The organism is Microcoleus sp. S1D4 (genome assembly GCF_036700765.1).
Lineage (GTDB): Bacteria > Cyanobacteriota > Cyanobacteriia > Cyanobacteriales > Microcoleaceae > Microcoleus.
Genome location: NZ_JAUBPP010000012.1, coordinates 57672 through 115342 on the forward strand (window position 1 = coordinate 57672; position 57671 = coordinate 115342).

Sequence of the window (57671 nt, forward strand, 5' to 3'; positions counted from 1 at the left end):
AATAATAATTCTATCTCTTTGTCATTCCCCCACCCAATTTTTCTGTGCGTGGGTCAAGTAATTTCTCGCAAAGGGATTAAGAATCTGTTAGAAGCTTGCACAATTTTGCAAAGCCAGGGATACTCGAATTACACAGTCATTATCGTTGGAGATGGGGAACAGCGATCGGAACTAGAAGCACTTACAAAAGAATGGGATTTAGAAAAACAAATTGTTTGGACAGGGTGGATAGAATACGGATACTTGGGATCTTATTTTCTAGAAGCTGATGCGTTTGTTTTTCCTACGTTAGAAGATACTTGGGGAATGGTGGTGCTAGAAGCGATGGCATTTGGTAAGCCGGTTTTGTGTTCAAAATGGGCTGGGGCTTGCGAAATGATCGTTGAAGGTGAAAATGGTTATATTTTTGATCCCTATGATTCGGAAGGTATGGCAAATGCGATGCGGAACTTGATTGATTGCCCCGAAAAGTTAGTAATTATGGGCCAAAAATCTCAGCAATTGATCGCTGAACATACACCAGAAAATGCTGCGAAATTAATAGCCGATGTGACTTCGCTAGTATTGGGGAAAAGTTGATGAAAATTTTATTATCTGCCTTTGCTTGCGAACCCAATCTGGGTTCCGAAGAGGGAGTGGGATGGAATACAGTTATCCAATCTGCTAAGTATCACGAAACTTGGGTATTCACTCGGACATTTTGTCGATCGTACATCGAAGCAGAACTAGAAAAAAATCCTGTACCCAACCTGCACTTTGTTTATTTCGATCCGTTTGGGTGGAGTGAAGATTGGAAGGGAAAACAAGGATTGCTGCAACTTCACTATTATTTGTGGCAAATCTGGGCTTATTTTATAGGTCGAAAGCTCGATCGCGAAATTGGTTTTGACATAGTACAGCACGTAACTTATGTCAAACATTGGTCTCCAAGTTTCCTAGCACTGTTGCCGCATCCTTTTATTTGGGGGCCTGTGGGGGGTGCAGAAGCAGCACCAAAGCCTTTTTGGGAAGATTTTAGCCGCCGGGGCAAAATTTACGAAACCCTGCGAGCATTGGCTCAAAGTGTAGGAGAACGCGATCCGTTTGTGGGGCTGACGGCGCGCCGCAGTGCGGTGGCGCTGGCAACTACAGAAGAAACAGCGGCAAGACTGCGATTTCTCCAAGCAAAAAACGTGAGAATTTTCTCGCAAGTCGGTTTATCGCAGCAGGAAATTCAACAACTAGAAAAATCTCCACCCCCCCCGGAGCTACCAATTAGATTCATCAGTGTCGGCCGTCTATTACACTGGAAAGGAGTGCACTTGGGACTCCGTGCATTTGCAGAGGCGAAGCTGGAAAACTCGGAATATTGGATTGTCGGAGACGGCCCGGAAAAAGAGCGTTTAGAAGCTTTGGCAACAGAATTGGGACTGGGAAATAAAGTACATTTTTGGGGTGCTCTATCTCGAAGTGAAACCCTTTTAAAAATGGGTGAGTCTCACGTTCTCCTCCATCCGAGTTTGCATGACTCTGGCGGTTTTGTATGCACTGAAATGATGGGGGTTGGCCGTCCGACAATTTGTTTGGATTTGGGTGGCCCGGCTACTCAAGTGACTGCCCAAACAGGCATTAAAGTCGCTGCTACCGATCCCGATCGCGCTGTGAAAAGTCTAGCAGAAGCTATAGTGTGTTTGGCGAGCGATCCCAACTTGCGATCGCGCTTGGGTCTAGCTGGTCAAAAGCGCGTCAGGGAAATTTATGATTGGGATGTCAAAGGTAAATTCTTTGCCGAATTGTGCGAAGATCTAATCAAAGAAAAAATTGGATAACTTCTGATATATTCGGATGTATTCTAGCGCCAAAAAATTAAACAAGATTTGTGAGGAGAGTGAAACGTGAGCGTTGCAATCATTACTGGCTCGGCGGGATTAATTGGCTCGGAGGCTTGTAAGTTCTTTGCCAAACAAGGCTTAGACATAGTTGGCATCGACAATAATATGCGCCAGTTCTTTTTTGGTGCCGATGGTTCTACCAACTGGAACCGCCAACAACTCGAAAAATCTTTGGGTACCAAGTATTATCACTTAGATGTGGACATTCGCGACTATGAAGCGATTACCAATATCTTTCAGCGGTACGGCGAGTCGATCGAATTAGTAATTCACACAGCAGCCCAACCCAGCCATGATTGGGCTTCCCGTGCTCCGAAAATAGATTTTACCGTCAATGCCAACGGCACTCTCAATCTTCTAGAAGTAACTCGCTTGTACTGTCCTAAAGCTGTTTTCATTTTTACATCTACTAATAAAGTATACGGCGATACCCCCAACAAATTGCCTTTAGTTGAATTAGATCATCGATGGGAAATAGAAGCAGGTCACACTTACGAAAACGGCATTCGGGAGGATATGTCTATCGACCAATGCCTGCACAGTTTGTTTGGTGCTTCTAAGGTAGCCGCTGATATTTTAGTGCAAGAATACGGTCGATATTTTCAGATGAACACCGCTTGTTTTCGCGGCGGCTGCCTGACGGGACCAAATCACTCTGGAGCTCAACTGCACGGCTTCCTCGCCTACTTGATGAAGTGCGCCGTGACGGGAACTCCCTACACAGTGTTTGGCTACAAAGGCAAACAAGTCCGCGATAACATTCACAGCGCAGATTTAATTTCGGCATTTTATGAATTTTATAAAGCTCCCAGAAGCGCCCAAGTTTATAATACAGGAGGAGGCAGATACAGCAATTGTTCGATGTTAGAAGCCATCCAGATGTGCGAGGAAATTGCGGAACGTACATTTAATTGGACTTATGCTGAAGGAAATCGCATTGGCGATCACATTTGGTGGATTAGCGATAATTCAAAATTTTCCAGTCACTATCCTGACTGGCAAATGAAATATAACGTTAAACAAATCCTACAGGAGATTTATGAATGTAACCGCGAACGCTGGCTGAAAGAGTGATCGCAGGATTGAACGGGTACAAAAAGGATGTGCTGGCAATTTTTGTAAAAGACCTCTTGCACTCAATCGCAGATAAGATCAAATTATCTGCGTCGATTAGTGTTTATCCACTTAAAATCTGCGGTTAACAGATCGAATATTTGTGCAAGAGGTATAAAGAATTGAAAACAAAGTTAAACAAATTTTAGAGGATATTTATGAATGTAAGTGTCGTTGGCTTAGAGAGGTCTTCCAATATCGATTTAGGAAAAAAAAATGTACTCGGCATATTAGTAAATGCCGTTAATTATGAAGCGGCTGTCAGCACAATTATTGCGGCAGCCAACGCCGGAAAACCACTGTCAGTTTCGGCTCTAGCGGTTCACGGGGTAATGACTGGGGTGCTTGACAGCACTCACCGCTATCGGATCAATCACATTGATTTAGTATTGCCAGACGGACAGCCGGTCAGATGGGCGTTAAATTTGCTCTACAATACGGAATTGCCCGATCGAGTTTGTGGGCCAAATGCAATGTTGAAAATCTGCGAGCGCGCCGCCGAAGAAGGATTATCTATCTATTTGTACGGCTCTCAAGCTTCTGTACTGGAAGCTTTATCTCGCAATCTCTGCCAGCGTTATCCCAAGTTAATTATTGCTGGAACTCAGCCTTCTAAATTTAAGCAGGTTTCGCCGCAAGAAAAACAGGAAATTGCCCAGAAAATTCGCAACAGCGGTGCAGCAATTACTTTTGTCGGTTTGGGGTGTCCGCGACAAGAAGTCTGGGCTTACGAATACCGTGATGACTTATCAATGCCGCTGATTGCTGTAGGTGCAGCTTACGATTTTCACGCGGGTAATTTGGCTAAAGCTCCTGAGTTTTTATCTAAGATAGGTTTGGAATGGCTGTTTCGGATGATTAAGGAGCCCAGGCGTCTCTGGAAGCGGTATGTATTGTTGAATCCGCTTTATATTTCGCTGTTTTTACTGCAAGCTTTGAAAATCAAAAAATTCGACCCCAAAGATGCCACGCCGCCTGTGGAAGAAGTTTTGTATGGTTGAATTTCTTCTGTTGTAAATTGTTGATTTTCACAAATAAAAAGCCAAAAGCCAAACCTAGAAATAATAATTAATTATTTTGACTTTCGACTTAAAAATTGTGACGATTTAAATCTAGAATTAATGGGTTGTTTTCTATAAATTTTGTTGGGCTTGCTTTGTAATGTTGTTTCCGATGGCATCGGCATTATATATTTGAATTGTCTATAATGCCAGCACCTCAAAAACGATCGCGATTTAGCGCGCCAAGAGGGGCAATGCAGAAGACATTGGTTTGTCGTTGTTGGGGCTGGAAACTTCCCGGATTCCGCAGCTACTTTTGAGTCGTGCGACCGGAGAATTTGCGATCGCCCCAGACAGCGCAACTTTAGCCAATCCCCAAGCAGACAGCATCGCCATTTTATCCTTGACACCAAACGTAAAACCTTTAGACTTCATGCCATCATTTCGGAGAGTATTCAGCTTCACACCCGACGGCTGAGAATCGGCAATGCTGAAGTACAACAGCGATTTTACACAGTCAATTTTTTTAGTAACAAATCAGGAATTGCAAAAAGAACTAATCCGCACCGCCGGAGAATTGATCGACTGTCAGTTTGACCCCAGAACTCCTCAGCTTTACTACTTTTTAACCAGACGGAAGCCTGGGAAAGATTTTTCCGAACAATTCACCTTGAAGCAATTGATTTGCAGACATTTGCAGTACAACCGCTGTTAGTTTTGCCCGACCAAGTGGAGACAAAAATGAGCCTGTCGCCCGACGGGATAGAATTGCTGTTAGACCGCGTAGTGGCCCAGAAATCGGAACCTGTCGCAGGAGATTTGAGAACTGATTGCCCAAGTGCGATCGCCCTTTCAACTCTAATACTTTTAAAATTCAAAAATGTACCGGCCTCTAATAATTATCCCTCACCTCAAGAACTGCGTCTAAAAGGATGCCTCCCCCGCTGGCTGCCCTAAAAAATAAAAAATTAGATAGGTTTGTAGTGAGGAAGACTGTCCTATTTTTGATGAATAAATCAGAACTATTTCTTCTGAATGTAGGCTTAATTCCAATCAAATCGCCAGACACAACATCAAATCATGTCCGGTCGATTAGCATAACAAAAACAGTTCGTAGTGCAGACTTGACTCCAGGGCCTAGGAGTGGAGTTAAGTCCGCACTACGAGCCCTACTCATTGCGGTCAATAGATCAGACACGACATCAAATCTCGAACCCACAGTTTTCTTCAGGCAGCTTTTCTCATCGACATTGACTTATCAGCAACCCGCTGCATATGTTCTGCACGAGCTTTAAAAGTTTTCTCAAATGTGTGCTTTTCAGCAAACCTCAGCGACTTAAAAGACATAGCTTTGATGACTTCTCGGTTGTAGCTGAGTTGAATAATTTTCTGCGCCATCAGTTTAGGTTTATCCATCAGTACCATCCATCCCGTTTCAGACATTTCTGAAATTCCCTCGAATGCTTCATTCGAGTAGCCCACAATCGGCACTCCGCAAGACATTGTTTCTAAATAAGTACACGAGGGGTCGCCCTGCCGGTGACAGCACACAAACAAATCGATATTGTCCTTAACAAAGGGGAAAAACTCGGTCTTAAAGTCCGGGACACCAAGCATTTTCACGCAATTCTGAAGTTGATGGGCTGCTATGGTGTCGTGCATCATCTTTTCTAAGTCGCCAGCACCGCTAATGAACATTTCAAAATTTGCTCCCCGTTTCTTAAGTTCTAGAGCAACATTCAGTAAATGATCGGCTCCCTTCATTTTAATCAGGCGGCCAGAGAAAAGCAGCCGCAGAGGCATATCTTCAGAGCGGTTGTGAGTCCGCATTTCAATATCCCTGTCAGTTGCTAGCATATCCTCGCTAATCCGCGTGTCAAAGAAAAGCATCGAATTGCGATTGAGGTTCAAGTAGTCTTTATAGGTAGGAGTACCGTTGCACTGCAAACCATCCGCAGTTGCGATCGCCGCCCGCTGCTGAATTTCTTGATTTTTTTCCCAAGCCATTCTCCGCAAGCGTACAATCGGGTTTTTGGTATTCACGCTCGCAATTTGTTTGCGAGTTTTCAGAGTATATTCAGAAACGTAAATACATGGCACTCCAGCTAAGTTGCAAATATTGCTGATATGGTTTTGTCGGTATCCCGGCACTGCCAATACCAGAGAAGTATTGTGTTTGTGCAACAAAGCAGGCGTGATTAGATCGAAGGAAATCACTTCTAATTTGAATGGTAGTTTATCGATATCGAAAACTTTGCAATCGAGATTATTGTTACCTGTTTGGGTCTCTTCCATCATCACTGTAATCGAACCATCCCAATACTTGGTTAATTCGACAACGGCTTCGTCCAGCTTGCGGGTGAGTAAAACTTTGCCATCTGGCAAGAGTTTCGCTGATAGGGGTTGTAAAATAGTCAAATTGTTGTTTGAAAACATGGATGTACCTTCTTTTGTATGGAGTTTTATTTTGATCGTTTGTCTGCATTAATGCTTGTAATTGCTCGGATAGCGCTAGATAAAAGCTATGTAAAACTGTAAGATTGCTTCCTTGCACCGAGATTTTAGCAATGACATATCGCAGGTAGTTTTCCACCTCGACATGAAGCTAGACAATTAAAAAATGAAAGTGAGAAAATTAGAGTTTCTACTCGTTGATCCGGTTGCGAAACTCAAAGCTTGCCTTGCTGTTATTGAAGTTGAAAGTTCTTAAGATAGCGGATTGATATCTCTCAGCTTTAGGAGCCTCAACTTAATTCCTAAAAAAGCTAATTCTACGTACTGATAAATTCACTAAAGACTCGATGGGCTGTTGCCTCGAAATATAACACACAGTCAGAACAGCGCATGGGAAAGTAACGTAAAGAAGCAATAGGATACTTCTTATCACTTTGGATTGCTGGGGTGACTGATTTCAAATCTAGTTCGATCGATCTATTGCGTTCTGGCCTTCCGTTGTCTGTGTCATTAACAATAGGCGCATCCTAAAAAAACTGTAAACAGCAGGCCGGATACCAGGTCTACAAGAATTATTGGATATGTTTAATGTTTCTGGAACGTCACACCAGTCAAAAGGTTTATCAGAACCGAATTTGATATTTAAACTTCAAACCGAGCCCGTCTTTATGTGAATTTATTATCCGAGAAATTACTTATAACTGTCAAGAGGTTTTTGCTAACTTTATCGAATTTTTACAATTAACCACTTAAGTAACAAGTTATTGCTGTTTTAGGCTTGATTTTTGTCAAACTAACTGCGACATTAGATATTTATACTTCTGTCGTAGATTTATAAGATCCTTCAACTTATAGTCCAAAAGGCAAAAAATGATGGTTTTACACGTTATTCTAACACCGTGAGGTGCTTCAGCCGGAGGCTACATAATTAGGTTGAAGTTAGCTCTGACTTAGCAATAATACAGGACAGATGCCATAAATTCTGGTCAGCCCTATATATATAGTGCGTAATTTCCGTCTTACCGATAGAATTTGACACAAGTGTTGAACGCTAGAAGTGCGTGATAGGGGTTCGGTGAAGGGTAGGGAATCGCCATTCTAGAAGGCAACGAGACCAATCATTTAAAAAATCAAGATTTATTCCAAAACTTTATGAAAGATTTATATAAATTTGTGTAACACCAATAGCATTCACATTATTTATAATAATGTTGCATTTGTTCACAATTAAACAAACAATAAAAAGGTAGGACTGACTTATAGTCTGTCTCAAAAAGGTGAGGAGTCAGTCGATTTTAGATTGGGGGATTGGGGGATTGATACCTGATCTGGCCGCACTGCGATATGTAGAGTGGACGGCACCAGACTTTCTGTGGGTGCGCCCCCAGCGCACCTTACCGCGCTTTCTCTGTTTGCTAGTGCGAAGTGTTGGGGCTGAACTGTTCTTTAATGAAGCGGATATAAAGGTGTTTGAACGCTGACTTAATCACGCGAGGCATACCAAAGTCGATCGGGATCATGCTTTCTGGCAATTTCCAATCCAAAACCTTGAGAGTTTCCGGGTGCGACAGCGGAAAATCGAGATCTTCTAAATTCGAGCAAAGTCCCAATCTCATCGCCGCAGCTACAGTCGGAACCAGCGCCGGATCGACATTAATGATTTCCACTAAAGTTCTGTCCAGCGCAAACACATCACTCGACGCGCCCAAAATCCCCAAAAACTTAGGTTCGCCACCGCTTGGCCCGTTACCTTCGTGACCGATAATTCCATCCAAAATTGTCAAATTTGGGTTAATTGCCCTGGCTGTTTCTACCAGCATTTGACCGAATCTGGCGCTATCTTTGCCAGCTTCCATGTGCCACCAAGCCTTCATTTTGCCGGGGACGCAGCCGAACAAATTTTTCACGCCCATTGTCACGGTTAATTGTACGTGAGATTTGAGTTTGGGCAAATTAATCACTACATCCGCTTCCATTGCTTCTTTGCAGATTCGCAGATGATTGAAATCTTCGCTGACAGTTTCGTAGCGTTTTCCTTGAAACTCAACTACTGGCACATTCAGTTCTTCTAACAGCGGCAAATAACCGTTGGCTTTGGCTACGCCCATCGCGCTGCCAAAAGCCGGACTGTCACCTAAAAACGGTTTTCCGCCAGCTTCTATGACCATTTTCGCCACGCAGTAAACCAATTCCGGCCGGGTGACGCATTCTTTGGTGGGGCGAGAACCGGTGAGGAGATTGGGTTTGAGTAAAACCCGATCGCCCGATTTGACAAAAGCCGACATTCCGCCCAGGGGTGCGAGCAAATTTTCTACAGATGTTTGCAGGATTTGGCGATCGTATGAATTGGCCTTAATTAAACTAACAGTAGACATAATGGGTAATGGGGGGAATTGGGAATTGGGAATTGGCCCGCGCAGGGCATTGGGCATTGGCCAAACAGGGCATTGGGCATTGGGAGGAGGAATGGATTATTGATATGTTTTCGCTTCGTGATTACCAATTACCAATTACCAATTACCAATTACCCATTAAGCTGTTCTACGTTTAAATTGTGCATCAAAAATCAATAAAAATATTGTGGAGTCGGCACTTTTGGAGGCCGTTCCCAACATCCAACTTAAATGCAAAACAACTTACCAATTACCCATTACCGCCAACCAAGTTTAAGTATTCATCGGCAATCTGCCAGAAGCAGCCCGCTGCATCGTACTAACTCGCATAGAATTAGAGAAAATTCCTTGGCCTTGAAGTTCCGGGATAGCAGGTTTAATTTCTACTTTTATCAACCGGGCAGTGCAGATAAAAACCGTTTGATCGACTAAATGAAAAGTCAACCAAGGTTGATTTAACAACTGCAGCACTTCCTCTTGAAATTCTGATGCCGGGATAGGAATTGTAAAGGTTTCCGTGTGACCTTCCACATAATGAAATGTCACTTGAGTTGTGTTCTCTTTATCTTGAGTTAATTGGCCAAAGGAACCTGCGCGCATAAATTTTGCTCCTAAACTTGAGACTCTGAAAGAATACTGCCATCTTGTGGCTAAGCATTAGCAGATGATGTTGGCATCGCACTCATTTTCTCTAAATCTAGAACTTTTGCCAAGTCTTCTTCACTCATTAAACCGCGTTCTAGGACAATTTGCCGCAAAGATTTGCCGGTTTCGAGAGATTCTTTGGCGACGGCGGCGGCATTGAGATAGCCGATATGAGTGTTGAGGGCGGTAACGAGGGCGAGACTGCCTTCTGCGTAAGCGAGACACCGATCGCCCTTTGCTTCAATTTTTTCGAGGCATTTTGTGCTCAGCGCGCTGATGGTATTGCCCAAAATTTCGATGCTGTGAATCAAATTGTAGGCGATTAAGGGCATCATCACGTTTAATTCTAATTGTCCCGCTTGGGCTGCAAGGGCGATCGCGCTATCGTAACCCATAACTTGAAAACACACCATCGAAGTCATTTCTGCCATCACAGGATTGTATTTTCCCGGCATAATTGACGAACCAGGTTGCACCGGAGGCAGTTGAATTTCCTTGAAACCCGTTTTCGGCCCAGAGTCCATCAAACGCAAGTCGTGGGACATTTTAACACAATCCTGAGCCAGATTTCGCAGCGCGCCAGACACATTTACAAACGGTGCCATACTCTGCATAGCTGCCATTAAATGTCTGGCTGGTTTCAGGGGGCGATCGATTAATTCTGAGAGAATTTCAGCAACTTTTTGACAGTATTCAGGATGAGTATTTAAGCCTGTTCCAGCGGCGCTTCCCCCCAATCCCAGGGAAGTTAAATCATCGGATGCCCTGTCAATTCTCAAAGTATGTTCCCTGAGAATTTGCGCCCAAGCGCCGAAGGTGTCGCCGAGTCGAACCGGCACAGCATCTTGCATATGAGTGCGGCCCGATTTAACAATATTTTTGAATTCTTCTGCTTTATTTTCTAGGGCGACTATGGCCTCAGACAAAGCCGGAAATAGAGTTTTTTCTAAGGCCAACAATCCGCCGATCCGAATCGCCGTAGGAATCACATCATTGGTTGATTGACCGTAGTTTACATGATCGTTGGGACTGACGCGCTTGTAGTTGCCTTTTTCATCGCCCATAATTTCCAAAGCGCGATTGGAAAGAACTTCATTAACGTTCATGTGGTGAGAAGTTCCCGCGCCTGCTTGGTAGACATCAACTACAAATTGATCGCGCAAATTTCCGGCTAAAACTTCATCAGCAGCTTGGATCAGTGCTTGGCTGATATCTTCAGGAATGCAGCCGAGTTTACCGTTGGCGATCGCCGCAGCTTTTTTAATTAAAACGCAAGCATCTATATAAGTTGATAAAGGTTTGATACCGCTAATTGGAAAATTTTCAACGGCGCGCAGAGTTTGAATGCCGTAGTAAACGGTAGATGGGATTTGTTTGTCTCCCATTGAGTCGCTTTCGGTGCGGTAGGTAATGGCTGGCTGTTGCGTCATATCGTTTGGTTTGTGATAATTAGGAAGTATACAATTTTTTTGTAACTGCGTGTTCTGGGTGTTTTTACTTTACCGCACCCGCTGGCGACTGTACAGTAGCATAAATTGCGATCGCCCAAAATTATCCCACATCCTAGGGTTGAATCTCCAATCTCGAAACTCAAATCAAGTCTGGGGCGAGGGCGAGGGTGAAAGGGCAGTTTACAAAAAGCTAAAATTGTTCTGCAAGGGCGATCGCGCGCCGACAAAAATGTTTATCTATAATTGTACAAATGAATCATTTCATATCAAATCCTCTCTTCATCAGAATAGTACATTCACTGTTGACTGTTAACATCATGTATGAGTGCAACCGGAATTGATATCACGCTAAGAGTGAAACTCCCATGAACAAACCAGCAAAAACTTTCAAACAGCTAAATGTTTTAATGATCGGCTTAAGTGCCTCTGCAATTTTTCCGGATTCAGTAAACGCTATCTCCAGCATTGTCCCCTCCACAGCAATCCCGGAACAATCGACGATTTTAAGGGCTCAGCGACAGCAGCAAATTAAGTTTAAAAGAGGTGCTAGTTCAGGCGAAGTAAAAGGAGGAGTAGCCCGGGGCGAAGTCATGATTTATTTGATCAGGGCCAAACAAGGTCAAAGAATGAATCTAGAGATCCAATCAGTAGAAGGAAATGCTGTTTTTAAGGTGATCGATCCAAATACAAACCCCTTAGCTGAAGAAAAAAGAAGCTGGTCGGGAGAATTGCCCCAGACGGGAAAATATCAGATAGTCGTCGGTACAGAACGAGGGGGTGCAAGTTACACTTTATCAGTTTCGATACACTAATATTTCGATGTTTCCTTAAGGTTGTTAAATCCTGTCAGGTATCGCATTACCTAAATTCCCGAAACTCGGTTTCTGTAACCCCCGCCCCGTCTCGAAGATGACAGCGCTAGGAGCACGATCCTCTTGGGCTGGCTGCTAACTGCGGTTAATTGCAGGAATTGCAGATGGTTTTAGCGATCGATCTGCGGGTTTTGTGACAAAATAGATTGTAGTATTAATTTTTTAGGAGTTTTCATGGCTCGTTTCAATCAAATCCTTGTCCTCAGTGCCGTCACCCTTGTAGCTTTAGCTGGTTGCGGCGAGAAGCAAGAAGCATCCACTCCGCCAACCTCACCTCCACCGGTTACTTCTACGACTACCACTGTCACCACATCTGAGAAACCAGCATCTACTGCTAACTATCCAGAGTTAATGAGTGTAGTTACTAATACCAAAGCAGCAGTTGACACTGGTGATTTTGTCAAAGCTAAAACCGAATTTGACAAGTTTGAAACTTCCTGGAAGAAAGTCGAAGATGGCATCAAAGCTAAGGAACCTAAAAGCTACGATACCGTTGAAAAAACTACAGAAGAAGTAACAGATGAACTCAAAAAAGGTAAGCCCAGCAAAGACCTAGTGCTAGCTCAATTGCAGTCGCTAGAAAAGACCATCGCTAGCATTCCTAAGTCCTAGATTTAAATGCTAATTTGAGTGTTTGTTTCTAGTGCGGCGTTCGCCGTAATTGCTCAGAAACAAACACTCAATGCTCCATCATTATAGCCTTTCTGTACTCTCATGTGAGGTACTATCCGGGATAGGGGATAGGGCATAGGCATAGGGTCTACCTCACTTTTTTGAAAGCCACTATATATAAGTTGAGTATTTCTAAATTTTCAACCGTTATGAAAAAAGCATTTCGCAAGTACCACCGCATTCTAGCCACAATTGTTTTTTTACCAATTACCCTCACGGTATTGACTGGAATGGCAGCAACGATGGGCAGGGAGTGGCCGATTAGCACAGGAATTTCATCAAGATTATTGTTGAAAGTTCATACAGGTGAAATTTTTCACCTGCAAGCAATTTACCCGATTTTAAATGGATTGGGAATGCTTGGCTTGCTGGTGACAGGTTTAAGTATGTCGGGTTTGTTTGGCAGAAGAAAGCAGCCAAATTCCAACGATTAAAAGCAAAGATGTGAGAAATTCAAGAAGGACTTGATGACGACTATTGAACCCGGTAATTTTAGGGTAGCAAATATGAGCTTAAAAATCAAAACAAATAACCTATGTACGGTTCCGGTTCATCGTACCGTAACTGTTGAACCAAATTTCTTGATTGTGTAACAAAAGTTTAAGTTCCTCATCCTGTAAAGTTGTTATATTTGCGTTGCCAAAACAATTTTGAAGCGGGCGCACTATCAAACATTATGTCGCGTTACCCAAGCATAGATAACGTTATCAGCCTCCAACAGGCACTAGAAGGAATAATTGTTGAAGATTTAAAAAAGCTCAAAGCATTATTACCCGATCTTCGTAAATTAACCCGTAAAGCGGATCTTGTTGATGGAATTAGATCGCAATTGCTGGGAGATCACCTTCGGATAGTGTGGGCGAAATTAGACGACCTCCAAAAAGCGGCTGTAGCTGAAGTTATACATGGGGAGGATGGTTATTATTTTCCTGAAATATTTAGGGCAAAATACGGAGAATCAGCAAATTTGGGAACAATCGATCGCTATGGAACTAACAGAGAACCATCACTGTTATGCTTGTTTATTTATGGCAACCAGATTCCTTACGATCTACAAGAAATATTGCTGAAATTCGTGCCAAAGCCCAAAAAAGCGACCTTGGATCATAGTGGTGAAACAGTAAAAAATCATGTTAAACTCAGCGTCCAAAGATATAACTACAGTACAAGGGAAAAAGATATAGAAGAATACGATATTCCCTTGACTTCTTGTGAAACACAGTTGACAGCTACCAAGGATTTAGCGGCTGTTTTGCGTTTGATTCAGTCGGGAAAAGTTACTGTTAGTGAGAAAACTGCTTTACCTAGTGCTGGAAGTGTAAAAGCGATCGCCTCTATATTGCAAGGCGGTGATTTTTATAATGAGGAACAGCGTCAAATTACCCTAGCCAAGGATAGCGACTATGATGATGAAGTATTCGCTGAACTCGGTAGCATCAAGCCCTTTGCTTGGATAATGATAGCGCAAGGGAGCAAGTTCGCGGAACGATCGGGCAAAAAGCTAGTTTTGACGAAAGCGGGACAGAAAGCTTTACAAGAATCACCCGCCAAAGGTTTACAGACAGCATGGAAGCGCTGGTTAAAGACAAAAATCTTTGATGAATTTCGCCGCATTGATGCGATCAAAGGACAAACTGGCAGGGGTGCAAATGGCATGACAGATGTGGCGTGGCGCAGAGATGCGATCGCCTCTGTGCTCGCAGAATGTCCTGTGGGTAAGTGGATTTTATTTCATGACTTTAGTAAATATCTAGTCGCAACGGGCCATAGCTTTGATGTTACTGAGGAACCCTACTGTTTATATATTGGTGAAGCTGGGTATGGAAGCTTATCAGAATTGGATGGCCATAGTTGGCCGATTCTGGAAGAACGATATATGCGCTGTTTTTTGTTTGAGTATGCTGCTACTTTGGGCATAATTGATGTTGCATATGTCGATCCGTTGCTCATACCAAGTGATTATGACTATCTTTGGGGAACGGACAATCTGGAATTCCTGAGTCGTTATGATGGCTTAGTATATTTTCGCTTGACGAGTTTGGGGGCTTATTGTTTGGGCTTGACGGATCAGTATACTCCGCCAGTAATTGAGGTTCGTCAAACGCTCAGGGTATTGCCGAATCTAGAAATTATTGCGGCGGGAGATGGTGTCGAGACATCTGATGCGATCGTCCTGGATATCTATACTAAAAAGGTGTCGGATGTTGTGTGGCGACTCGATCGCCCAAAAATCTTCGCAGCTATTGAAAATGGATATCCATTAGCAGAGTTTACAGAGTTTTTGAACGCCAGAAGTATTGAACCGCTACCGCAAACTGTGCAGCAATTTCTAACGGATGTTACAGAGCGATCGAATAGCGTGCAAGATATAGGTAGTGTCAGGTTGATCGAATGTACTACCGCCCATTTAGCATTGCTGATTGCCAATGATTCCCGTACCAAAAAATTCTGTCAGCTAGCGGGCGATCGCACTTTGGCGGTTCCATTATCCCAGGAAACTAAATTTCGCAACGCCCTGCGGCAAGTCGGCTACGTCTTACCCCAGCGGGATAAATAGTACACCTGATACTATTAGTGTCAAAAATCACCCAAAAACCTTTTTATTGTTCGTTTATAGCTGAGTCCATATCCCCCTAAATCCCCCTTAAAAATGGGGACTTTGAGTATTTGTAGGGTGCATCGCTGGCGATAAATCCTAAAAAAAGATCGACAATCTCAATCGCGACGCACATTATAACATGGACTGGAGCAAATCAACCAAACTTTTCTGTTCTAACAAACTTATTCCCTCTTCCGTCTTCCGTCTTCCTTCTTCCTATGACTTACGTTCCCGAAAATGCTTTAATCGTACAGAGCGATCGCTCAATTTTACTAGAAGTTCACGCCCCAACAGCACAAAAGGCACGAGAAGCGATCGCCCCCTTTGCCGAATTAATCAAAAGTCCCGAACACATCCACACCTATCGCATCACGCCCCTCAGCGTGTGGAATGCGCGGGCGGCGGGAATGTTAGTGGAATTGATGATCGCAGCTTTGCGAAAGTATGCTAAATATGACATTCCTGAGTCGGTAGCGCAGGAAATCGAACTGCTTGGTACGCGCTACGGATTGACGGTAATTGAAAGGATTGATGCGGAAAATTCCGATTTACAACTGCGGATTGCCGATCGCCCGCTGACGGAGTTGCTAGTGCGGGATGAGCGCGTGAAACCGCTGTTAGGTAAGCGGATTTCGGATCTTTGCTTTCAAGTCGATGCGGGGAATCGCGGCGTACTCAAACAAGCTTTGCTAGCTGTGGGTTATCCGGCGGAAGATTTAGCTGGATATGTCGAAGGTGCCGAGTTAGCAATTGCGTTGCGCGATCGTACTTTAGGAAGCGACTTACCCTTTAATTTGCGTGCCTATCAAAAGGAAGCAGTAGAAGCATTCTATCAGAGCGGAGAGGTTAGAGGTGGCAGCGGTACGATCGTTCTACCCTGCGGCGCTGGTAAGACGATTGTGGGGATGATTGCGATGAGTTTGGTGCAGCAAAAAACATTGATTCTCACCAGCAGTTTGACTTCGGTGCACCAGTGGCGCAGGGAAATATTAGACAAAACGAGTTTAACTGAAGATGCGATCGCCGAGTACAGCAGCAACAGCAAAAAAACGGCTTCTGTAACTCTCTCGACTTACCAAATGCTCAGTTATCGATCGACTAAAGATGATGAATTCCCGCATTTCGAGTTATTTAACGCGCAATCGTGGGGACTGATTATTTATGATGAAGTTCATCTATTACCCGCACCGATATTTCGGATTACCGCCGACTTACAAGCGCGACGCAGGTTAGGTTTGACGGCGACATTGATTCGCGAAGACGGGAAGGAAGGCGATGTTTTTACGCTAATTGGCCCCAAGCGCTATGACGTACCTTGGCGGGAATTGGAAGGACAGGGATTTATTGCTACAGCCAATTGTACCGAAATCCGCGTCGCTCAAAATGAGGCGGAGAAAATGGAATATGCCCTAGCGCCCCGCCGCAGTCAGTTTCGGATTGCTGCGGAAAATCCGGGTAAGTTGGATGTGGTGCAAAGTTTGTTGCAAAAGGAGGCGGGGCATCGTATTTTAATTATTGGTGAGTTTCTGGAACAGTTGGATGCGATCGCCCGAGTTACCGATTTGCCGCTGATTACGGGGAAGACAAAACAGGTTGAGCGCGATCGGTTGTACGAAGCATTCCGTCACAAAGAGATTCCCGGATTAATTTTATCTCGCGTGGGCAACTTTGCAGTCGATTTACCCGATGCCGATGTGTTGATTCAAGTATCAGGAAAGTATGGTTCTCGCCAAGAAGAAGCGCAGCGCCTCGGACGAATTCTCCGCCCAAAATCTGACGGACATACTGCGAATTTTTATACATTAGTATCGCTACAAACTTGCGAGGAGGATTTTGCGCGACACCGCCAACTATTCCTCACCGAACAGGGCTACAGTTATACTATTGAGGTTCAAGGCAATGGTTAGTCAGCATTGCATAATAGACTTCTGACAAATCAACAGTCGGCGCGCATTAGAAGTGAAACTGGCAGTTTGCAAAAAGCTAAAATTGATGAGCAAGGGCGATCGCCCGCAGAGGGATAAAGTCGAATACGGTTCAGTTAAGCCCGATCCCCCCTAGCCCCCCTTAAGAAGGGGGGGACAAGAACTTACTCAAAGTCCCCCTTCTTAAGGGGGATGCGAGGGGGATCTCCGAGGAATAAACAGTTTAACTGAACCGTATTGGGATAAAGTCAGCTATACTTTTATAAGTAAATTAATTTTACTGTTAGTGTAAAACTCCCATGAACCAACCAGCACAAACTTTTACATACCCAGTGAATTTTTTGAGACTCGGAAATCTCGAAAAAACTTTATTAGAAAATCTGCAACTGCTTCCAACAGAAAAGCGACAGGAAGTTCTGGATTTTGTGCAATTTCTTGTACATCAAGCACAAGTAAAACAGTCACCAAATGAAAGTTCTGAGTCCAATATTTTGCAAACAGAGCCATCGCATCCCAAGCGCTCGTTTATTGAGTTTTTGAGTTGCGTATTAGAATCCCCTCAAATACTAAAACCGTTTGTAGAGATAACAACCCAAGAAGATTTAACCGCTGCCCAATTAAGAGAGTTTTTTGTAGTCAACAGCGAAGACTTTTTAATTGATTCAACCATTACTCGCAGTCACGAAGCTTTTTTGAACAGCTACGCACCCGAAGACGAAGGACTTTATGACGACTATTGAACCTGGTGATTTTTGGGTGGCAAAGATTCCTTTTACAAACGGCGCAGACTCTAAACCACGCCCCATACTTTTGCTATGGTTGGATGGCGAGGATGTGGTAGCAGCCGCCGTCACCTCTGCCAAACCCCGTAGCCAAACTGATGTATTTCTTAATGATTGGTCTGTCAGCGGTTTGCGCGTTGCTTCAACAGTGCGTTTGTCTAGATTAGATTGTTTGGAAAAGTCTTTGTTGCTAGCGAAAATCGGGCAAATTTCTCAAGCAGATGCAGCAGCAGTGAAACAAGTCTGGGAGTTGTACGTTAAGCCTCAATTTTAACATATAAAGGTTTTGCGTAAGTTCCGATCAGTAAACAGGTTGGGTTGAGAAACCAGGTGGCTGCGTCTGTCCCAAAAATGCGATCGCGCACCTTACTCAAAATTTCCATCTTCTAAAGCGCCATCCGACAAATTATATTCATCCTCAAAAACTTCTGACCAAGAAAGGGAAGTCAATTGACATTCAACTTTCCTCATTTCGGTGTTAGCCTCTTTCACTGCTGCTTGAAAAGATTTATCCCAAATAGATGCAATAAATTCCCGATTTAAACTAGGAACTTCTTCCTGAATATCTTCTATATTCTCGGCGTGCGGATAGAATGCTAATAGCCCAGCTAGTAGTTTGTTTTTGAGGTTGAGATTTCCATTTAATAATATGAAGCATTAAACGAATTAACTGGCTTTTTAATGCTCGTTTTTCGGTTCTTCCCATTGCTTCAATTAAAGATTCTAAACCTGCCGTTGCTTCCATAGATTTTCCTTCTTTGAGAAGTGTCTGGACTGTGACAGCCGTTTGATAATGAGAACACACTGCTAACCAGTCCCAATCTTGTTTAGTCAGCATTGCCCTATCCTTGAAATTGCTTATATTCCTAAATTTATCATACCGATCGCCCTCCAACTCCCCCCTCCCATCCCCCAACAGCCCAACAATACTTAATAAAAAGTTTATAAAACTTACCATTTCCGCATAGATTAGAGTTATCCTAGAAAATCCAGCAATCCTGCAAAGCGTCAACCTTCTCGTCACTTATCCAGTGGTTCGATGACTCAAACCCAAAGCACCAAAACCGCCACCGCACCAGCAATTTATTGCTTGACAATTGCTCCCGCCTGTGTATTGCGGGGTCGATCTGCCCTAGCACAAGCCGGAGATGCGATCGCCCGTTTCGGAAAGCGGCCGCTAATCGTCGGCGGCAGCAACTCCCTCGCCGCCGCCAAACCCTACCTGCAATCAATCCTCGAACAGCAGCAGTTACAATCCGCCGAAACACAATACGGCAACGATTGCAGCGAAACCAGTCTCGAACACCTGCGGGAAGAAGCCGCCAGCCATGAAGCCGATTTCATCATCGGAGTTGGCGGCGGCAAAGCCTTAGACGCAGCCAAACTCGTCGCCTATCAATGCAAAATCCCGATCGTCACAATACCCACATCAGCAGCCACCTGTGCCGCTTGGACAGCCCTTTCTAACATTTATTCCGAACAAGGCGCATTCCAATACGACGTCACATTAGCCAGATGTCCTGACTTATTAATCCTCGACTACGGCTTAATTCAAACCGCACCACAGCGGACATTAGTAGCAGGAATTGGAGATGCGATCGCCAAATGGTACGAAGCATCAGTCAGCAGCGGACACTCCGAACAAACCCTGATAATTTCCGCCGTCCAACAAGCTAGAATACTGCGCGATATTTTATTTCAAAAATCAGCCGCCGCCCTCAAAGAACCCGGTAGCGAAACCTGGCAAGAAGTCACAGATGCAGCCGTATTGCTAGCAGGAGTAATTGGCGGAATCGGCGGCGCCCAATGCCGCACCGTCGCCGCCCACGCCGTCCACAACGGCCTAACTCATCTATTAGCAAGTCACGGCACATTGCACGGCGAAAAAGTCGCCTACGGCATTTTAGTACAACTGCGACTAGAAGAAATGCTGCAAAACAATCAACTTGCCGCTAGCGCCAGACAGCAACTGCTAAAATTCTACGCCGAGATTGGATTGCCCCAAACTTTAGACAATCTAGGACTAGGAGACGTTAGTCTCACACAATTGCAGCAGGCCGCCGACATAGCCTGCAATCCCGACTCTGACATCCACAGACTGCCGTTTAAAGTCGTACCCGAACAATTAATGGCGGCGATGGTTTCTACTACCGCACCTGTGGGAGAATTGAAAATCAAGCATTAAAACCTTTTGTAGTAAGGACTTTAGTCCTGAAAAAACCGTGCTGGAAAGCAATACAGTTCCGTTAAGTCCGATCTCCCCTAACCCCCCTTCTTAAGGGGGCGACAAGAAAGCTTTCAAAGTCCCCCGACTATCCGGGGGATTTAGGGAGATATTCGGGGAATAAATATTGTTAACTTAACTAAACCGTATTGTGATAGAAAGGACTGAAATCCTGACTACAAACCAGGAAAACTGACAACTGACAAAAAACAAATGACTTTGGATTGGATTAGCCCTGCTGACAGGTTGCAAACACTACCGCCCTACGTATTTGCCCGTCTCGACGAACTCAAAGCCCGCGCCCGCGAACAAGGACTAGATTTAATAGACTTAGGAATGGGAAACCCCGACGGTGCCACTCCTCAACCAGTAGTAGAAGCCGCTGTCGCAGCCATCCAAAATCCTGCAAATCACGGCTATCCACCCTTTGAAGGAACTGCTAATTTCCGCCGTACTATTACTAAATGGTACAGCCGTCGCTACAATGTTGAACTCGATCCAGAAAGCGAAGCATTGCCTTTGTTGGGTTCCAAAGAAGGTTTAGCACATTTTGCGATCGCCTACATCAATCCCGGCGACTTAGTATTAGTACCAAGTCCCGCTTATCCCGTATTATTTCGCGGCCCGATTATCGCCGGTGCAAAAGTTCACAACATTATCCTCAAGCCAGAAAACGACTGGGTAATTGACTTAGCCGACATTCCCGACAGCGTAGCCGAACAAGCCAAAATCCTCTATTTCAATTATCCCAGCAATCCGACGGGAGCAACAGCACCCCGCGAATTTTATAAAGATATTGTTGCTTTCGCGCACAAATATCAAATCTTGCTAGTTCATGATTTGTGCTATGCGGAATTAGCCTTTGACGGCTATCAACCGACAAGTTTATTAGAAATTCCCGGCGGGAAAGAAATCGGTGTCGAATTTCACACCATGTCCAAAACCTACAATATGGCCGGCTGGCGAGTTGGTTTTGTAGTAGGAAACAGCAAAATAATTCAAGGTTTGCGAACCTTAAAAACAAACCTAGATTACGGTATATTTTCCGCCTTGCAAACAGCAGCAGAAACAGCGCTGCAATTGCCCGACAGTTACTTGCACGAAGTACAGGAACGCTACCGCACTCGCCGCGATTTCATGGTTGCAGGACTGGCAGAATTAGGGTGGAATATTCCTAAACCTCTGGCTGCAATGTATCTTTGGGTTCCCTGCACTCCGGGCATGAGTTCGACTGATTTTGCCCTGAATGTTTTGCAGCAAACTGGTGTTGTGGTGACTCCTGGCAATGCTTTTGGGCCGGGCGGCGAAGGATATGTGAGAATTAGTTTGATTGCAGATTGCGATCGACTGGGAGAAGCATTGCGGCGTTTGAAACAAGCTAATATTCGATATTAGTTATTGGGCATGGGGCATGGGGCATAGGGCATGGGAATTGGGCATTGAATTTCAAGTACAATCTTGACGCAATTGACTAATTAATTAAATTCAACCTATCCTCATAACCCAGCATTATCTTCTGCAAGGTGTTCTGCAACTTCTGAAATTCTGAATCATTTACAGAAAAAGCAATTCTTACCTCATCGTAATTTATATGAGGGTTGGGTCTTGAAGGATCGAAATGAACAATTAAGCGTTCGCGGTTTAAAGTAACTTTTTGAATTCCTCCATATTCTCCCCAACACTCATCGTCTATCTCCCAGTAAACACATCCTAGGTTAGGAGGAGGAGCTTTTTTATAAAATTCATTTCTTCCATAACAAAATAATGATAGTTTTCGCTATCCTCACCCTCCTCAGAAGAAAAACCGATAGAAAATGGGTCTTCAATTCCCACAAGTTGTGCAAAAAGTTCAAACACCATCATAAACTTAATCCACTTGTTTTGGTGAGCTATTTTAACCGGAACTTCCCCTTCTACGCTCTTAACTTTTCTCTGAAACCATTTATAGCGGTTCTCAAGAAAGTGAAGTAAGTAGGCGGCGTCCCATGCCCTATTGGTGTCAACTTAACATCAAACCGATAGTCCGCCAGGGAATTCATTCCCTGGCGGACTGACGGGTGGGCGGGAGGACTGGTGGACCAAAAGTTTAAGTTGACACCAATGCCATGCCCCATGCCCTATCCCAATTCCCAATAACTACGCTTTTTTTATTTCATTAGTAATCCAATCAAAAGTTTCCATAACTTGCTTCAGTGCAGATTCATCTTGCAAAGTAAACAAAGCCAGACTCGGCGACCTTCTCTCGCCCGGTTCTATAGGCAGCGACAGACCGATCGAACTCAGCTTACTTCTCAATTCCAGCCAATTTTGTTCCACATTAAACGGTGGCCTGGAACCGTAATTATCAGCAGAAATCTCCATTCTGCCAGCAATATCTACAGTGAATAACTGATAGGGTTTTCTTCCCTTTTGAGGCAATTGGGCGGCAAAACCGCCGTAGGCGTCCCCCGTTCCCCACTGGATTTGAACTTCGGGTTCTTGACTTTTCGCCCAAAGGTAAATTTCTCTTGCCATTTGCGCCTCGTCCGCGCCCCGTCTAGCCTTGATTTCCGCAAAAAATGACGATTCATCCCAGCGCCTTCTTTCGCGCGTTGCGCTGGATTTTTTCTGCTGTGCTTCGGCTGTCTGGCCGATCACTCTGGGAACCAATGTTTTCAAACCGTCTTCACTGACATACTGCTTAATTTCCAGTGCAAAAACTTCAACCGGGTCCATTTGTTCGTTAAGAAATTCTACAACTCGGCGCATTTCAGCGGAAATCTCGTCAGCGACAAACACTAAGCGAATTTTACCCGCTTGCAAATTAGTTTTAACCTTCTGCCAAAACCTATCTTCATTAGCATCCGCGCCCAAAAACTCTTCAAAAATCTGTTCGGGATCGCGGCCCCGATCGCGACAATTAGCTTCAAACAGAGCAATAATTGAATCGACTGGCCAGTGAACTACCGCATTAGCAGCATAGTCGATCGACTGACCCAAAACTTTTTGCCGCAGTTCGGCATTAGGAGTTCGCCGGACATCCACCAAAGTAGGAACTGCATTTTGGTCGAGAAACAAATGATCCAGCGACCACTGCACCGCTGTTTCCTCATCGCTGGGTGCAGCTTCCCGCGAAATTAACAGCCATCTCCGCGCCGTCGCCCGATCGATTTGATCTCCCGCGATCAAATTAGGATAAGTTACTAGCAAATCTTGTAACTGGTCTTCCGAGTCGTAGGGCTGTTCCATCATTTCTACCAGCCTGTCGTCGTCCTGAATCAGATAAATACCTCCAGCCATGCACATCCACCTAGTAAATTTTAGATTTTAGATTTTAGATTTTAGATTTTAGATTTTAGTCATTAGTCAGTAGTCAGTAGTAATTAGTCCGCAACCAATTAGTTCTCAACGGGGAAGACATTAGTCACAATTCAAGAAAAATTTTGAATTATCCAATTTGATTTTTTTGTCAATTATACAAAAAACTGCCTTAAACCACCCATAGATGACCAATGACTGATGACTAATGACCAATGACCAATGACCAATGACTGATGACTGATGACTGATGACTAAAGACTAATACAACCAGTAAATACTCGCTGTGCCGGCCCGGTCATGTAAATCCGCCCAGAAACTTCTGCCCATTCGATTTCCAAAACGCCACCGGGGAGTTCAACAGCAGTTGTCCGATCGCACTTAGCGACCAACACTCCAGCTACCACAGCAGCACAAGCACCAGTCCCACAAGCTAGAGTAACACCTGCGCCTCTTTCCCACACCCGCATTTTTACGTAGTCCGATCGTATTACTTGAATGAATTCGGTATTTGTACGCTGCGGGAAGGCTGGGTGGTACTCGAACACAGGCCCGACAGTTTCTAAAGCAACAGCCGAAACATCGTCTACAAAAGTAATGCAGTGAGGATTACCCATGCTGACACAGGTAACAGACCAAGATTTACCCGCTACCTCGATCGGCATATCAATAGCTTTAGCATCCGGTGCGGCCAAAGTTGTCGGAATTTCCGCAGCCAGCAGCCGGGGAACTCCCATATCCACCTTAACTTGACCGTCCGATCGCAATTCCGGGCTAATGACACCCGCCAGAGTGTGGATGCGATACTGAGTTTTCGCCTTTGATCCTTCCAAATCGGCGATAAACTTAGCCAAACAGCGAATTCCGTTGCCGCACATTTCCGGTTCCGAACCGTCGGAATTAAAAATCCGCATCGTATAGTCAGTGCCGTTTTGACCCGGAAGAGCAAAAATCACGCCGTCTGCGCCAATGCCAAAATGTCGATCGCACATTTCGACAGCTTGTTCTGGTGTTATCACCGGTTCCGGGGAGTGGCGGTTGTCAATCAGAATAAAATCATTGCCCAGTCCGTGATACTTCGCAAACTCGATCGGCATAAAAAACAAACCTCTTTTGGTTAAAACTGATTAGTTGATAGACTTCTAAAGTCATTAGTCATTAGTCATTGGTACTGGGCATCCCCGTATCATCCTAGTCCTGAGTCTGCCGTTGGCGATTAATAGAGTTCCCCCATAATTTCTGTGAAACAGGCATCCCGCCCGTTCTTGAATATTTTTGGGGACAAATCTAATGACTAATGACTAATGACTGATGACTGATGACTGATGACTAACTTACCCATTTCCCAGTATGTCTGAATTTGAGACCGGATTGCCCAGCATTCGCCTAATACAAAGCTACATCAAAGACAAAGAACAGGTAGAAATCAAACTCACGACCGGCGACTTGCTAGTCGGCAGAATTTTTTGGCAGGATCATAGCTGCCTTTGCCTCGTAGATGCCTCAGAAACACAAATTCTGATCTCGCGACCAACAATTGCCTATATCAAACCTAACCGTTGAGGGCCTAAAAGCATCGGGCCTAAAAGCATCGGGCCTAAAAGCATCGGGCCTAAAAGCATTGTTAGCTGTTAACTGTTAGCTGTTGACTGTTGACTGCCAACTACCAACTGCCAACTGCCAACTACCAACTGCCAACTGCCAACTACCAACTGCCTAATCGCTAAACAGCTTTTCGCTGACTTGAGCCGTGACAAAAGGCAGCTTTAAGGCCGGTTGCGGAACCGGGGGCGAGGCCGTCCGCTGCATCAAGCCGAGCTCGTAGAAGCCGCCGCACAGCAGCAAACGATCGCCCTCTAGCAAACTGCTAGTTCCATCGGGCCAGCGAGTAAATTTCCCTTCCCGGCGGATCGCCCGCACTTGCACGCCGTACTGGGCGAGTACATCTACCTCTGACAGTTTTTTGCCAGCCCAAGGGCTTTTTGGTGGCAGCCTCAGCCACTGACAAGAACTGTCGCCGTGCGGCACAGAAACTTCTCCCTTCGCCAGCAACTCAAAACTGATGAGTTCTTCCGGTTCTCCCACCACAAAAACTCGATCGCCCAACTGCAAAGCTGTCTTTCCGTTGGGATAATCAATTTCCTCCCCATCTTTGCGGACTATCGCCATTACGCTGACCCCTGTCAACTGCCGCAAGTTAGTTTCTTCCAGAGTCATGCCGGCGATCGGAGAGCCCTGCGGCAAGTTGTACCACTCGCTGTTCATATCTCGAACCGCCACCTTCAAATCCCGCGAAATCGCCAAAGGTTCGCGCGCCGGCCGTAATTCCAGATAGCGGCTGCTGCGAATTTGCTGGACTTCCCGCCCGATCGCCATTGCCGAGACACCTATGCCGCCGAGCAAGTGGGCCGACAGTTCTAAACTAGCCTCAAACTCTGGCTGCACAACTTCCCACGCCCCTAGTTGATAAAGCAGTTCGATGTCTTTATCTTGGTTGGCCTGGACGACAATATCCAAATCGGGAACTAATTCTAAAGCCCGCTTCAGACACAAGCGAGTGCTCATGGGATCGGGAAGGGCGATCGCCATTGAAGCAGCCCGTTCGATCCCGGCAGATTCCAAAACGTGCAAGCTAGCAGCATTCCCGTAAATGTAGGGAATTCCGAGCAATCTGCAATCTTGAATTCTCCTTTCTGACTCATCGATCACCACAATTGAACAGTTGCGGCCCTGCAGAATTTTGACTAAATTTCTGCCAACTCGCCCGTAGCCACAAATCACAACATGATTTTGTTCCGGCAAATTTTCCGCGATTTCCACCGGTTGAGATGTTTCGTCAAAATATCGCTGCAAAGGCCCGAAATTTTCCGCCCAATTCAATAATTGCGGCACACTTCTCAATACAAACGGAGTCAGCACCAAGGTGACTGCTGTCGTTCCTAAAATTAATAGATAAACTTCTCGCGAAACCAGTCCCATCATTTGACCGGAACTAGCGAGTACAAAGGAGAATTCTCCGATTTGAGCTAAGCCCAAACCTACGATCAATGCTGTTTTTAACGGATAACCAAATAGTCGGACGAGGGGCGTGATTATCAAGAATTTGCCAACAAATACTAGAAATACCAGTCCCAGAATTACTTCTAGATGGCTCCAGAGAAACATCGGGTCGATTAACATACCGATGGTGACAAAAAATAAGGATGCAAAAATATCTCGCAAAGGCTCAACGTAAGTTAGAGTCTGGTCGGCATATTCCACCTCAGAAATCATTAAGCCCGCCACAAATGCGCCCATCTCGATCGAGAAACCCAAATATTCTGTCAGCAGCGCAATACCTAAAGCCAAAACCACAACTCCCAGCAAAAACAGTTCTCGGCTTTCTGTTTTTGCGAGATAGCGCAGCAATTGCGGGACAATCCAAATGCCTGCAACTACAGCACCAGCAGCAAATAAGCCGATCCGCAGCAGAGCCCAAGCTACCGTCATGCCGATCGCCTCTGCAGGCTCGTTGAGAGCAGGCAAAACTGCTAACATCAGCCCCAATGCTAAGTCTTGAACTACTAATATTCCCAGCATGACTTGACCGTGGGAAGTACCGCTTTCGTTGCGTTCCATCAAGCACTTGAGTACAACTGCTGTAGAGGAAAGCGACAAAATCGACCCTAAAAACACGCCTTGAGCGGGCGATTCTACCCAGCCCACGGCCAAGGAAATTGCAGTTGTAAAGGCGATCGTTAGCACAATTTGCAAGCCCCCCCCGCCCAGACTAATTGCTTTAACTTTCTGGAGTTCGGCGAAGGAAAACTCTACTCCCAAAGCAAACAACAGAAAGGCAACACCGAATTCAGCGAGGGTGTCTACCTGAATTAATTCTTTAATCAGCCCCAAACCAGCGGGCCCAATTACGATCCCTCCTAGGAGGTATCCGAGGATTACTGGCTGTCGCAACAGCGATGCAAAGAGTCCTCCTGCTGCGGCAGCAGCGAGAACTATAACTAAGTCAACGATCAGTCGGAAGTCTTCTTGCACAACTTATATGAAAAAAGTGTAAAGTTATATTATAGTATCTAATGTGTTGACTATGTTTAGCGGGTTGACTATAGTTGAGGGACAAGCGCAACAGTCACTCTTGAACAAGGTATTCTCATGATGACACAGAGTTCCACTCCTCACAAAAAGCTTAAGCTTTTGCAAGTTTATCGAGGGATTGCCGCTGTATTGGTGGTAATGTTTCACCTCAACGAGATCAGCACGGGTATATTAAATCAAGTTACTTTTTTTAATTTATTTCAGGGTGGGTGGAGCGGTGTTGATTACTTTTTTGTATTGAGCGGTTTTATCATGGTGTACGTTCACCGATCGGCGCTCGGTAAAAAAGACCAATTAAAATCTTTTTTAGTCAAGCGCGCCGTGAGAATTTATCCTATATACTGGATAATTACTCTGACAGTTTTGTGTTTTTTTATAGTAATTCCCGGTTTTGCTAAGAATCAAGATTTAGGTTTAGGACACGTAATTGGCTCGCTTCTCTTGATTCCACAAAATGAACAGCCCATTCTCGTGGTAGGTTGGACTTTAATTTACGAATTATATTTTTACTTCCTGTTCAGTATAGCTATCTGGTTGAAACCCAAACATTCTGTACCGATACTTTCGACTTGGCTATTTGTCACGATTCTACATTTTTTGAAAATTGTAACATTCCCCAACTCTTTTGTCTGGCTGGCTCTAGTATTTGGGGGTATGAATCTAGAATTTGTTTTGGGCTGCATGGCTGGGTATATTGTGATTAAATATAACAATAAGATCGGCAAGTACAGGTGGATATTGTTTGGGATAGCAAATTTAGGATATGTTATTTTAGTAATGAGCGCCTCATGGGGAAACATAGAGTTCCGGCGCGTCCCTACTTTTGGAGTGCTAGCACTTATGTTAATCATTGCTGCTACCTCGATAGATCTCAAGGATTCCCCTAAAATTCCTGATCTTTTAATTTTCTTGGGAGATGCCTCCTACTCGATATTTTTGACCCACTCGCCGCTGATGTTAGCAATGACAAAAATTTTGCAAAAGGCGAATTTAGGAAAATATTTCGACGGTTTTTTTGCTCCAGCTATACTGGCATTATTCGCCGTAGTTTTTGGTTGCATTGTTTACTCTTTTATCGAAAAACCGCTGACAATTTATCTGCGTAAAAATATTGTAGAAAAAATGTTCCTTCCCAAAGCCGAAGCAAGAATCTAAAAAAGCCGAAGGTTAACCCGTGTTAGAAGCTAAGAATTCGGATAAGCTGTCACGCATTTAAATTCCATATTCAGTGCGGGCGGGATACCCCACAAGAGTTTAATTATTTTTTGACATATAATTTAAATACAGGACAGCTTACTGTCTGCTGTGAAATTAATCTGATTCTAACTAATTATTGTTATTTCCGCACCGAGAAAACCTAAACTGTGATTTGAGTTATCAAAAATGCACTCAATTTAGATATTGGAGATGTATAGTGAACAGAAATATCTGCTTGACAAAGGTTAAGGAAACGTAACTATGACCACGACTGTGAATCGAGGCAATTGCGGGGAAAGTATGGAAATAGCGGCAGGTGTAATTTTGCGGTGGCGGCAGTTGAAAGCAAATCAGCTAATCGCTACTTTCAGCGGGGGAATTGTGGCCGGCTTGATGAGTTTTGCCCTGCCGGTGCAAGCTTTGCAGGTAGTCGTCACTCCACAAAATCCCGAACTGGGAGATACGCTGTCAGTAATGATTCAGGTTGACGGTAACGGCGGGGAAACTCCAACAGTTTCTTTACAGCAGAAAAACTACCCCGCGTTTCCAATGGGCAACGGCCGCTTTCGAGCCCTGTTACCGACGACACCGGTAGAGAAACCCGGTGCCCGCGTTTTAGAAGTCGCAGGTGACGGACAGACACAGAAGTTGAACGTGCAAGTGCGCGATCGAAATTTTCCCACTCAGTCCATCTGGCTACCTCCGGGTAAAGATGAGGAAGGTACAGATGCCGAGTTCGATCCCGTAGACGCATTTAAAGCACTGGTGACACCCGAAAAATTTTGGAACGGCAAATTATTGCGCCCTAACTCTGGAGAAGTTACCACTATTTACGGCGTGCAGCGATACTATAATGGAGTATTTGCTAAAGACTACTACCACCGGGGCGTAGATTACGGCGGTGCTTACGGTTCCCCTGTAGTCGCACCCGCAGCAGGTCGGGTGTCTCTGGTGGGACGCGAATCCCAAGGGTTTAAAATCCACGGAAATGTCGTCGGTATCGACCACGGTCAAGGGGTAGCAAGTATTTTGATGCACCTCAGCCGAATTGATGTCAAGGAAGGGGATTTCGTGAAAGCAGGTCAAGTAATTGGTGCTCTGGGGTCAACGGGGGCTGCGACAGGCCCTCACCTGCATTGGGGACTTTACGTGCACGGGCAGTCTGTCGATCCCGTACCTTGGCGGCTTCAGGGAATTGAGTAGGAATTTATACGGGTTTTGACAAATTTAACGGTCAATTATAGGGTAAGTTTGTGGCTGGGGTACATAGATAACTGTTCTGGGTTATCTGTATTGAGTTAGGATTTGTATGACAATTCTCAACATATCCCTCAAAACTCGAATCTCAAGACGCCAGCAATCGCGTCTTTTAAAAAACAAAACTGTATTAATGATGCCGTTGAGTGGGAAGCATATATGAGTATTGAAAAAATTGTTGAGCAGGCTTTGCAAGATGGCTATTTAACGCCCTCTATGGAAGCTGAGGTGGGACGGATCTGCAACACGGCTTCGGAATTGTCGATCGAAGAGTACATGGCTCTCGATCGCCTGATGGGCTCGTTGTTAACCGGGGAAGTCGTGGTTCTGCCCCGCAAACAGTTCATCAACGTGATGGAAGAGTTGGTGCTCAGTGAGGCGATCGCCAGGGTGGCCGAGATTGAGGAGAAGACTGACCTGAGTCTGGATGTGGGAGATATTGCGGCTTATGCTTTAAATAGGCTGCCGCCTCTGTATGCTACGACGGAAGAGGGAGCTCATTTTCAAAGAGCTAGGGCTAAAGAACAACTTCACGATTTGATTTCCAAAGAAGTCAACGCAGCCATCGCCCGCAACTTGGACAGGCCAGACACCCCAAACCCCACAGCTTTGGGCAAGTCTTCTGGAAACGAAGTTCTTTCACAGCTAAGCACTTGGCTGCAAGCTAACGCCACTAATTTTGAGCAGCAGCCTTAGTACAACAAACTACTCTATCTTGCTTAAATCAATCCCGCTCTCTTGAGAGAAAGCGGGATTTCTAGTTCTTGAGCAACCAAGATCGATCGCGAGTCCGGTTCATTGAGCGGACACAATGTGATATCAAATCCTCTCTTCATCGGAATAGTAAATTCACTGTTAACTGTTAACAGTTAACATCACCAGGAGTGCGACTGGAATTGATATGACTTGTTTTTTCCAACGATTAATTGTTGCTGTCAGAAGAGTCTGCCGTGGGGCTGACGGTAACTTTTGCCTCTCGCTTTTCCCGTTTTTTCCGTTCTGCTTGGATGACATCTTGAAGCACTATTCGCGCTTGGGCCATTTTTTCCAAATTGCTGCGGTACAAATCTAAATCTTTGCTAACTTTTTCTTCAGGGAGGTGCAAGGCCGCACTGATTTTGGCGATCGCGCCGTTTCGCGTTTCTTGGTCTTTTACCATTTCGGGGTCAGCTTTTTCTAACAACGAAAACAAGCCGATCGCGAACAAGCGACTGTACTTAAATTGAGGGTTGCTGGCGATCGCCCCTAAAGATGCTTGCAAATCTCCTGTATCTTCAAAGCTGGTGGAGCGATCGAGCCACGAGAGCAAATCTGACCCGGAAAGTTTGCCCGCCATGCTTTCCAAGCGCTGAGCGTCTTGTTTGTAGCGTTCGGGATCGTCTTCTAGGGACTTGCACAAAGCGTTAAAAATCGAAAGTCTGTCTGCTTCAGGGGCGTACCCGAGCATGAATCGATCGAAAGCTGTCACCACGCCCAAAGCATAAATCGGGTCGTATTGAAAATCGGCATTAGCCAAAAGCAAGTGCATTTCTACCATCAACTCTTCCACCACCCGACGGTAAATTGAGTTGATCGGTCGAGTGTGAATCGTATAGAAACTTCGCTTAGTATCTGAAACTGTACGGTTATTGTTCACCTGATGTCTTATAGATAAATAATTTTGCAGCAGCGCGCGCGGCGCGCGCTAAAGTCGTGAAAGTCTATGAGCTTTGCTGACAAAAATTGCCAGTTTTTTTTTATTTGTACCAGCCCTCAAGCGAGGCAAAATTTTATCTAAAAGATTTTGCGCGCGATCGGCAGCCACAAATAAACTGTCGCACTACCAGGGCAAAACCCAAGTATCTTTACAATCATAGCTCTTCTGGGATCGCTCACCAATCTAATCTTCTGACTTGCCCGCCCAGAACTAGCCACCCGTATCACAATAAATGCTGAATGTCAAGTCTAAATACTGAAAAATCCAACAAATATGACAATTTCTCCTGAATTAATAGCTTTAGCCCAGTACATGGCGGGCGAATTTGACAACCGGGAACAAGCGCTAGCAGAGCCGGCTTGGTACGTCCACCTTCGTTTGTGGCAAAGACCGGTGCCTGCGGATATATTTTCCGAGCCCGGGATTGCCCTGTTTGCCGAACAAGCCAACATTCTGGAACTAGACAAGCCCTACCGCCCCCGCATCGTGCAACTGAGGCACGTAAAGACAGCGCCGGGACTTATAGAAGCTCAGTATTATATGTTCAAGGATATTGCAGCCGTCAAAGGAGCAGGTAGCAACCCCGACTTGTTAGCAAAACTAACCAGGGAGGAAATCGAATTCCTCCCTGGCTGCACCCTCTCCGTTGCGGTGCAAAATTTAGCCTCAAACCGCTATCGTTTTCGGGCATCTCTGCCGGAGGGAACTGACTGCGGCTTTGCCTACGGCGGGCAAAATTACCAAGTAGACTTGGGATTTGAAGCCTCCGGGGAGGAATTTCTCAGCTACGACAAAGGAATAAGCCCCACGACAGGCAAGGCTATCTGGGGAGCTTTAATGGGCCCTTTGAGATTTGTCAAGCGCCAGGATTTTGCTTCTGAGATACTGGCCAATAGGTTTGGGAGCAAATCAGACGGCGGTTGAAACCGCGTCTAGACAAATAAAATCCGCCTCCGTGGACTAAAGAAGAACAGCGCGTAATTTTCACCGTCTTTGTCTTGAACCTGCACGGCTGCAGGTTTTGTTTGACTTTCTGGCGATTGCAATCGCGCGGTCTTCTTCTGCGGAGACAGGTTTTGTTTGACAAGAAGCGGTTTCAACCGCCGGATTTTCTGGGCGAGTCTCAAGCTTAAATTGTCGTTACGCCGCAACCGATGTCGGCGGGAGCGCTCAACTGGCGCGCGGCACCCCCTCTAAAGCTTCTTCTTCCGTTTCAAAGATTTCAAACACAGAATCCATCATGGTGACTTCAAACACCAGTTTGGCTTCTGGATGAACATTGCAAATGCGGAAACTTCCCTTAACTTTATCCGCATCGCGCATACCGGCTACCAATGAGGTCAGGCCAGAACTATCGATAAAGTTTACCTGACCAAGATTCACGACGACATGGCGGCTGAGTTTGGAAATACACTCTTGCAACTTGAGGCGGAATTGCCAAGCTGTCGTGATGTCCAACCGTCCTGTCGGTGCTAAGACGATAACTGTTGTACCGTCAGATAGCGTGTGGGTTTTTTGATCAATATGAATCACTGACCCTTCCCTCAAATTTATTACTATTTATCGCGGTGGTTACTTTCCCAGTAGTTTAACTCAGGTCGGTGACTGCTGAGGCATCCAATTCGCCCAATCTTGCGGTTTTAAGAACTTCGAGTAGAGTTCGGCTTCTGGAGAGTTGGGTTCTGGCTCGAAACAATACTCCCAGCGTACCAAAGGTGGCAGGGACATGAGAATCGATTCGGTGCGTCCGTTGGTCTGCAAGCCAAAGGTTGTGCCTCGATCGTACACCAAGTTAAATTCAACGTAACGGCCGCGGCGGTAAAGTTGGAAATCGCGCTCGCGATCGCCGTATTCTTTCGATCGGTGCTTTTCTATAATTGGGGTGTAAGCCGGCAAAAATGCGCGGCCGCAGTCCTGTACGAAGGCGAACAGCGACTCCCAGCTTCTGGGTTCTGGGTTTCCGGCATTCTTGCTGTATTCAGCAGCTTTTCCTTTGACATTCTGGTCGCGGTAAAGCGGGCCTTGACCGTTTTGGTAGTCAAAAAACAGGCCGCCTACACCGCGAGTTTCTTGGCGGTGCGGCAGGTAGAAATATTCGTCGCACCAGAGTTTAAATGTCTGGTAATAGTCCGAGTGGTGTTTGTCGCAAGCTGCTTTCAGAGTTTTGTGAAAATAAGCTGCATCCTCAGCCAACGGGTAATAAGGAGTCAAATCGACACCGCCACCAAACCACCAAATCGGCCCAGCCTCAAAATAGCGGTAATTGAGGTGAACCGTAGGCAAGTAGGGATTGCGGGGGTGCAGCACCATCGAAGTCCCAGTCGCGTAAAAATCGTGACCTGCCGCTTCTGGGTGCTTCGCAAGAATCAAAGCCGGCAAACTTTCGCCCCAAACTTGGGAAAAATTAACTCCGCCTTGTTCAAACACATTGCCTTCGCGCATCACGCGAGAACGTCCGCCCCCGCCTTCGGAGCGTTCCCAAGAGTCTTCCTTAAATTTGCTGCCACCGTCGAGCTGTTCGAGGGCTTGACAAATTTCATCTTGTAGGGTTTTCATAAATTGGCTGACTCTAACTCTAGAGTCAGCGGGCGGCAAAAACACAGAAGAGTTGGTTTTAAGTGTGGTAGAAACTGTCATAAGAATTTCTGTTGTCAGATTTGAGTCTTAGACGGGGGATGATTTCCCAATCCAGTCGGCATTGTAATTATGCCACCGCAAGTCTGCAAATGATCGTAATGAAGATACATTAAAAAATAGCAACAAAAATATACTTTAAATTGCGATCGAAAATTCGCTAACCCAATTGCAGAGCTATGGTGGAGAACACAATGCCCGAGACACTCGATATTAGTTCAGTTTTAGAGATCCTGCGACCCGTGCAAGACCCCGAACTGCAAAAAAGTTTGGTGGAATTGAACATGATTCGTAACATTAAAATTGACGGCGGTACAGTCAGTTTTACTTTAGTGCTGACAACGCCTGCTTGCCCGCTGCGAGAATTTATTGTCGAAGATTGCCAAAAAGCGGTCAAAAAGTTGCCAGGAGTCGAAAAAGTGGTGGTGGAAGTGACAGCCGAAACGCCGCAACAGAAGGGAGTGACCGATCGCCAAGGAATAGAAGGAGTCAAAAATATTATCGCAATATCCAGCGGCAAAGGGGGCGTTGGCAAAAGCACGGTAGCGGTAAACGTGGCTGTAGCGCTGGCGCAAACCGGCGCGAAGGTGGGTTTGCTAGATGCGGATATCTACGGGCCCAACGACCCAAATATGTTGGGTTTGGGAGACGCGAAAGTGATGGTTAGGGACGGAAAAAGCGGGGAAAGCCTCGAACCGGCTTTCAACTACGGTGTCAAATTGGTGTCAATGGCGTTTTTAATTGACAAAGACCAGCCTGTAATTTGGCGCGGCCCGATGTTGAACGGGATCATCCGGCAGTTCCTCTATCAGGTGAATTGGGGCGATTTAGACTATCTGATTGTCGATATGCCTCCGGGTACTGGAGACGCACAGTTGACAATGGCGCAAGCGGTGCCGATGGCTGGTGTGGTAATTGTGACGACGCCGCAGACGGTGGCTTTGTTGGATTCCCGCAAGGGGTTGAAGATGTTCCAGCAGTTGGGAGTCTCGGTATTGGGAATTGTGGAAAACATGAGCTATTTTGTGCCGCCGGATATGCCTGACAAGCAATATGATATTTTCGGTTCCGGTGGCGGGGAAAGGACGGCTGCGGAGTTGGGAGTGCCGCTGTTAGGCCGCATTCCGCTGGAAATTCCGCTGCGGGAAGGTGGCGATTCCGGTGTGCCGATTGTGGTGGGACAACCGGATTCTGCTTCGGCGAGGGAGTTGCGGGCGATCGCGGGTAGGATTGCTGGTAAGGTTTCGGTAGCAGCCTTAGCCTAACAAAGTTAGTCGGGGACGCATCGGTGCCGAGAAACCGGGTTTTTGTGACGTTTACTTCGTTGCAGCCTGCCGATTCATAAAAAACCCGGTTTCTTGAGTCCCAGCGCCTCCCGAACTAACTTTTAGTCTCCTTCGGGGGATGTTCCTAGGAACTCAGATGAGGGATGTTCTGCCTTGGGTTTTAGGCTCAAGTCTCGATCGCCAAAAAACAGTAAACTATAAACAGTCAAACTTAACTTTCAAACAATTATGATTTTTCCAGGTTCGGCAGTTCGAGTTAAAGATAAGGGCGAGATTTACTACGGCTTTCAAGGACTTGTCCAGCGAGTTACCGACGGGAAAGTCGCGGTATTGTTTGAAGGCGGCAACTGGGACAAGCTGATCTCGTTTCGGCTGTCGCAGTTAGAACTTGTGGATGCTACGGCTGGCCGGGCGAAATAGTCACTTGACAGTTTGCAGTAGTCAGTAGTCAGTAGTTAATAGTCAGTAATTACTGATTATTGGGAGAGATTAAAAAATAACAAATAACAACTACCAACTGCCAATTACCAACTGTTAACTGAGGCGCGCCAGGGCACCGCCCCTACCAACTGCCAATTACCAACTGTCAACTGCCAACTGCCAACTGCCAAGTGACTAAAACTATGCGTTTACCTTTACCCCAATTTGCTACAAAAGAGCGCCATCCCGATCGCATTGCTGAGGTAATCGAGACGGCAACTTCGGAATTTATGGCTCAATGTTTGGAACCGGATGACTTGAGTTTTCCGGTGATGCCGCCTTTTGGAAGTTGGGTTAAGGCGCTGGATGAAGAGTCAAAAAATCAAATCTACGGTGTGGTTTATTACGCGACGACTAGCCCGATCGACTCGGTGCACAGAGCTCGGGCCTTGGGTTTGTCGCTGGAAGAGTTGCGGGAAGAACAACCGCAGATTTTTGCGATGCTCAAAACCGAGTTTAGAGTGGCGATTGTCGGGTATGAAGCGCCACCGGAAAAGTTCAACGGTAACGGCCCGTCGAGGGGTAAAATTTATCAGTATTTGCCGCCGCGCCCGCCGCAAATTCACCAGGCGGTTTATTGTTGCGAACCGGATGAGGTGATTGATTTTACGGTGAAGTTGGATTTTTTGAGGACGCTGCTGGGGGTGACTAATGCGCCGGTGGATGCGCTGACGGCGGCGACGATTCGGGAGATTTATCAGTTGCGAATGCGCGATCGATCTTGGTTGGTGGAAGCGGGCAGGAGTTTGAGTGTTTTGTTGAAGGATGATTATGACAGGTTGCGGTTGATTTTGAGTCAGATTCATCCGTAGAATATGGGATAAGTAAATAGAAAAGTATAATTTTTTATGTGGGTAGAGATCGCAGCGCTAAATCAGATTCCCGAACGGGATATTTTGAAAGTAAAAGTTGAGGATATTTCGCTGATTTTGAATCGCCAAGGTGCAAATATCACTTGTTACCGCAATGCTTGCACGCATTTAGAATATCCGATCGATATGGGTAAGGTTGATAGCGGTATCATTACCTGTCCGTTTCACAAATTTAGGTTTAAGTTAGATACTGGTAAGTGCTTGAATTCACCGGATTCGCTGGAATCTTATCCGGTAAAGATTGAGGGCGAGATCGTTTTTGTCAATATCGATTAGTCATAGTTTACTTGTTTTCTGAGTCCCCAGCGCCAAGCCAAGAAACCGGGTTTCTCCGATAATTTAGGCATCCTCACCGAGATTGAGGAAGAAACCCGGTTTCTGAGTCAGGGCGCGCGCTTTTCAACTTACCGTTTTTGCGCGACGCTGACGGAGGAAAATCGCCAAAAGCCCGATCGCCCCAACCATCAAAAGCAGCCATTCTTCCGGTTCGGGAACCCCCGAAACATTCAAAGGATTGCTCGGTTTCGTCAACTCCTCCTTACCCGATTCTACCTCGCGTTCAAATCGATCGTTTTTACCTTCCGCCGCCTTTAGCTGCGCTCTTTGCTCGTCATTAACTAACACAATCATTGAAGAATAGGGCGTGACGACTTTAAAAGTTTTAGCAAGCGAGTGCATCGCATCCAATTGAGTCAATTGATTAGCAGTTTTCTGCTTGCTAAGCGCCGTTATCAACTGCCGCGCCGCTATCGGTTTAAAACCTTCATTTTCATCATTAGTTATTTTCGGAACCCCTGCAGCCACCTTCGGAGTTTTGGTATAACTCCAAGCATAACCATCAACAACATTAACTACAGATTTCCCCGATGCCGCCATCGTCGCCACTCGCTGCATTGCTTCTTTGATATCGGTAGAAACTCCGCCGCCGCTATCTTGAATCACCTTTAAAGTAGCGTCGTCATAGCCAGGGGGCAAACCTCCTAAATGCACTGTCCATAAAGGTGCAGCTAGGGAAACGCTGGTTTTGCGATCGTCCGATAACTCGTAACTGTGGCGATCGCTCACCAAGAATACAGTATCATAAGTGCGATCGGCGCGCAACCGTGCAAACTGTTGCAGAATATCCTTAAGTTGAATTGTACCGTAAAACGTCAACTTTCCCGCATCAAAACTGCGTATATTTTCCACCAACCTCGGCGGCACACCCGCCGCACTCGACACATATAAATCCACACTGTTTGTAGCTAAAACATTCTTTTTTAACCAATCAAAAGTCTCCTTAAGTTCTTGAGTTTCCGTCGCCATACTCCGAGAAGTATCCAGCACCAAAGCCAACTTTTTAACGTTTGGCAAAAAGTAATTTATATCAATCAGCGGCTGAGCAGAAACAGTATTTTTGCCGGGTAAATTCGCTAAATGCGGTATTGCTTTTTGCGGTGCAACTGCGGGTAAAAATGCTGGAAGCCAAGTTTCTTTTGCCTCCTTACCCTTGTATTTAATCTCCTTTCCAGCGATAACTCGGCGAGTATTTTGATTCCAAAAAATATTGCGTTTTTCCGCTAAACTTGGCATCGCCCAACCCTGTGCTTGTCGCAGGACTTTGTAAGTCAGCCAAAGGTGCATTTCCGTTGGCCCGTTAGTAACCGCAAACTCTCGTTTAGGCGGAACAGGAAAAGCTCGCAAGCGGTATTGTTTCGGGCCAATTTGTTCGAGCAAAGCCGGATCTACCCTTTCTCTCACCTGCTCGTTGTAAACTTGTTGGGCGGCACCTCTGGGCGAAACAGTAAAAGCAAAACGCTTTTGCAAATCCTCAGTATCGCCCAGCCAAACTCCTGTAACTGCGGCGCTTTCCGGCAGAGAAAAGTAATAAAATACTTCTTGCAAATTGGGCGTTTGATTTTTGTAAACTTCGTAGATTTGAACGTCAGCCCAATCGCCGTTTTCTTTGACTGTAACTTCTTGAGAATCCAACCATACTTTTTCCTCATTGACATTCAACAAACCAGCCTTAGCTTCTTCCCGGTTAGATGTTGACTGCACCGCGTGTTTTACTGCTTCTGTGTCACCTTTTTGAATTTCAGTATCGAAGAATCCAGCGTAAAGTTTTTCGGCTTTTTTGACATCGGAACCGGAGCCTTGATACAAAAACGGCGACATTAAAAAATTATAGCTGTTCTGTACGCTTTTAGCTGCTTGGTCAGGCAAATTTAAAGTATTTTTGTACAGCGAGTAAATGTGGTCATTTTCTCCCACAGTGCTCAGGTAGCGGTAAGGAGACAAATAAGCGTTAACTAAACCCGATCGAATCATATCAGACTTGGCTAATAAAGTTTGACGCGCCGTCTCATTGGCTGCGGGAGTTTCCAGAATTTTCATTGCTTGAATTTGCGGCTGCTGCTGCAAAGCGGAGAAAATAGCCAGCCAAGCTGCTATCACTCCCAAGCTGCCCGCGATTGCTTGATTTTTTCCGTATTGCGAAGCAAAACTATTTAATATTTTGCGCGCGGATTGGATGTAGAGAAAGCCGTAAAGTGAAGGCATTACCACGAATAAGCTGGAGGTAAAACCAAACAAGATTAAGGATAATGGCAGCCACCAAATTATCTCAAATGAACTGTACTTGAAAGATTCTATCAGCGGTGTCACCCAAGCAAAACTTAAAAATCCAACTATTATCACACTTGCGACAGGCAGTGCGTAAAACATCAGTAATGTGGCTGCCCAAATGCCAACTAGCAACATTAAACTGTGAACTCCTAACTGTATCCAGGCAATTTGTTTGTTGCCCATCAATCTATTCGCATGGTGTTGTTTGTTTTCAGCATTTTGAGATATTGAAGTCTCTTGAATGTTTTCTGTTTTTCCCAAATATCCGTAGAGGATTTCTACTAAAAATCCTGCGATGCACAATCCTATTGTCCCAATAATTTGAGAGCTAGGTGGATTCAGTTCCCGCAGCAGAAATAACCTGATTAAGCAGAGCAAAAATAATGGCGCTTCTACGCCGTAAAACAGACGCATTAGCTGCAATGGTTGCTTGCTAAAACGCTTGTTGAATCCGACGATTGTAAATATTGTCGGTACTGCTATTAGTGCTGTTAAGGTTAAGGCAAATTCTAGGGGGATAATTCCGTCTATTGTGGCTTGGATTAACGGGATTGCCAGGTAGGGCAAAATTCCCAGATAAACAATTGACAAAAACGTCAGGTTCCACAGCCAAAATATTAGCTGAAAAATTATGTTCAATGCCAGCTTAATTTTTTTCATTTTTTGCTGTTGTTAAGCTATAATTAACGGTGTTATGTACGTTTTTAGCAAAAGATTGGACTTCGGAACTTTCGGGGTTTACGGAATTGTCAAAAAGAATTGACACAAGCACCCAAGTATGATTTTTGTGGTTGATATCGCGGCGGATTCGCTCTAAGAAATTATCGGTTGTTTGCTCGGAAGATTGCAGCCAGTAGGTGGCAGATAGTTGGTTGTCTTTGACAGACAGCCAGCGGGCGGCGATGGCAGGAGTTAGCTGTTTTCTTTCTATGCGGTTGACGGGGATGCCGCTGGCGATAAAGCACAACTCTGGTGCGTGATAAGTCTGCCAGGATGTGCTGGCTACGGTTAGCATGGAACCGCGCAAGTTACCGGAGATAAATCTCTTTTTTTCTGTTTTGGTGTCTGGGTAATTGCCGAAGAATTTTTGTTCGCTGGGATTCAGGGGGATTGGTTCGGATATGATTTGTTGGGGAAATTTCAGGGGGGCGATCGCTACTTGTTCGCTTTCTACATGATAGAATTGAGAAATTGCTGCCAACACAGCGACGGCCGCAATTAGTCCGGCTTTTGCTAAGGGCTGATTTTTGAGGATTTCTGCATCCCGTTGCGACTCAAGATTAATTTGTTTGGCTGCGGAAATTTTTGGTATTTTTTGCAGCATCAACCAACTCAAAAAACAAGCGCTAACTAAACCGACTATTCCCAGGGGTACGTGCAGGATTTCGGCATAAATTGGCTGTTGAAAAACTTGGGCAACTAATATTAATACGACTACCCGCAAAGCGTTAGCCGAAACTAACATTATGAAGTTGACGGCGCATACTGCTAGCCATTTAAAACCCAATTGACGGCTTTCTAACCAGGTAGCAGCTAGCAAAAATAGTGTCCCTACTAAGAGGGTTTTAATGCCGCTGCAAGGTACGTCTACTTGAGCGATGCCGTTTTCTAAGACGATGATATCGTAGGAAGAAATAGCCCCGATTTGAAAAACCGATAGCAATTTTTCTACTACCTGAGCTGTCAGCACTCGCGCCGGCAAACCCAATCCGTTATTGAGCTGAGTGTTGAATGGTAAAATACAAGCTAGCAGCCCCGCTATTGGCAGGTTTTTTCGCCAAAAGTTCGGCTCTACCATTAAGCCGTACAGCCCGTAGGTTCCGAGGATAAATAGCAGGATGGTAATTTGTTTGATGTCTATTATGCACCCTGTGGCGATCGAGCAAACGCTCGCACCCAACATTAATACCAGCGGATAGCGCCTCAAAACGAATTTGGGGGACAATGCGGGCGGGCGAGTTCCCGAACTGAGCGATCGCACTACTAATGCTACAATCAGAAAACTAATTACTATCTTGTACAGTGTCGGTATCTCAACAAACGAGGATAACAGCCATTTAACTGCCGAGATATTGGCAAAAAACCAAGTGAGCGACAGTAAAGAAGGAGCTAACCAAACCAAATTAACCGCAGGATAAGGAGTAACAGAATCTGGAATTCCAGAATCTGGAATATTGGTGCGCTGCATGATACCGCTTGACATTCACGTTGGTGACATCTTAGCTCAGCAACATTGGTAATGCCTAGACCTGAAATTTAAGTTTTGTCAAGCTTTTATTTTTTCTACAGACAAGCTAGCGTTATAATAATTTCAGCGGAGGTAAAAATGAGCGAAAAAAGTCCGGGATACAAAATTGTTAGCGATAACCGACAAGCGCGGCATCTCTATGAAATTATAGAGACATATCAGGTGGGCATCGAGTTAAAAGGAACCGAAGTTAAATCTATTCGGGAAGGAAAAGCGAATTTGCGGGACGGATACGGCTTAGTTCGGAATGGCGAACTGTGGCTGATAAACGTTCATATTTCGCCTTGGAGAAGTGCTAGCAACTATTTTAATCACGAACCAAGACGCACTCGCAAATTGCTGATGCACAAGCAGGAAATTCGTAAACTAATTGGCAAAGTGGAAGAAAAAGGTTTGACTTTAGTGCCGTTAAAAATGTATTTGAAAGGCGGCTGGGTTAAACTCGATATCGGTTTGGGTAAAGGTAAAAAATTGTATGACAAGCGCGAAGATTTGAAGAAACGCGAAGACAAGCGGGATATGGAACGCGCAATCAAGCAATTTTAGTGATTGGACGAATCTTCTCAAAGCCTGTAAAAAACAGGCTTTTCGAGTCCTATCTACATGAGTTATCGTTTATGTCTGTTAGTAATTAGTAGACTTGAGTTACATAAATATTCGCTTTGTTAACCGCAGATTTCAGGCAGATAAACACTGACGGATGCAGATAATTCAATGTTATCTGTGTTTGATTTGAGTGCAACTCAAGTCTAGTGATTAGCGATTAATCATTAGATTTGAATTGCTCTTCATTCTCTTTCTGTTATTGAAATACATCTGCGGTTTTCCCATCGATGGAAGATTTATAGCACTTCTCAAGCGTGGTGAGGTATGCCCTATGCCCCATGCCCCATGCCCCATGCCCTATGCCCTATACAGGATAGTACCTCATACCAGAGCACAGAAAGGCTATATGCAATCCGTCTATTGTCGATCGCCCCACAACTAAGTATTATTACTCACAACATCCGTAGCAGTCCAGGCTCTTTCTCCTTTCAGGCTTAGGGCTTACGGCTTTTTTCTGGCTTTTTTCTGAAATGATCCGGATAGGTGTTCGAACCCCGCGAAGAATTAACCTATGCTCGAATACATCTAGGTAGTGGCAGCATTACGCAAGCATTCGGCTGTGGAGTTGCAAACCAGAAATGATAAATAGGCTCAGGCCTAAGTCAATTCCTAAGATGATGATGTCATGAGGGTGGCAATGAAATACGGCAAATAAATTATCACTTAACTAACAGTGACAATTTGCCAAAAACGACACCATTAGCTAATATTTTTAATGTCATGAAACAGCCAGGGAAAAAGTATCACCAGTCCAAGTGGGCGGCCTTCCTGCTCATCCTAACAGTAGGTTTTGGTGGTTGGCAATTTGGATTGCCGGAACTCGCATCACTGTTTAATAATAGAGGCTTAGAAAACTACAAAGCCAATCGATTGGCCGATACTCAACAAGCCTATGAGTTGGCGCTCGTTGTAGACCCCAAAAGCCGCGCAGCTCTTTACAATTTGGGATGGCTTTGCGAAGAGGTGCAAGATTTGCAATGCGCCCGAGAAAAATATCTGCAAGCTGCCAAACTAGGTCTGCCTGCTGCTTACAGCAATTTGGCGAGGTTATATATTCTTGATAATAAAAACTCTGCTGCTGCGGTTCACTTGCTGTGGCAAGGTTTGAAAGTAGCTGAGGACGATCGAGTTAAATATTCTTTACTTAAAAATTTGGGATGGGCGCGGCTGAAACAGGGTCGATATTCAGAAGCATTGCAACATTTGGATGCAGCCATTAAGCTTGATAGTGAAGGCCCAGCAACTTATTGCCTGAAAGCGCAAGTCCTAGAAGGGATGAAAAAAACGAAGGAAGCGCTACCGCAGTGGAAAATTTGTCTAAAGTATGCGGATTCTCAAGAGTTCGATGAGGATATATGGATAGGAATGGCACGTCAACGATTAAAAGAGGAAAAAACAAATAAATGAAACGCACATTTTTGCTTTCATCAACCATACTGGCAATTATCACAGTATTGCAGTTCAGTCAAGCCTCAAAAGCACAACCCACTCCTGCAACTGTTCAATCTACAGTTAATGAATCATCCGAAACGCCGTTCAGCTCGAATCAGTCAACGTGGCGGCGTTGCCGTGATAGAAATGGTGGAAATTATCCGTGCCCGAGATTCGTCATGCCTTCGCAGAGCGAAGAATAAAAGTTATTTTCCATAAATTTTGTAGGGTGTGACACCAGCACTTTACATTTGCAGGTATGTAGTATGTAGTAATTTTATGTAGGGTGCGTGCAGCGCGCACCCTACTATTGATCGTGGCTGTGTTCGTACAGCCATCAAGCAATATCAAATCCTCTCTTCATCGGAAGAGTAAATTGACTGTTGACTGTTGACTGTTGACTGTTAACTGTTAACTGTTAACATCATTCCGGTGCAACCGGATTTGACATAATATCATGTCCGGTCGATTGAAAACAAGAAAATTGGATCGCGCGTGCGTCAGTCAGTGTCCGCTCATAGATTGCGGACACTGACTGACGTACTACGAACCGTTTTTGTGATGGTAATTTACCGGAGATGATATCAAAATCTCGAAGAGCTCCTGCAACCTGCGAGCTTCGGGGAAAGCACTAAAAGAAACAAATGCTTTTTGCAAAAGAACAGATGTTCTGTGCCAGCATTTTTATCTACTCGCTTTCTGTCAAAGCTGAATTTTGCTGCTGCGGGTTCCTGTAAAAACTAGCAATAATCGCCACCATCAACCACCACAGCATATTAACTTCTGGTCTGTACCAAACGGTATCGACAAAACCGTGAGCCATCATGCCGGTTAAAGTTGCGATCGCCGCAATCAACCAAAACCCTTGATTCGATTTGAGATTTGGGGACGCTTCCTCTAAATTAGAGATATTAAATTGCGCGTCGCGCAATTTTTTGATCTGCAACAAACCTTGATTGACGGTGACAGTCATCAGCCACAGGAAAGACATTAAACCGATAAAGCCTGTTTCTACGGCAATTTCCAGCAGCACGGAATAAGCGCTTAAAGCAGTGAATTTCGGCTTCATATAAAGCGGATAAACTTTATTAAAGGCAGTGTTTCCGGGGCCAATTCCGAGAATTGGCCGATCGCGAATCATATCAATCACCGCAGTCCAAACATTAATCCGAAAATTGTTGCTGCTGTCGCCGCGGCCGACAAACATACTCGAAACTCGATCGCGCAATGGCTCCACCAAAAGCACTCCCAAAATTAACGCACCAACCAAACCTCCCAACCCTAACGGCAGGGCCCAAGTGCGCCAGAACCGAGGCATAGAAGGGCTGTACCAGTACCAAAGCAGCACTAAAAACACCACAAGCAGAGCCACAAAACCGATCCAAGCACCCCGGCTGTCGGTGTAGCGCAAACACGCGCAATTCACCACCAGCATCGTCAGAGCTAAAAGTTTTGTTCCCCATCCTTTCCACACAAAAAGTGCGGCGGCGCTTAAGGCAATTGCTGGCAGCAAATAGGAACCGAGCAAATTTGGATTGCCCAAAAAGCTGTAAACTCGCGTGAGATCGGCTTGAGTTGATGTCGGATCGTTCCAAGTAGCTAATGGCGGCACTTTATCAATCCACTGCCGCACGCCGTAGAAACTGACTACTAGAGCGACATTTAAATATACTGCAATCAACCAGGAACGCAGGCGGGGGTCTCGCAATATCCGCGCCATGAGGGCAAAAAACAGCAAATACAGCGTTAGCTTGCCCCAACCGACAAAAGCGGCGGCTTTCACCGGCGACATGGCGGTGGCGACGGTAGCAATGCCCCAGTACAGCAGTACCAGCAAGTGAATGGGTGTGAGGGCGATCGTGCGATCGTCAGAAACAGTCAGCAGCACCCAAAATGCTGCACCAGCAGCCATCAACAGCCCCACCAAGGCATTGTTGACAAACGGGCCCATACTGAACGTCAAGGCCAGCAAACCAAAACCCAGAGGCTCCGCCCACTGCATCAGCCAGCTACTTTCTCGCCAACTGCGCGCATTGCCGATCGTCCAATTCAATAAATAACTGCCATTTTGCCACTGACAGAGCGGCAAATTTGCCAGACTTAACTGTTGCCAAACTGAATTCATTTCTATTTTAGATTTGTAATTAGTCATTAGTCATTAGTCATTAGTCATTAGTCATTGGTCATTGGTCATTGGTCATTAGTCATTGGGGAATTGTTAGCGGTTAACTGTTAACTGTTGACTGTTGACTGTTAACAACTGTTTTCCTGCCAACTAACAACTAACAACTAACAACTAACAACTAACAACTGCCAACTACCAACTGCCAACTGCCAACTGCCAACTGACTTCATCCTTCCAACAACTCCGTAGCATTAGTGCAGGGGAGCCAGAGCACGTAGCGATATCCAGATTCCGGGGTGCCTTGAATCGAGAGTTGGCCGCCTTGAATTTCCACCAACTGGCAGCAAAGCAGCAGCCCCAATCGTTCCCTAGCCCCGTAACCAGCTAACACGGGTGCGGTATCCGCGGCATTCTCGGCCACCAAAGCCGCCAACTCAGAAAACGCCAGCGTTAACCGCTGGGCACTCTGTATCTGTGTCGCCAGTTGCGGTTCGAGTTCCGGGGAAGAGGTTTCGGAGTTCGATCGCCAACCGCTACCTGCTGTGGCCTTCAACAAGTAGTCGGAGTAGAGTTTAGCATGGGGCAAACTTTCTCCCAACCAAGGATGAAAAACCCAAACTCCGATGTTGATACCGTCTTCTTTCCGAGAAACGTGGACTCGAATCACGCTGCCTGCCCCAGCCGATTGAATAATGCTAAAAATTAAGTGGTGCAGCATTTGCTGAACCTTATCCTTATCTGCCAACCAGATGCGCGGCCCGGGCCCGATCGTGAAATTAATTTCTTGCTCTCGCCTACTTGCCGCCGGCGACAGGGTTGTCACAACTTGCTGACACAAACCTTCTATATCGACTGCGACTCGCTTCAAGGTGAAAGACGATTCATCGAGATTTGCTAGTTCCAAAATTTCTTCAACTAGCGATCGTAAACACCGACTGCTGTCTTGAATCACGTCGATATATTCTTTTTGCTTGCTCGTCAATGGCCCGTAAATTTCTTGGCTCAACACGCTCGCCATGCCGATGACAGAAGTGAGTGGGGTGAGCAATTCCTGCGCTAAATGATTCAGGAGTTTTACCTTAATTGAGTTAGTAGACAAATCGATAGGTTTGTTATTCATCGGTGATTTTTCTGGTTTTATTATGGCTCGTTGATTATTAGTGGTTCATTATACCTCTTTCTCAAGTCTATAACAACTTGTTGGCAGTTGCAGACTTTAAACTGATGACTGTTGACTCTTGACTGTTGGCTGTTGCTGCTGACTATTAGTTGTTAGTTGTTATTTGTTAGTTGTTATTTGTTATTTGTTATTTTTTGTTAGGAATTGAGAATTGGAAATTGGGAATTCGTAGCAAGTAACCAATAACCAATAACCAATAACCAACAACCAATAACTAACAAACAATAACCAATAACCAATAACCAATAACTACTAACTACTGACTAATTAATCATTGCTTCTAAAGCTGATTGCAAATCTTGAGTGAGTTCGGCAACTGCTAACCGACGGCTGGTTTGATATCCCTGCCAGCGATCGCCCACTGAGAGCGGTTCGCCCACGGTCATTTGCACCTGCTGTTTGCCCAAAGAAGGTCGCCCGAAAGGATTTCCGCCTTTGATGCGAGTCAGTACGTCCCACAGCAGTAAAGTTGTTTCTGCCAAACGTTCTGCGGTCAGTTTTTCTTGGACGTACCTGCCGGTAACGGAGACGAAACTTTCGACAAGTCTCATGTGCCACATCCGCAGACTTGCTTCTTCGGCGAGGCGATCGGCTAATCCTCTTTCTAAGGGACAAAGTGCTGCAATATCTTTGATATCTTCTCGATAAATATAGTCCCAGCCTGCTTGTTCCAGACGGCGACAGCGGTCTATCAAACTACCTTTTGGCTTTAAGTTAAAATATTCTTCTGCTACTTGCAAAGCCACGTCTAAAAGTGCTGTCAGTCGAGCAACCATCACTTCATTGCCCGAATCGTTGGCAGTTGTGTCTGGTAGCGATAATGATGTTAAAATAGAGGTCGTTGGCTGTATCTTTTTATGATAAAAACGGCTGTAAAACTCGGACATTACTGTTAACAAGTGGCTGCCAAGTCGAATCAGGCGCAGATATTGAAATTTGTAATTTTGGTCTTCGGGATCGGAATTTTCTGCCTCTAAATTGGCGGTGTTGGTGCGGTCTAAGGGTGGGAGTCCGCAATCTATTTCTAATTGAGTTAAAAGTTTTTCTAGGGGTTCCCAAGGCGGGTTGACATAGCGGTATTGAATGCCGATCGGCACGATTAACACTTTTTCCTCAGTACGTCCGGCTTTGAGCAAATCTTCAACGCACCAGAAGCCCATTTGAGCGATTCCCGGTTCGAGGGGGCTAACTATTTCATTGTGACCGTTGGTAGCGCCTTCTGGGGCGGCGGCGATGGGAAATTGGCTGTTGGCGAATAAATCGCGGGCCGATCGCAATCCGGCGCGATCGATTTTACCGCGAACGATCGGAGTACCGCCGAGGCGAGAATACAGCCAGCCGACTCCAGCACCGGCCCAGAGGGGAATTCCGCGATCGTAGATAAAGTGGGAATGTACCGGAAATTGCAGGGGAATGCCTTTGGCGCGCGCTGTTTGGGGTACGAGTTTCCAAATTAGTTGTCCCAAACAGTAGGGATCGTCGGAGTTTGGGTGGCGGAAGGCCAGCAAGAAGCGAACTTTCTGATTTTGAAATTGGTGGAATAGTTCGGCGAGGGTTTCGACGTTTTCGACTTGAATGTGGCTGATATTCGTCCGAAATCGCAGCCAGTAGGGGAGGATTTGCTGAGCGCCCCGGACGACTAGGGGGTTGTAGGCTGGGGGTATGAATTCCAGGGGCGGCTGAACTTGGTTAATTGAGTTGGCCATTTTGTGATTTTAAATTTGAGATTTGAGTTAAGGTTGTGTGCGATCGATTGACTGAAATCAGATTCCGCACGCGCGATCCGTTTTTGTTATGGTAATCGACCCGACAGGATCTGAGACGGCGGTTTCAACAGCCCTACAGAAACAAAACCCGCCTGCGCGGGTTGAAGAGCTATTTCCCCTAAACTCGTAAGTCGAAATTCGGGTGAGATTGCTAACTTAAGCTTATTGGTCGATCGCCACCAGCGCATAACTCATCTCGCTAAGATTTTGGCAATCCAAAATCTCAAATCTAAAATCTAAAATCCTATTGTGCGGGTTCAAGAATCACTTCTTGGAAGTTAATCACATCCGATCGCGGATCGCAATGTGTGACTTTGACTTCTAGCCGATCGCCAATTTCGACCGATCGACCAAATCGCATCGCCAATTCTAAGCCCAATTCTTCCAATAAAATCAATGCGAGATTGCTATCTTCCCTCAGCCAGCGCAGCATTAAAGCTTCCCAAACTCGATCGGGATTGCGGCGCAAATATTCCAATCCCCAATAGCGGTTAGTTTGGCGTTCGACGGTAGAAGCTTCTCTGACTGCGGTACCGAGACACATCACAATATCCTGTATTTCTTGGGCAGAAAAAGGCAGTGGTTCGCCCCGCAGGTGGGCTTTAATTTGGAAGTGAGCCAGCAAGTCGGTATAGCGGCGGATGGGAGAAGTAACTTGAGCGTACAATTCCAAACCCAAGCCTGCGTGACGTCCGGGGGTCAAGCCCATTTCGCTGCGGGGCATACAGCGGCGCACGGCGCAAGCGCGGGCTGGGCCTGCGGGTACGGCCAGCAGTTCTTCATCGGGGGGGAGTTCTGGCTGGGGCTGATAGCGGTAGGGTATTGGCAGGCTGTGAGTTTGACCGTAGCGGGCGGCGACTTCGCCAGCTAAAATCATCATTTCAGCTACTAGCATTCGGGCTGTGGAGTCGTCGATGACGTGGATGTCGATGTCCTCGCCGTGGACTTTGATCACGGATTCGGGCATGAAAATGTTGATTGCGCCTTGGACTTCGCGCCATTTTTGCCGCAGTTTGGCCGCAATGGCGATCGCCCCTATTTCCGGTTCTGCTTCGATTCCCAACTCCAGCATTTCGTCTACATCATCGTAGGTTAAGCGGTAGGTTGGTTTGATCTTGCTGATGTGGATGCTGTAATCTTGAGCCGCGCCGATTTCGTCTAAGGTGACGCTAAAGCTGAGGGCGTTGCACTCTTTGCCTTGAACCAAGCTCATCGGCCCGGCTGCCAATGCTGAGGGAAACATCGGGATTGGGCCGGTGGGCAGATACACTGTAGTGGTGCGCTTTCTGGCTTCGAGGTCGAGTTCGTCTCCGGGGGAAAGCAAGCTGGTGGGATCGGCAATGTGTATCCACAGCCGCTGCTGGCCGTTTTCTAGGAATTCTAAGCTTAGTCCGTCGTCGATTTCGGTGGTGCTTTCGTCGTCGATCGTGTAAACCTTGAGGTGAGTTAAGTCGAGACGGTTTGTCTCCGAGTCGGTTGGGGGATTTTCTAGGCAGCTTTGGGCCACTTCTAATACCTTTGCGGACAATTGTAGAGGAATTTGGCTGCGCCGCAAAAACAGGTTTTCGTGGGTGCTCCACAGGCCGAGATCGACTAGGAGTTGAAATGCTGCTTCGGGGTTTTCGGAGCGTTCTAAGCTGGCTAAAGTTTCTAAGGCCGGGGTGCGGTGCGTGGCTTCTTCTCCGAGGGTTGCAAAGCGTTCTAGGGCGTCGAGGCGAGTTCGATCGCTATTAATCCACTCGACATTTTCCCCAGCCAGCCGCTGTTTGACTCGATCCCAAAATCCTTGGGATTCTTGGTGTCGCTGCTGTTCTACTTCTTGCTGGTGTTTGATTTCGGCTACTTGGGCGGCCGATCGCGGTTCGTAACGATCGCCCTTTTGTTTGAAATACAGTTTGTCTGTTGATAGCAAACAGTATGCTGCGTAGCACTGGGCCGGAGTGCGATCGGAAAATAGCAGCATGGCGAGGGATTCGGGATCTGTGTTTTCTCCGTCGCCCACTAGGAGTTCCCAAGCGACTTCTAAACTCGACGGATCTGAGTAACCTTCTACTTCTTTAAGAAATTTGGCAATGTCGGAGGGTTTGTAACTTTCTCCTACTGCTTCGTAGCTGATTTGTTTGGGCGGTATGCTGTGCGGTTGGCCTTTTTCGTCTACCACTACCCAGTTTTTCTTGCCGTCGGGGCGATCGGCAACTGCCAGACGGCGATCGCCGTGCACTCTAAATTCTACTAACGTTCCCTTCTCCACTTGCCAGCTTTATTAATTTTTATTGGAATATTTCACTCTTGCTATTTGTCTGGTTGCGATCCGGGGATTTTAGATTTTGGATGTTTATCTTTGTTACATCTCTTGTTAAAACTAAAATCTAAAAAGTTGGGCTTTTTGTGCTTTAATTTTTAACTTTTTAGATTTTGATTAAGACTTACGCACCACCGACTAAATACCCAATCTTGCGCTCGATTAGCGATTCTCGCTTGCGACAAAAAGACGTTGTTTTCGCGTAAGTCCTATCTTTCCAAAATCTAAAATCTAAAATCCAAAATCGAATTAGCCTTCTTGATTTACGAAGGGCATCAAAGCTACAATTCTTGCTCTTTTGATGCTTCTGGTCAAATCTCGCTGCTGTTTTGCTGTCAAACCGGTAATCCGGCGGGGCAGTATTTTACCGCGTTCTGTGACGTATTTTTTGAGCAGCTCGACATCTTTGTAGTCGATCGGGTCTCCTGGTTTGATTGGCGAAACGCGCCGGCGAAAGTAAGTCATGGTTCTTTGTTTGTTTACTGTTAACTGTTGACTGTTGACTGTTGGCTGTTGACTGTTGACTTGATCGCAACTGACAACTGACCGATCGCAACTGACGGCTGACTACTTAATCTCTTTGTGGGCAGTGTGCTTGTTGCAATGGGGGCAGAACTTTTTGAGTTCCAGCCGCGCCGTCGTGTTGCGACGGTTCTTGGTCGTGGTGTACCGAGACACGCCTTTGGAGCGTTTGCTCACGTTTGTTCGGCACTCAGTACACTCTAGAGTAATTATGATCCGGACACCTTTAGCCATAATTCTAAATAAATTTCGACTAATTTAAACACAATTTATTATCGTCTCACACTGGTCTGCACTTGGTCAAGTAATCTTCTAACTTTGATGTCTAGGGAGTAGCCGCGCTTGGTGCCGATGACGATCGTCTGGCTGAGTCGATCGTGAAAAGCTTGGGGAAACCGGGCGGTGTCGATGAAGGCAGTGCTACAGTCGATCGCCAGCGGCAGAATCAGCAGCAAGACGGCGGCGTTGGTAGATGTGAGCCCGCCTACACCCGCAAAGGCTAGGGCGGCGCAAATGCCCAGCAATCCCTCGCGCTTGCAAAGTTTCTGCACTCCGGGAATCCGTTCGAGTCTAACATCGATAATTTTCATGTCCAATGCCCAGCGCCCAAGACTTTGACCGTGGTTTTTCCTGACAATGGGTACGCGCAAAATCATCCACAGCAGGAAAAAAAAGATGGTTTGGACGATCGGATTTGCGCCCAGAAGCAAACTGGGCAGCCAAACGGCAATTGCGTCGATGCAGAAAGCAGCAGCGCGACGGCCGATCGATACTTTCGGAAGCAAGGGAACTAAGTCGGAACTCATGGGCCAAAAAGAATTACTTTGAAATGCGTAAGTCTTGTTTCTATCATAATCCAAATCAAGGGGCTTGGAGCCGTAGGGCATAGCGTCAAGGCGCAGCTACATTAATAAACGTCATCATGGCTTCCAATATCCACCAATAGAATAACCATTTCTAATAATTCCTCATCTTCAGAAAATTTAAAAATTATTCTGCAATCGTAAGCAACAGAACAAGACCATAACCCGGCTAAATCCCCTCCTAACTTGTGAGACTTCAAAGATGGCATAAATGGATCATCTGTCAACAGCCTTAAAACCTTAGCAATTTGATCCTTTAATTGTGGATTTTTCTTTGTAATCTTCCTAAAAGACCGATTAAATCCACTACTCCAGACAACTTCCATCATCATCTCCTAGTAAATCTGCGATCAAATCATCAACGCTTCCTCTCTTTGCGGTCCCATTCTTAAATGCCTGCATCACCTCCTGAGCATTAGCCAAAATTTCAGCCCGCCGATTTTCAATCCGTCGCTTGCGGATTAACTCAAATAAACGCTCCTGATCTTCTATTGTCAATCTTTCAATAGACTCAATAATTTCTTGAAAAGTCATCATCTAACCTCCTTAATAATTCCCCAAGATATTAGCAATACCTTTAATAACCCGTTCCAAATTAGGCAAATAATTATCGCCTTTGTTGATAAATTCCAAAATGCGATCGACATAAACTCGATCTCGTTCTAAATTCAGAGAAACTTGTTCTCTACCAAAACCCGATCCTGAATCAAACAGCTTCACCCATGCACCGACTGACAAAAGCCACTAACATCACGATCGGTCTCCCTGCCACATTTCACTATATTATACTAGGTGATTAGGGCATTTGAAATCCCTGAAACCATTGATTTTATTGCTTCTTGGTTTTTTCTTCGGCTATAGTTGCCAAGCTCAAAAGTTAAACTTTTAGTCAAAAACTACAGAATGTCTGCAAAAGCGATATCGCCCCGTCCCAAACCCCCGAAACAGCAATCATTAATCAAACTAGCCCTCGCCGTAATTGCTGCCGTTATCATCTTTAACATTCCTCACTCCTTACTTCCCGTGTTTACAGAATCCCTATCCCAAGCAACCCCGCCGCCAGAAATCCAAAACCTCCTCGCCGGCAAGGGCAGAATTGTCACAGTAGGCGACAGCATCACCGAAGCCGGCAAATATCCCGGAGGTTACGTTTGGCTGCTACAACGCTATCTGAATGCCCTTTATCCCGACAGCAAAATCGAAGTCGTCAACGCCGGCATCTCCGGTAACAAGGCGAGTGATATGCAGGCACGTTTTCAGAAAGATGCGATCGACAAACAGCCAGATTTAATCACCATTAACGCCGGAGTCAACGACGTTTGGCACGCCTTCTTCGACTTCCAAAAGCTTCAGTTTCATCCGCAAGGCAACCTAGCCGCCGGAGTATCGCTAGCAGAATACATAGACAAAATAACCCAAATGGTGCAGGCAGCAAAAACCGCCGGAATTCGAGTCGCCCTGCTTTCTCCTACTCCCATCCGCGAAATTTTGGACGGCCCGGAAAATCGCAGATTGCAAGAATACGTAGTAGCAATGCGAGAAATCGCCAAACAAAATCAGTGCTTATTTATCGATTTAAATGCACCTTTTCGGGAAGTAATCAGCACCTATCAAAAACACGCGGGAAAAACTCTGAATTTGTTAGCAGCCGATGGAGTTCACCCAAATCCATCGGGATATAGAATTATTGCTTTTACTATCTTGCGCGGCTTAGGCGTACCCGCCCAGGATATTGAGAATTTGCAGGTAAAAAATTAGTCAGTAGTCAGTAGTCAGTAGTCAGTGGTCAGTAGTCAGTAGTCAGTAGTCAGTAGTTAGTAGTCAGTAGTCAGTAGTCAGTAGTCAGTAGTCAGTAGTCAGTAGGGGCGGTGGATAGTGCGTGCCCGCCCTCTTAACTTAACAGTCAACCGTCAACAGTTAACAGTCAACAGTCAACAGTCAACAGCTAACAGCTAACAATTCCCGCTATCATTCAACCGGCGGATGATACCGCTTCAACCAACAGCTACCAATAATCACCAACGCCACCACAACAATAATTTCAGTCCAAAAAAACGACAGGAAATCGCTAGCAGTTCCCACTGGCGGCACCCCCGGCTGAGCGTTGCGAATTGCCGGAAAAGCAAACAGCATTACACCAGTCCAGCTCAGCATCCCCACTTCCGGCAATTTGCCAGATTTCATCACTTTTAGTGCTAACAACAGCGCCATAATTGACAGCACCCACATGATCACAATAATCACCAAGGCAAAGAATTTCACTGGAAGCGATCGAGTTGCAGAAACATCGATGTAAATAAAGATAGATGAATTTTCTTCCAGCGGGTTATAACTAATGTCGAAGCCGGGAACATCAGCATTAAATTTAAATTTCAGCGGTACTGGATTTACTTGAAAAGGAGCAAATTTTTTACCTATCGAAGCCAGCGGATCGAGGGAAATTGCTACTTTAGCAATGTGCGTGTCAAAGGGATAATTGTTAATTTTTCCCTCGATCAAATTAAACTTTAATGCAGGCACAATCATCGGTTTACCTTCTTTAAAGGTAATTTCTGAATCTTCTACATTCGCACCGTTAACGGTCATTAACAAATCTTGAGCAGGGTAAGTTGGCCCTTTTTTATAAATACCTTTGAGTTCAAATTGCAAGCGAGTTTCTAATTGGTTTTTAACTGGATCTACTCCAATTACTGTCATTTTGACTTCAACCAAGCCTTTTGGTGTTACAGGGATTTCTGGAGATGATTTGTAAGGCTCTTGGGCATTAGCATTGTGAGAGTAAATAGATAAAATAATTGCCAAGAATATGACTGTGCTGCAAATTAAAACGAGTAGTTTTTTGAGATGATTTCTGTTTACAATTTGCATTAATTATGGATATTTGATCATTTAAATTTTTTTGAGCATTTCTACAGCCAACCCTTTACCACAAAGGTTTAATAGTTCGGAATGCGAGTCCTAGTTATGGATGCGGACTCGCATTTTGAACGATCAAACCTTTTTCATCGCAATTTGAGTCCCTCTTGCATCGCTAACAGTTACTACGAATCGATAGGAAGCAGTACATTTGGTGTAAAACTTCCGTGCAAACCGTAGGGAATGTGCTGTTTTAAATGCAGGCGCGCTAGGGGCCCTTTGGTGATGTCGCTAGCATCTAGAATCGCTAAGGTCGATCGATGATTAGCTGCATCATACATCAAAACTAGCAGCCAGCCGTCATCCTCCGCCATAGCGTCGGGACGGGGAACAAAAACAGGTTCCCCCGCAAAACCGCGCGGCGCAGCACTCCAAATTTGCTGTTCTCCTGTCTGGAAATCGATTTTAAGAATAGCTTGCAAAGGAGCATTTCCCGTCGGAGCATCCGCAGCGCCAATATAAAGATATCGGTAAGGCTGTCCGACGTTGTTGGGATGCAATGTCGGAAACTCGCAGCACCGAGTTTCAATTACTTGATGGTTAACAGTTTTTTCGTTCAAATTTAACTTAAACCGCCACAATTCCCCCGCTGGAATGCTGTCAAAATCAAGCTCGCGAAAATCGCCGTCCGCCTCGACGGTTGGGAATGAGTCGTAGCAAACAGAATCAACAAAAACTTCGCCGTTTTCTTCCCAGGCGTTGCAGTGGTGGAAGACAAAACAAGGTTCGGTTTCTAATACTTTTACCTCGTCGGTGCCGTTGCGGGGAATTAAAATTGCTTGCGTCGGGCGGTTGGGCGAAAATTGAATGCACTGGGATGCACTCCGCATTCCTAACAAGAATGGTAGGGGATTGAAGCTGACGGGATTTTGGAAGAATATGCAGTAATTCGGGGTAATTACCATGTCGTGCAGGAAGGCAAAACCGGGGATTGCGTGGGCGTGTTTTTGTAAAAGTTTGCCGCTTGTGTCGAGTTCGTAAATGGTGATTGTACTTGACAAACCGGGCTTGACGGAAAAGTTGACTAATCTGTCTCCGGCTCCATTTTTGCCTTTTTCAATTCTGGGGTGGGCGGCGAAGGCTTCACCGGGTTCTAAGATGCCGTCTAGGGTGTCTAATCCGAGTGTTTCTAGGCTGCGGGGGTCGAGTCTGTAGGGCTGTGCTGCTTCCCAGAGTGCTAGCAGTTTGTCGCCCCAATAAATGATGTTGGTGTTGGCTATGTTTTTGATTTTGACGTCAAAGATGTTGGCTGGCCAGCCTCCGGGTTTCTGTGTGCCGAAAACGCCTCGGTGCAGGATTTTTCCGGCTTTTTGTTCGGCGAGATAGCCTTCGGTGCGGACGAATCTGTTGCGGAAGTGGGCGTGGCCGTCGGAAATTGCGATCGCACAAACCATCCCGTCGCCGTCGAAGGGGTGATGGATGCGCTGGCCGTTGACATCTAGCAAACCGGGCCCGTTGCGAAAGAATGTGCCTTGCAAGCCTTCTGGGATTTCGCCTTCGATGTCGTCAATCCAGTAGTCGGATTCGCTGGGTTGGGATTCGTAGCCGCGCTGCCAGTCTGTGCGCGTGTATGATGGTTTTTGGGCGGGTGTTTGGGGTTGGGAATTTTGTAAGTTTTGCATGGGTAGAATAAGCTTTTATTGATTTAACCGCAGAGAGCGCAGAGGGCGCAGAGAGGCTGAAAGTGGGAGAGTGGGAGAGTGGGACAATAGGAAAGGGACACAAAGGCATTGGTCATTAGTCAAAATTGAAGAAATCCCAAATTTTGAATTCTTCCTAATCACTAATGACTAATCACTAATGACTAATGACTTCTTTAGCTATCTGCGGTGCGTTTTTCTGACCTGACTGTCGGTACTAAGTCGGGAAAATATTCGGGTATGAAGTTCTGTCCGCCTTGTTTTGCGCCTCCTAGTTCTGCTTCTAGTAGGGGGAGTGATTGTTGCTCGTTTTCGTCGCTGATTTCTGCATTTTCTGCGGGAAGCCAACTTAGGAATGGCAGGGGTAGCAGTGTGGACAGGTTGGTGATGACTATTAGCAGCCAGAGGTTGTCGAAATTGCGATCGGTAATTCCGAGTAAGTGGGTCAAAAGTGCACCGCCTTCGTGGGAAATAAGTCCGGCTAAGTTGGTGACTGACATTAACACGGCAAATAATGTAGCTTCGACACCGGGAGGACACAATCGCGCCGAGAGAACTAGCACTGGCATATAGGCAATTTGTCCGATTACTGTCAGGATCAGGCTGTCTCCGATGCTGAACCACTGGTCGTCTATTCCTAATGCTCGGTTGG

The 57671-nt window shown here is 45.6% G+C and carries 55 protein-coding genes (2 of these 55 cut by a window edge); 29 read left to right on the forward strand and 26 right to left on the reverse strand.

Annotated elements, in window-relative coordinates; all coding sequences use genetic code 11:
* The 7 genes from QT998_RS14450 to QT998_RS14480 all read left to right on the forward strand — a co-directional run.
* Positions 1 to 579, forward strand: the end of a protein-coding gene (locus QT998_RS14450) for a glycosyltransferase family 4 protein (protein ID WP_333115110.1). It extends 582 nt beyond the left edge of the window; the window shows 579 of its 1161 coding nt (coding positions 583–1161); its start codon lies off the left edge, out of view; it ends in the stop codon at positions 577 to 579.
* Positions 579 to 1808 (forward strand): glycosyltransferase family 4 protein, encoded by a 1230-nt coding sequence (locus tag QT998_RS14455; protein ID WP_333088285.1) that lies wholly within the window; start codon positions 579 to 581, stop codon positions 1806 to 1808. The genes QT998_RS14450 and QT998_RS14455 overlap by 1 nt, the downstream gene beginning before the upstream one ends.
* Before the next feature lie 66 nt (positions 1809 to 1874).
* Complete coding sequence (locus tag QT998_RS14460) at positions 1875 to 2945, forward strand: NAD-dependent epimerase/dehydratase family protein (RefSeq protein ID WP_333115109.1); 1071 nt, start codon at positions 1875 to 1877, stop codon at positions 2943 to 2945.
* A 197-nt stretch (positions 2946 to 3142) separates the two neighbouring features.
* Positions 3143 to 3985, forward strand: a complete 843-nt coding sequence (locus tag QT998_RS14465; RefSeq protein ID WP_333088281.1) for a WecB/TagA/CpsF family glycosyltransferase — start codon at positions 3143 to 3145, stop codon at positions 3983 to 3985.
* A 316-nt stretch (positions 3986 to 4301) separates the two neighbouring features.
* A complete protein-coding gene (locus QT998_RS14470) occupies positions 4302 to 4463 on the forward strand; it encodes a hypothetical protein (protein ID WP_333088279.1) in 162 nt (53 codons plus the stop codon).
* 9 nt (positions 4464 to 4472) lie between these two features.
* Positions 4473 to 4700, forward strand: a complete 228-nt coding sequence (locus QT998_RS14475) for a hypothetical protein (RefSeq protein WP_333088277.1) — start codon at positions 4473 to 4475, stop codon at positions 4698 to 4700.
* The gene (locus QT998_RS14480) at positions 4670 to 4942 is read left to right on the forward strand and encodes a hypothetical protein (protein WP_333088275.1); all 273 of its coding nucleotides are present in this window, start codon (positions 4670 to 4672) and stop codon (positions 4940 to 4942) included. The genes QT998_RS14475 and QT998_RS14480 overlap by 31 nt, the downstream gene beginning before the upstream one ends.
* A gap of 270 nt (positions 4943 to 5212) precedes the next feature.
* Here QT998_RS14480 and QT998_RS14485 read toward each other — a convergent pair whose 3' ends face one another.
* The 4 genes from QT998_RS14485 to QT998_RS14500 form a co-directional block, all read right to left on the reverse strand.
* A complete protein-coding gene (locus QT998_RS14485; protein ID WP_333115108.1) occupies positions 5213 to 6421 on the reverse strand; it encodes a glycosyltransferase in 1209 nt (402 codons plus the stop codon).
* A gap of 1433 nt (positions 6422 to 7854) precedes the next feature.
* Positions 7855 to 8814: a DUF362 domain-containing protein gene (locus QT998_RS14490; RefSeq protein WP_333115107.1), complete on the reverse strand. Its 960-nt coding sequence runs from the start codon at positions 8812 to 8814 to the stop codon at positions 7855 to 7857.
* A gap of 291 nt (positions 8815 to 9105) precedes the next feature.
* Positions 9106 to 9432 (reverse strand): hypothetical protein, encoded by a 327-nt coding sequence (locus QT998_RS14495; RefSeq protein ID WP_194011807.1) that lies wholly within the window; start codon positions 9430 to 9432, stop codon positions 9106 to 9108.
* A 50-nt stretch (positions 9433 to 9482) separates the two neighbouring features.
* A complete protein-coding gene (locus QT998_RS14500) occupies positions 9483 to 10907 on the reverse strand; it encodes an aspartate ammonia-lyase (RefSeq protein ID WP_333115106.1) in 1425 nt (474 codons plus the stop codon).
* Positions 10908 to 11293: 386 nt separating this feature from the next.
* Here QT998_RS14500 and QT998_RS14505 point away from each other — a divergent pair, with 386 nt between their 5' ends.
* From QT998_RS14505 to QT998_RS14535, 7 genes are all read left to right on the forward strand, one after another.
* Entirely contained in the window at positions 11294 to 11740 is a 447-nt protein-coding gene (locus QT998_RS14505; RefSeq protein ID WP_333115105.1) for a hypothetical protein, read from the forward strand.
* Positions 11741 to 11974: 234 nt separating this feature from the next.
* A complete protein-coding gene (locus QT998_RS14510; RefSeq protein ID WP_333088263.1) occupies positions 11975 to 12412 on the forward strand; it encodes a hypothetical protein in 438 nt (145 codons plus the stop codon).
* 209 nt (positions 12413 to 12621) lie between these two features.
* Positions 12622 to 12906, forward strand: a complete 285-nt coding sequence (locus tag QT998_RS14515) for a peptidase (RefSeq protein WP_333115104.1) — start codon at positions 12622 to 12624, stop codon at positions 12904 to 12906.
* A gap of 242 nt (positions 12907 to 13148) precedes the next feature.
* On the forward strand, positions 13149 to 15029 hold the full coding sequence (locus QT998_RS14520) for a hypothetical protein (RefSeq protein WP_333088261.1): 1881 nt from the start codon (positions 13149 to 13151) through the stop codon (positions 15027 to 15029).
* Between the two features lie 260 nt (positions 15030 to 15289).
* Entirely contained in the window at positions 15290 to 16978 is a 1689-nt protein-coding gene (locus tag QT998_RS14525) for a DNA repair helicase XPB (RefSeq protein ID WP_333115102.1), read from the forward strand.
* 317 nt (positions 16979 to 17295) lie between these two features.
* Complete coding sequence (locus QT998_RS14530; RefSeq protein WP_015175959.1) at positions 17296 to 17736, forward strand: DUF2281 domain-containing protein; 441 nt, start codon at positions 17296 to 17298, stop codon at positions 17734 to 17736.
* Positions 17723 to 18052 carry a type II toxin-antitoxin system PemK/MazF family toxin gene (locus QT998_RS14535; protein ID WP_333088259.1) on the forward strand — a complete coding sequence of 110 codons (330 nt, stop codon included), beginning with the start codon at positions 17723 to 17725 and terminating at the stop codon, positions 18050 to 18052. Before QT998_RS14530 ends, QT998_RS14535 begins: the two co-directional genes overlap by 14 nt.
* Before the next feature lie 270 nt (positions 18053 to 18322).
* Here the strand turns inward: QT998_RS14535 and QT998_RS14540 are convergent, their stop codons facing one another.
* The gene (locus tag QT998_RS14540; protein ID WP_333115101.1) at positions 18323 to 18616 is read right to left on the reverse strand and encodes a DUF29 family protein; all 294 of its coding nucleotides are present in this window, start codon (positions 18614 to 18616) and stop codon (positions 18323 to 18325) included.
* 201 nt (positions 18617 to 18817) lie between these two features.
* Here QT998_RS14540 and QT998_RS14545 point away from each other — a divergent pair, with 201 nt between their 5' ends.
* Positions 18818 to 19963, forward strand: a complete 1146-nt coding sequence (locus QT998_RS14545) for an iron-containing alcohol dehydrogenase family protein (RefSeq protein ID WP_333088255.1) — start codon at positions 18818 to 18820, stop codon at positions 19961 to 19963.
* Between the two features lie 252 nt (positions 19964 to 20215).
* Positions 20216 to 21397: an aspartate aminotransferase gene (locus QT998_RS14550; RefSeq protein WP_333088254.1), complete on the forward strand. Its 1182-nt coding sequence runs from the start codon at positions 20216 to 20218 to the stop codon at positions 21395 to 21397.
* Between the two features lie 741 nt (positions 21398 to 22138).
* Here the strand turns inward: QT998_RS14550 and QT998_RS14555 are convergent.
* Both QT998_RS14555 and dapF read right to left on the reverse strand, forming a co-directional pair.
* On the reverse strand, positions 22139 to 23281 hold the full coding sequence (locus tag QT998_RS14555; RefSeq protein WP_333115100.1) for a hypothetical protein: 1143 nt from the start codon (positions 23279 to 23281) through the stop codon (positions 22139 to 22141).
* A gap of 272 nt (positions 23282 to 23553) precedes the next feature.
* Positions 23554 to 24396 (reverse strand): diaminopimelate epimerase, encoded by an 843-nt coding sequence (gene dapF / locus QT998_RS14560; protein ID WP_333115099.1) that lies wholly within the window; start codon positions 24394 to 24396, stop codon positions 23554 to 23556.
* A 253-nt stretch (positions 24397 to 24649) separates the two neighbouring features.
* Between dapF and QT998_RS14565 the strand changes: the two genes are divergently transcribed.
* Positions 24650 to 24862, forward strand: a complete 213-nt coding sequence (locus tag QT998_RS14565; protein WP_194010688.1) for an Hfq-related RNA-binding protein — start codon at positions 24650 to 24652, stop codon at positions 24860 to 24862.
* 153 nt (positions 24863 to 25015) lie between these two features.
* Here the strand turns inward: QT998_RS14565 and QT998_RS14570 are convergent, their stop codons facing one another.
* Entirely contained in the window at positions 25016 to 27331 is a 2316-nt protein-coding gene (locus QT998_RS14570) for a cation:proton antiporter (protein ID WP_333115097.1), read from the reverse strand.
* A 117-nt stretch (positions 27332 to 27448) separates the two neighbouring features.
* On the opposite strand from QT998_RS14570, the gene QT998_RS14575 reads away from it, so the two are divergent.
* From QT998_RS14575 to QT998_RS14585, 3 genes are all read left to right on the forward strand, one after another.
* The gene (locus tag QT998_RS14575; RefSeq protein ID WP_333115095.1) at positions 27449 to 28546 is read left to right on the forward strand and encodes an acyltransferase family protein; all 1098 of its coding nucleotides are present in this window, start codon (positions 27449 to 27451) and stop codon (positions 28544 to 28546) included.
* A gap of 303 nt (positions 28547 to 28849) precedes the next feature.
* A complete protein-coding gene (locus QT998_RS14580) occupies positions 28850 to 29791 on the forward strand; it encodes a M23 family metallopeptidase (RefSeq protein ID WP_333115093.1) in 942 nt (313 codons plus the stop codon).
* A 213-nt stretch (positions 29792 to 30004) separates the two neighbouring features.
* The gene (locus tag QT998_RS14585; RefSeq protein ID WP_194010712.1) at positions 30005 to 30541 is read left to right on the forward strand and encodes a late competence development ComFB family protein; all 537 of its coding nucleotides are present in this window, start codon (positions 30005 to 30007) and stop codon (positions 30539 to 30541) included.
* A 226-nt stretch (positions 30542 to 30767) separates the two neighbouring features.
* Here the strand turns inward: QT998_RS14585 and psb29 are convergent, their stop codons facing one another.
* The gene (gene psb29 / locus QT998_RS14590) at positions 30768 to 31481 is read right to left on the reverse strand and encodes a photosystem II biogenesis protein Psp29 (RefSeq protein ID WP_194010691.1); all 714 of its coding nucleotides are present in this window, start codon (positions 31479 to 31481) and stop codon (positions 30768 to 30770) included.
* A gap of 333 nt (positions 31482 to 31814) precedes the next feature.
* Between psb29 and QT998_RS14595 the strand changes: the two genes are divergently transcribed.
* Positions 31815 to 32465, forward strand: a complete 651-nt coding sequence (locus QT998_RS14595) for a chromophore lyase CpcT/CpeT (RefSeq protein WP_333115091.1) — start codon at positions 31815 to 31817, stop codon at positions 32463 to 32465.
* Between the two features lie 246 nt (positions 32466 to 32711).
* Here QT998_RS14595 and QT998_RS14600 read toward each other — a convergent pair whose 3' ends face one another.
* Both QT998_RS14600 and hemF read right to left on the reverse strand, forming a co-directional pair.
* Positions 32712 to 33074 carry an STAS domain-containing protein gene (locus tag QT998_RS14600; RefSeq protein WP_106149243.1) on the reverse strand — a complete coding sequence of 121 codons (363 nt, stop codon included), beginning with the start codon at positions 33072 to 33074 and terminating at the stop codon, positions 32712 to 32714.
* Positions 33075 to 33134: 60 nt separating this feature from the next.
* On the reverse strand, positions 33135 to 34178 hold the full coding sequence (hemF, locus tag QT998_RS14605) for an oxygen-dependent coproporphyrinogen oxidase (RefSeq protein ID WP_333088239.1): 1044 nt from the start codon (positions 34176 to 34178) through the stop codon (positions 33135 to 33137).
* A gap of 191 nt (positions 34179 to 34369) precedes the next feature.
* Here hemF and QT998_RS14610 point away from each other — a divergent pair, with 191 nt between their 5' ends.
* The 4 genes from QT998_RS14610 (at position 34370) to QT998_RS14625 (ending at position 37089) form a co-directional block, all read left to right on the forward strand.
* Positions 34370 to 35440, forward strand: coding sequence for an Mrp/NBP35 family ATP-binding protein (locus tag QT998_RS14610; RefSeq protein WP_194066065.1), 1071 nt, complete (start codon positions 34370 to 34372; stop codon positions 35438 to 35440).
* A gap of 249 nt (positions 35441 to 35689) precedes the next feature.
* The gene (locus QT998_RS14615) at positions 35690 to 35881 is read left to right on the forward strand and encodes an NAD(P)H dehydrogenase subunit NdhS (RefSeq protein ID WP_333088234.1); all 192 of its coding nucleotides are present in this window, start codon (positions 35690 to 35692) and stop codon (positions 35879 to 35881) included.
* A 203-nt stretch (positions 35882 to 36084) separates the two neighbouring features.
* Complete coding sequence (locus tag QT998_RS14620; protein ID WP_194066067.1) at positions 36085 to 36753, forward strand: HAS-barrel domain-containing protein; 669 nt, start codon at positions 36085 to 36087, stop codon at positions 36751 to 36753.
* Positions 36754 to 36789: 36 nt separating this feature from the next.
* Positions 36790 to 37089, forward strand: coding sequence for a Rieske (2Fe-2S) protein (locus QT998_RS14625; protein ID WP_194066068.1), 300 nt, complete (start codon positions 36790 to 36792; stop codon positions 37087 to 37089).
* Positions 37090 to 37212: 123 nt separating this feature from the next.
* Here QT998_RS14625 and QT998_RS14630 read toward each other — a convergent pair whose 3' ends face one another.
* Entirely contained in the window at positions 37213 to 40080 is a 2868-nt protein-coding gene (locus QT998_RS14630) for a TIGR02921 family PEP-CTERM protein (RefSeq protein ID WP_333115089.1), read from the reverse strand.
* Positions 40067 to 41623: an exosortase O gene (gene xrtO, locus QT998_RS14635; protein WP_333115087.1), complete on the reverse strand. Its 1557-nt coding sequence runs from the start codon at positions 41621 to 41623 to the stop codon at positions 40067 to 40069. Before xrtO ends, QT998_RS14630 begins: the two co-directional genes overlap by 14 nt.
* Before the next feature lie 123 nt (positions 41624 to 41746).
* Here xrtO and smpB point away from each other — a divergent pair, with 123 nt between their 5' ends.
* The 3 genes from smpB (at position 41747) to QT998_RS14650 (ending at position 43908) form a co-directional block, all read left to right on the forward strand.
* Positions 41747 to 42214, forward strand: coding sequence for an SsrA-binding protein SmpB (smpB, locus tag QT998_RS14640; protein ID WP_193971280.1), 468 nt, complete (start codon positions 41747 to 41749; stop codon positions 42212 to 42214).
* Positions 42215 to 42955: 741 nt separating this feature from the next.
* Entirely contained in the window at positions 42956 to 43681 is a 726-nt protein-coding gene (locus QT998_RS14645) for a tetratricopeptide repeat protein (protein WP_333115085.1), read from the forward strand.
* Complete coding sequence (locus tag QT998_RS14650) at positions 43678 to 43908, forward strand: Osc7112_2153 family protein (protein ID WP_333088228.1); 231 nt, start codon at positions 43678 to 43680, stop codon at positions 43906 to 43908. The genes QT998_RS14645 and QT998_RS14650 overlap by 4 nt, the downstream gene beginning before the upstream one ends.
* A gap of 485 nt (positions 43909 to 44393) precedes the next feature.
* Here QT998_RS14650 and QT998_RS14655 read toward each other — a convergent pair whose 3' ends face one another.
* The 10 genes from QT998_RS14655 to QT998_RS14700 all read right to left on the reverse strand — a co-directional run bounded on the left by QT998_RS14655 (position 44394) and on the right by QT998_RS14700 (position 53201).
* Positions 44394 to 45830 carry an IctB family putative bicarbonate transporter gene (locus tag QT998_RS14655; RefSeq protein WP_333115152.1) on the reverse strand — a complete coding sequence of 479 codons (1437 nt, stop codon included), beginning with the start codon at positions 45828 to 45830 and terminating at the stop codon, positions 44394 to 44396.
* Between the two features lie 226 nt (positions 45831 to 46056).
* On the reverse strand, positions 46057 to 46950 hold the full coding sequence (locus QT998_RS14660; RefSeq protein ID WP_333088226.1) for a sensor histidine kinase: 894 nt from the start codon (positions 46948 to 46950) through the stop codon (positions 46057 to 46059).
* 323 nt (positions 46951 to 47273) lie between these two features.
* Positions 47274 to 48716 (reverse strand): 1-acyl-sn-glycerol-3-phosphate acyltransferase, encoded by a 1443-nt coding sequence (locus tag QT998_RS14665; RefSeq protein WP_333088225.1) that lies wholly within the window; start codon positions 48714 to 48716, stop codon positions 47274 to 47276.
* Between the two features lie 304 nt (positions 48717 to 49020).
* On the reverse strand, positions 49021 to 51027 hold the full coding sequence (locus QT998_RS14670) for a ribonuclease catalytic domain-containing protein (RefSeq protein WP_333088222.1): 2007 nt from the start codon (positions 51025 to 51027) through the stop codon (positions 49021 to 49023).
* A 300-nt stretch (positions 51028 to 51327) separates the two neighbouring features.
* Positions 51328 to 51543: a 30S ribosomal protein S18 gene (rpsR, locus tag QT998_RS14675; protein WP_194010705.1), complete on the reverse strand. Its 216-nt coding sequence runs from the start codon at positions 51541 to 51543 to the stop codon at positions 51328 to 51330.
* Between the two features lie 102 nt (positions 51544 to 51645).
* Entirely contained in the window at positions 51646 to 51834 is a 189-nt protein-coding gene (rpmG, locus tag QT998_RS14680; protein WP_333088218.1) for a 50S ribosomal protein L33, read from the reverse strand.
* 38 nt (positions 51835 to 51872) lie between these two features.
* On the reverse strand, positions 51873 to 52406 hold the full coding sequence (locus tag QT998_RS14685) for an RDD family protein (RefSeq protein WP_333088216.1): 534 nt from the start codon (positions 52404 to 52406) through the stop codon (positions 51873 to 51875).
* A 101-nt stretch (positions 52407 to 52507) separates the two neighbouring features.
* On the reverse strand, positions 52508 to 52795 hold the full coding sequence (locus QT998_RS14690) for a type II toxin-antitoxin system RelE/ParE family toxin (RefSeq protein WP_333088214.1): 288 nt from the start codon (positions 52793 to 52795) through the stop codon (positions 52508 to 52510).
* A complete protein-coding gene (locus QT998_RS14695) occupies positions 52770 to 53000 on the reverse strand; it encodes a hypothetical protein (protein ID WP_194066079.1) in 231 nt (76 codons plus the stop codon). Before QT998_RS14695 ends, QT998_RS14690 begins: the two co-directional genes overlap by 26 nt.
* A 9-nt stretch (positions 53001 to 53009) precedes the next feature.
* The gene (locus QT998_RS14700; protein WP_333088213.1) at positions 53010 to 53201 is read right to left on the reverse strand and encodes a hypothetical protein; all 192 of its coding nucleotides are present in this window, start codon (positions 53199 to 53201) and stop codon (positions 53010 to 53012) included.
* Between the two features lie 165 nt (positions 53202 to 53366).
* On the opposite strand from QT998_RS14700, the gene QT998_RS14705 reads away from it, so the two are divergent.
* The gene (locus QT998_RS14705) at positions 53367 to 54221 is read left to right on the forward strand and encodes an SGNH/GDSL hydrolase family protein (protein WP_333115083.1); all 855 of its coding nucleotides are present in this window, start codon (positions 53367 to 53369) and stop codon (positions 54219 to 54221) included.
* Between the two features lie 210 nt (positions 54222 to 54431).
* Here the strand turns inward: QT998_RS14705 and QT998_RS14710 are convergent, their stop codons facing one another.
* The 3 genes from QT998_RS14710 to QT998_RS14720 all read right to left on the reverse strand — a co-directional run.
* Complete coding sequence (locus QT998_RS14710; RefSeq protein WP_333088210.1) at positions 54432 to 55331, reverse strand: DUF4436 family protein; 900 nt, start codon at positions 55329 to 55331, stop codon at positions 54432 to 54434.
* Positions 55332 to 55504: 173 nt separating this feature from the next.
* On the reverse strand, positions 55505 to 57001 hold the full coding sequence (locus QT998_RS14715; RefSeq protein ID WP_333115081.1) for a carotenoid oxygenase family protein: 1497 nt from the start codon (positions 56999 to 57001) through the stop codon (positions 55505 to 55507).
* Between the two features lie 194 nt (positions 57002 to 57195).
* Positions 57196 to 57671, reverse strand: the 3' end of a protein-coding gene (locus tag QT998_RS14720; protein ID WP_333088207.1) for a folate/biopterin family MFS transporter. The gene runs 976 nt beyond the window's last position; only the last 476 of its 1452 coding nucleotides appear in the window; its start codon lies beyond the right edge, outside the window; the stop codon is at positions 57196 to 57198.

Coding starts and splice junctions, on each gene's coding strand:
- QT998_RS14500 (WP_333115106.1), bottom strand. CDS start 10,907: ATGACGCAACAGCCAGCCATTACCTACCGCACCGAAAGCGACTCAATG.
- QT998_RS14655 (WP_333115152.1), bottom strand. CDS start 45,830: ATGAATTCAGTTTGGCAACAGTTAAGTCTGGCAAATTTGCCGCTCTGT.
- QT998_RS14520 (WP_333088261.1), top strand. CDS start 13,149: ATGTCGCGTTACCCAAGCATAGATAACGTTATCAGCCTCCAACAGGCA.
- QT998_RS14495 (WP_194011807.1), bottom strand. CDS start 9,432: ATGCGCGCAGGTTCCTTTGGCCAATTAACTCAAGATAAAGAGAACACA.
- QT998_RS14540 (WP_333115101.1), bottom strand. CDS start 18,616: ATGCTGACTAAACAAGATTGGGACTGGTTAGCAGTGTGTTCTCATTAT.
- dapF (WP_333115099.1), bottom strand. CDS start 24,396: ATGCCGATCGAGTTTGCGAAGTATCACGGACTGGGCAATGATTTTATT.
- smpB (WP_193971280.1), top strand. CDS start 41,747: ATGAGCGAAAAAAGTCCGGGATACAAAATTGTTAGCGATAACCGACAA.
- QT998_RS14545 (WP_333088255.1), top strand. CDS start 18,818: ATGACTCAAACCCAAAGCACCAAAACCGCCACCGCACCAGCAATTTAT.
- hemF (WP_333088239.1), bottom strand. CDS start 34,178: ATGACAGTTTCTACCACACTTAAAACCAACTCTTCTGTGTTTTTGCCG.
- QT998_RS14580 (WP_333115093.1), top strand. CDS start 28,850: ATGACCACGACTGTGAATCGAGGCAATTGCGGGGAAAGTATGGAAATA.
- QT998_RS14535 (WP_333088259.1), top strand. CDS start 17,723: ATGACGACTATTGAACCTGGTGATTTTTGGGTGGCAAAGATTCCTTTT.
- QT998_RS14505 (WP_333115105.1), top strand. CDS start 11,294: ATGAACAAACCAGCAAAAACTTTCAAACAGCTAAATGTTTTAATGATC.
- QT998_RS14705 (WP_333115083.1), top strand. CDS start 53,367: ATGTCTGCAAAAGCGATATCGCCCCGTCCCAAACCCCCGAAACAGCAA.
- QT998_RS14555 (WP_333115100.1), bottom strand. CDS start 23,281: ATGGCTGGAGGTATTTATCTGATTCAGGACGACGACAGGCTGGTAGAA.
- QT998_RS14475 (WP_333088277.1), top strand. CDS start 4,473: ATGCTGAAGTACAACAGCGATTTTACACAGTCAATTTTTTTAGTAACA.
- QT998_RS14630 (WP_333115089.1), bottom strand. CDS start 40,080: ATGAAAAAAATTAAGCTGGCATTGAACATAATTTTTCAGCTAATATTT.
- xrtO (WP_333115087.1), bottom strand. CDS start 41,623: ATGTCAAGCGGTATCATGCAGCGCACCAATATTCCAGATTCTGGAATT.
- QT998_RS14490 (WP_333115107.1), bottom strand. CDS start 8,814: ATGTCTACTGTTAGTTTAATTAAGGCCAATTCATACGATCGCCAAATC.
- QT998_RS14465 (WP_333088281.1), top strand. CDS start 3,143: ATGAATGTAAGTGTCGTTGGCTTAGAGAGGTCTTCCAATATCGATTTA.
- QT998_RS14550 (WP_333088254.1), top strand. CDS start 20,216: ATGACTTTGGATTGGATTAGCCCTGCTGACAGGTTGCAAACACTACCG.
- QT998_RS14585 (WP_194010712.1), top strand. CDS start 30,005: ATGAGTATTGAAAAAATTGTTGAGCAGGCTTTGCAAGATGGCTATTTA.
- QT998_RS14485 (WP_333115108.1), bottom strand. CDS start 6,421: ATGTTTTCAAACAACAATTTGACTATTTTACAACCCCTATCAGCGAAA.
- rpsR (WP_194010705.1), bottom strand. CDS start 51,543: ATGACTTACTTTCGCCGGCGCGTTTCGCCAATCAAACCAGGAGACCCG.
- QT998_RS14685 (WP_333088216.1), bottom strand. CDS start 52,406: ATGAGTTCCGACTTAGTTCCCTTGCTTCCGAAAGTATCGATCGGCCGT.
- QT998_RS14695 (WP_194066079.1), bottom strand. CDS start 53,000: ATGATGACTTTTCAAGAAATTATTGAGTCTATTGAAAGATTGACAATA.
- QT998_RS14660 (WP_333088226.1), bottom strand. CDS start 46,950: ATGAATAACAAACCTATCGATTTGTCTACTAACTCAATTAAGGTAAAA.
- QT998_RS14710 (WP_333088210.1), bottom strand. CDS start 55,331: ATGCAAATTGTAAACAGAAATCATCTCAAAAAACTACTCGTTTTAATT.
- QT998_RS14615 (WP_333088234.1), top strand. CDS start 35,690: ATGATTTTTCCAGGTTCGGCAGTTCGAGTTAAAGATAAGGGCGAGATT.
- QT998_RS14690 (WP_333088214.1), bottom strand. CDS start 52,795: ATGATGATGGAAGTTGTCTGGAGTAGTGGATTTAATCGGTCTTTTAGG.
- QT998_RS14575 (WP_333115095.1), top strand. CDS start 27,449: ATGATGACACAGAGTTCCACTCCTCACAAAAAGCTTAAGCTTTTGCAA.
- QT998_RS14565 (WP_194010688.1), top strand. CDS start 24,650: ATGTCTGAATTTGAGACCGGATTGCCCAGCATTCGCCTAATACAAAGC.
- QT998_RS14530 (WP_015175959.1), top strand. CDS start 17,296: ATGAACCAACCAGCACAAACTTTTACATACCCAGTGAATTTTTTGAGA.
- QT998_RS14665 (WP_333088225.1), bottom strand. CDS start 48,716: ATGGCCAACTCAATTAACCAAGTTCAGCCGCCCCTGGAATTCATACCC.
- QT998_RS14625 (WP_194066068.1), top strand. CDS start 36,790: ATGTGGGTAGAGATCGCAGCGCTAAATCAGATTCCCGAACGGGATATT.
- QT998_RS14610 (WP_194066065.1), top strand. CDS start 34,370: ATGCCCGAGACACTCGATATTAGTTCAGTTTTAGAGATCCTGCGACCC.
- QT998_RS14455 (WP_333088285.1), top strand. CDS start 579: ATGAAAATTTTATTATCTGCCTTTGCTTGCGAACCCAATCTGGGTTCC.
- QT998_RS14715 (WP_333115081.1), bottom strand. CDS start 57,001: ATGCAAAACTTACAAAATTCCCAACCCCAAACACCCGCCCAAAAACCA.
- QT998_RS14650 (WP_333088228.1), top strand. CDS start 43,678: ATGAAACGCACATTTTTGCTTTCATCAACCATACTGGCAATTATCACA.
- QT998_RS14620 (WP_194066067.1), top strand. CDS start 36,085: ATGCGTTTACCTTTACCCCAATTTGCTACAAAAGAGCGCCATCCCGAT.
- QT998_RS14510 (WP_333088263.1), top strand. CDS start 11,975: ATGGCTCGTTTCAATCAAATCCTTGTCCTCAGTGCCGTCACCCTTGTA.
- QT998_RS14595 (WP_333115091.1), top strand. CDS start 31,815: ATGACAATTTCTCCTGAATTAATAGCTTTAGCCCAGTACATGGCGGGC.
- QT998_RS14525 (WP_333115102.1), top strand. CDS start 15,290: ATGACTTACGTTCCCGAAAATGCTTTAATCGTACAGAGCGATCGCTCA.
- QT998_RS14515 (WP_333115104.1), top strand. CDS start 12,622: ATGAAAAAAGCATTTCGCAAGTACCACCGCATTCTAGCCACAATTGTT.
- rpmG (WP_333088218.1), bottom strand. CDS start 51,834: ATGGCTAAAGGTGTCCGGATCATAATTACTCTAGAGTGTACTGAGTGC.